Below are 57,671 nucleotides of genomic sequence, written 5' to 3' on the forward strand. Positions count from 1 at the left end.
TCTTCTCGTGCAACTGGAACAGATACAGATGCTTTCGCATATAGTAATGGTGGAGTTCCTTCTGCATTAATATCTTTAGCATTAAGATATATGCATACAACTGTAGAAATGGTTCATAAAGATGATGTAGAAAATGTGATTCGTTTAATTTATGAAACACTTTTAAAAATTGAAGAAGGTGAATCGTTTAGTTATTTTAAATAAATGAATTTATTAAGATATGTACTAGCAATTACGAGGCTCGTTATATTTGTGCTAGTTACATCTACTATTTTTGTTTTTTTATTAATTACAAATATTTTTTATAAGAAAAAGGAAAAGAAAATTCAACGGGGTATTATTTACAGGCGAGAAATTATTAGAATATTACATAAAATTTTAGGTTCAAGAATCACGGTATATGGTAATGAGCCAAAAATATCTGGATTAATTATATCAAATCATAGAACCTATTTTGATGGTATTGTTATTTTAAAAAATATTTTGGCATATCCCGTTGCAAAAAAAGAAGTTGAATCATGGCCTTTGGTTGGAATGGTAGCTAAATCAACAGGAGCAATATTTGTAAAGAGAGAATGTAAAGATAGCAGAGCTTTTACTAAAAATAAAGTTCGTGAAATTTTAGAGAAAGGATTCTCAATATTAAATACGCCAGAGGGAACAACACATATCGAACCTAAAACTATCGCATTTAAACCAGGAGCATTTGTTTTGGCTGCAGAGTTGGGTGTACCAGTTATCCCTATTGCAATTGATTACAAAAATTTAAATGATGCTTGGGTAGGTGACGATACCTTTGTTCCACATTTTTTAAGATGTTTTGGAAAATGGAAAACTGAAATTAAAGTCAGTTATCTTCAGCCAGTTACATCTAATAATGTAGATAAGTTAATTTCAACTTCAAAAACTAGCATTGATAATGAACTTATTCGCTTTAGAAATGAATGGAATACAAATAATAATTAAAATTTGTAAAAAGTAAAGAACACATATTCGATTTTTAAAAAAACATGGACGAATATATTGACATACTAAATGCGGATGGCAAAAAGACAGGGGAAACTTGTTTGAAATCTGAAGCACATAAAAAAGGGTTATTTCATGCAAGTGCTCATATTTGGATATTTAATTCAGCTAAAGAAGTTATAATTCAAAGAAGAGCTGCTAAAAAAGATACCTTCCCAAACCTTTGGGACGTTTCTGTTGCCGGACATATTTCCGCAGATGAGCAACCAATTGTTTCTGCATTAAGGGAAGTTGAAGAAGAAATTGGTTTGCAATTATCTGAAAATGATTTACATTTTATAGGGACTTCCAAAAAGAAAATCAAACATCATAAGAATCTAATTGATTACGAATTACACCATATATATATATGTGAAAATAATTTTGATCTAAATTCTTTAAAAATTCAATTAGAAGAAGTTTCTGAAATAAAAAAAATCAGCCTTAAAAAGCTAATTAATTCAATTAATAATCCATTAAATAATTTTGTTCCACACGGAAACGATTATTATACCTTTGTATTTAATGAAATAAAAAAATACAACTGCATTTAAAATAATACAATGAAGAATACCATCGCAGAAAGAATTCTTGATTTTTTAAAAGATTATCCGCCATTTAATCTTTTACCCAAATCAACTTTATTGGAAATAGCTAAAAATGTTGAGATTCATTATTTTGAAAAAGATCAAATAATATTTAGCCAAAATGACAATCCTCATAAACATTTCTATATTGTTTATGAAGGCGCAATTAGATTATATAGGTTTGGAGCAGATAAAAAACATGTGATAGATATTTGTGACGAAGGTGATTTGTTTGGTTTACGTCCATTAATTATGAAAGAGAATTATTTAATGGGTGCCGCTGCTAATGAAGAATCTATATTATATGGTATACCTATTGACCTTTTTAATGATATCATTTTAAATTACCCAAAAGTAAGTCAATTCTTAATTGCAAGTTTTGCAACAAATACAAGAGATCCTTTTTCGGATAAACATAAAGGGAAATTATTTGCAAATATTAAAGCAATAAAAAAGCCTGAGACCAATTTTATTGAAGCACAGAGTGCAAAATACACCCGAAATCCAATAACTTGTTCTTCAGATATAACTGTGCAAGAAGCTGCTTTAACAATGACAAAAAACATTATAAACTCAATTGTTGTTACTGATAATAAAATTCCAATAGGAATTATAACTGATAAAGATATGAGGACTAAAATAGGAACTGGTCTTTATAAAATTACAGATACTGCAGGTGATATAATGACAAAGCCGGTAATTACTTTTCCCGAAAATATAACCGTTGCTGAAGCTCAAATTGCTAGATTAAAACATAAAGTTTCTCATTTATGTATTACAAAAGACGGTACAAATACATCTGAACTTGTTGGAATTTTATCTGAACATGATTTAAATTTAATTCAAGGAAACAATCCTTTATTGCTAATAAAAGAAATTAAAAATGCTAAAGACGCCGAGACATTAAAGTTTATCAGATCCAAAGCAGCTGACCTTACAAAAGGATACATTGAACAAGAGATACCTATTTATTTTGTGACAAAGGTAATTTCAGAAATAAATACAGCAATTACAAAACGAGCAATAGAACTTTCAATTAATGAAATTGGTAGTAAACCACCTGTAAATTATTCTTGGTTTGCAGTTGGAAGTCAAGGAAGACAAGAGCAATTATTAATGACGGATCAAGATAATGCATTGGTTTTTGAAAATGTTAAAGAGGAACAATATGATAGTGTAAAAGCTTATTTTTTAAAACTAGCAACCAAAGTAACTGAAAAATTAAATATTGTTGGTTTTGATTATTGCCCGGCAAATATAATGGCTAGTAATCCAAAATGGTGTTTATCAATTGATCAGTGGAAACAACAATTTAAAGAATGGATTAAGGACCCAATTCCTGAAAAAATATTATTAAGTATCATATTTTTTGATTTTGAATTAATTCATGGAAATCAAAAATTATACGATGAAATGGCTAGAAGTGTACTGAAATTTATTAAAAAAAATCAGATAATCTTAAGTTTTCTAGGTAAAGCAACATTAGACAACCCTCCGCCACTTGGCTTTTTTAAACAATTTTTAGTTGAACAAGATGGAGAAAATAAAGATAATTTTGATATAAAATCCAGAGCAATTAGACCATTGGTTGATGCTGCCAGAATATTCTCACTATATCATGGTCTTCAAATTAATAACACTATTGCTAGATTTGAAAAATTAATGGAAGTTGAACCACAGAACAAAGATTTGTTTGAATCATGCTCTAATGCTTTTAAAATATTATTAACCTTTAGAACTTCTCAAGGTTTAGCAAATAATGACACAGGAAGGTATGTTGATATAAATAGTCTAAGTAAAGCTGATAGATTAAAACTAAAAAGCTGTTTTAACCCTATTAAAAATGTTCAAGAAGCAATAAAACTTCGATTTAAAACAACTCAAATTGGATAATTATGCTTGGTTTCTTTAAGAAAAAAAAATACCCTCAATTTTGGAAAAATCATATTAAAAAAGTTTCAGAAAGTATAAAATATTCAAATTTTGAAAACATACGATTTGTTGCTCTAGATACCGAAACAACGGGTTTTGATTACGATAATGATCGAATATTATGTATTGGAGCTGTGGCTATTAAAAATAATAAAATACTCGTTTCAGATTCTTTCGAGGTTTATATAAAACAAGATGTTTTTAATAAAGAAACCGTGAAAATACATGGAATTAGAAAAAATGGTAACGAAATTAAAGTAAGTGAAGAGGAAGGACTTATCAAATTTCTTGAATATTTAGATGACGCCATAATTGTTGCGCATCATACAAAATTTGATATTTCAATGATTAATGAAGGATTAAAAAGATTAAATGTTGGACCATTAAAATCTAAACAACTTGACACTAATTATATTCATAAAAAAATTGCATCTGAACATCGGTTTAAAAAATTATTTTCATTAGATGAACTTTGTACAATTTATAATATAAAAATGCACGATAGGCATACTGCTTCTGGTGATGCACTTTTAACAGCCTATTTGTTTTTAAAATTGACAAATAAATTCAAAAAAAATAACGCTCTTAATTTAAATGATTTAATAAAAACCAACTATTATTTAAATAAATAACCTTCTTTTTTAAAACTTAAAATTTTGTAACTTTAGTGTTTATCATCATTCCAAAAACATGAAAAACACCATTGCCGAACGCATTTTTGATTTTTTAAAAAACTTCCCTCCTTTTGACATATTAAATAAGGAACAATTATTAAAAATCTCAACAAATGTAAAAGTAATATATGTTGAAAATAATACGTTTGTTTTTAAGCAAGAAGAAAACCCTCATCAAAATTTTTACGTTGTTAAAGATGGAGCCATTGGTTTATATAGAGCAATAGAAAACGACCAAATATTAGTTGATATATGTGATGAAGGTGATATTTTTGGGCTTCGCCCCTTAGTTCAAAATGATCATTATTTAATGAGTGCCAAAGCAAATGAAGAATCTATTTTATATGCTATTTCGGTAGATATCTTAAAAGAGATTATCGCAAGCAATGACAAGGTAAATAAATTTTTAATTGCTAGTTTTTCATCAAATATTAAAACTCCATATGCCCAAAATAGTACTAGGCATTTATTTGCAAATGTTGAGACACTAGAAAGCAACAATTCAAATTTAACAGATTTTCGTACAGCTGAATACAGTAAAAACCCTGTAACTTGTTCAAAATCCACAACAATTAAGGAAGCTGCTCTTATTATGAGTTCTAAAAGGGTTGGCTCAATTTTAATTATTGAAAGCAAGAATCCAATTGGAATAATTACAGATAAAGATTTGCGATTAAAAATTGCTACTGGATTGATTTCCATAGATGAAAAAGTATCTGAAATAATGTCTTCTCCTGTAATAACAGTTTCTGAAAAAATTACAACAGCTGAGGCTCAAATAGCAATGTTAAAACATAAAATTACACATTTATGTATTACAAAAGACGGCACACCAAATACTGAACTGATTGGAATTATGTCCGAACATGATATTGTGGTTTTACAAGGAAACAATCCTTCGGTTTTAATGAAAGAAATAAAACGTGCAAAGGATGTAAATACCTTAAAATATATAAGAGAAAAAGCTTCAACCTTATTAAAAAGTTATATTGAGCAAAGAATCCCTATCACTTTCATTTCAAATATTATTTCAGAAATTACTAATGCAATTACCGTCAAGGCAATTGAACTTTCATTAAATGAAATGGATACAAAACCACCCGTAAAATTTGGATGGCTAGCATTAGGAAGTCAAGGTAGAAAAGAACAATTACTTATTACTGATCAAGATAATGCTTTGGTGTTTAATGATGTAAAAGAGGAAGATTATAGTAAAACAAAATCCTACTTTTTACTGCTGTCAAAAAAAATTACAGAAAAATTAAACATTGTTGGTTTTGAATATTGCCCTGCAGAAATGATGGCAAGTAATCCAAATTGGTGTTTGTCACTTTGTGAATGGAACGCTCAATTTAATACTTGGATTACAAAACCAACCGAAAAAGCGATTATGATGTGTACTATCTTTTTTGATTATAATTTAATTTATGGTGACAAAGAATTAGTTACCAAAATGTCTGAATTTATTTTTAAAACAATAAACTCATTTGAAATATTTTTAAACTTTTTAGGCAAAAATGCTTTAATAAACCCTGCTCCTCTTGGTTTTTTTAGACAATTTTTGGTTGAAAACGATGGTAAACATAAAGATCAGTTTGATATTAAAAGTAGAGCTTTAATGCCATTAATTGATGCTGCTAGATTGATTTCACTTTCACACAATTTTAAAGATGAAAACAATACTATTGCAAGATTTAAAAAAATTGCTGAACTGGAACCTCAAAATAAAGATTTATATCTTTCTTGTTTAGACGCTTTTAAAATATTATTGAGATTCAGAACAGAACAAGGAATAAAACACAACGATTCTGGTAGATATATTGCTTTAGACAATTTAAGTAAATCAGAAAAATTAAAACTTAAAAGTTGTTTTAAACCTATAAAAGACATTCAAGATTTACTAAATATAAGATATAACTTAGCTCAAATGATGTAATGTTTAAATTGGCAGTCAAAAAAAGAGCTGCTTTACGCAACTCTCTTTAAATAGAAAATAAATCCACCCCAAAGATTAATTTTCTCAACTTCTCTTTTTCAAATATGTTTTTAACTATTTTTATTTATTTTCACCTCCTAAATTTTAGCTGCTTTTTATTTTTTTGTAACCTGTAATGTTAACTCGAGCAACCTTATTTTTTAAAGATAAATAATGACTTAATGGTTTTAAACCAAAAATTATAACGAAAATAGATAGACCAGACCTATAACCAGGAGAGATTAGAAAAATGGATAATATTAGAACAAATAAATAGTAATTAAATTTATAAATATAATCCCCAAACTCCTTCTTATTAGATTTAAAAGTATTTTTAATATGATCGTCTTCTTCTGTAACAAAAAGATTAAATTCTTTCCCTAGTAAAAATTTTTTTACAGCAGTAGACATTTCTAATTTATTTTTTCTTAAATAAGTTTCTATTTTCATAATTATTTATTCATTTTTTAGAATTCAATATTTTCTCCATTGAAAAAATCACTAATTTCAATGTCAATATTTTTTTTGTTTTTTTGTTTATTATTTACGCTTATAATAGAAGCAACTTCTTCAAGAGAATTTAAACCATTCGATAGCATCTTTTCAACCTCATTGAAATCAGATTTATTTTTAATAATTTGAAGTTTTAGATTTTCTATTTTTTTTGAAAAATTATTGAAAAATTTTTCCTTAATTATTAAATTTGAGATTCTCAATATATCCTTTTCTTTGTTTAAAACAAGAATATCAATTTCATTTTGAACAACTTCAATTCCTAAATTTATCAAGGTGTACTTTTGATTATCCGACAAAAAAGACATATATTCATTACGATCAATCTTGATTTTAAGTCCGTTTATTATTTTTGTTTTATTTTCTTCTTTAAAAAGAATCTCACATGAAACACGCTTTATATTCTCAAAGAGAATTAATTGGCTTTGATGCCTTTCTAAATAATCATAATTGTTATCTGCTAAGTTTATTTTATCCATATTTTAATTAAAAGATAATGAAACTTCTTTTTTCTTTAGTTCTGCGGATAATACTGTTTTTGAAGCATCTGAAATTATTTTGACACTCTTCATTAATGCTTCTAATTTATCTTTCGAGTAATTACTCTCACTAAATTGATTAAAAATCTTAAATGAATTTTCTTTTAACAAACCTTCTAATTTCAACTTTCTTTCTTCTAAAAGAGTAATGTCATTTTCTGCGATTTTCTTTAAAACATCTTCATCTTTTAATGCAACTTCCCACGATTTATAAAGCTCTACAAAAGGCTCACAATTTTCTTTCCATTCCTTTTCTACTTCATTATATAGTTTATTTCCATTACCTAATGAAATTATAGAATATAAGGTTGACGGCTTTTTTGGTCTTATGGTGAAAATATAATTATATTCAAAGTTACTATTGCTTAACAATTTAACATACTTTTCTTTTTCTTCATCTATAAAACGAAAGTTCCATTTTATATCCACTAATTCTCTTTCTATATCCCGTTTTTCTTTCAGTAACTTTGAATTTTTATCTCTAAGCTCATTTACATTCCCTATTGTAAGAATTTCAGTATATAAAGGCTTAATATCTGTAATTACAATTTGAGAAATACTATCAATAAATAATTTAAAACTTGGTATTAATTTATCCTTCAATTTTGAATAAAGCCCTCCCAATCGTAATATGTCAGATATAATTTTTTCACTATCATTATGCATCTGTTCCTTTATTAATTCAATATCTCTATATATTTTAGCTACAGTTTTTTTAGATTCACTTCTTGATTTCAACACACTAAAAGTCGCATCAATTGCAAGGCCAACAATGGCTCCTGAAACTTTCCCTTTAATATCTTTTTTTGAAATTGCACCGCTCTTTTCAAATGTATTTAATGTATTATCAAAAATCTTTTTTCCACTACTTAACCCAGTGTTAAGCAATGTTTTCATTTGAGCATTAAAAGCCTCATCAAAAATTTCCAAATCTTTATTTAAGCTCAAAAAATAGAGGTCAATTTTCTCCCAAGCATCTTCAAAATCTAACCATTCCACACTATTAAAATCAAATAAATCTGGATTCGTTTGTTTTATTCTATCCCCAAATAAATCAATTAAAAGTTGAATTAAATCTTCTCTTAATAGTTTTAATTCATTTCGCAAAAATTCAAAATCACTAATTACATTTAAATTAAGATCCTTTATATGTTCATATTCCTCAATAAGTTTTTTATAACCTGAAACTATTTCTCTTCCATATTTATAGGCGGCATCAACCTTACTACTTCCTGTAATTGAAAAAACTTCGTCTTCTCTAATTTCTTCATTACTTTTTAACAGATTATTAATTACACCAACTGAATTATTGTCTTTAATTAAATGAATGCTCTTTTCAATTAAATTAACATTATTGCTAAATGACATTTGATACTCATCTGTAAAACTTAAAGAAGAACAATTTATAAATATTCTGTCTGGATTATAAATCCTATCATTTCCTATATTTTCCTTGAAATTATAAATAATAGCATCACTAATTGTTTTGGAATGTAGAGAATTTGTATAAGCATCTTTTAATAGATTTTTTATAAAAAGACCTTCCTTCAGATCAAGGTCATCATATTTCAAATTAAGATATGACACAAGTCCCCTTCTGTTTAATATTTCTCCACTCTTTGATAATTGAATTGCTAACTCTTGAATTGTTTTTACCAATCCAGGATAATGAATTCTCAAATTACCCATTAAAATTTTTTCATAACTCATTTTATATTGTTTTATAATCTTTTAAAAAAAGCACTAACATTTCATTCAAATTAAATTGATTTCTATAAATCAATTATTTTCGTTCGATATTTTAACCCAAGAATGACTTGAAAGAGTAGCGCTAGAATTAGGTTGTTTACATTTTGTAGTAGTCCCCATTTTTGAAAGAAGAGTGTCATTTTTTGTAATTCCACAAACTCTACATTTATACGTTGCCATATTTACTATTTTAATGTTAGCTTACTCTAAGTTTTCAGCAACCCTTTTTTATAATTTCAATTTCAAAACCAGCCATCAAACCCTCTCAAACTCAAAATACCCAGAATTCAAATACCCTTCCTTTTTAAAATCAATACCGTGTACTCTTGTAAAGGCTTTGTGTATTTTTTCAACTTCATCAAAAGGGTTTGAATACATGGAACTAATTTGTACAGACAATCCTTCATTTATATATTCTCCATTAACATTAATGGTTTGCTTGGTTTTAATTTCAAATGTTGCCATAATTCCTTTTTAGGATTAAGACAAACATACCTTGCTCAAACGGACAAACAAAGTCCGTTTAAGTAAAAAGAATTATTATATATAAATATTATTTGTAGTATTCGGCAATTAAATCCAAATGTTCTTTGAAGTAATCTACAACAGGTTTTGGAGAAATAATTTTAACCCATTGGTTGTATTTAAGCATTTCCATAACAAACTCATAATTAGCTTTTAAAGTAACCTCAACTTCGCCCCACATATCAGGATTTGAATAATTATGTTCATTTGAGTCCATTTCCTTGGCAAAAGAAATTAATTTTTGACTTTTATGAATAGGGCTGGCTAATAAGTACTTTAAATGATGATTGGCTACTTTAATTCTAATTTTTTCAACTTTTAAACCTTCACTTAAAATTCCAATTGAATATCTAAAATACTCATCTTCATTAAATTCAATTGAATCTTCAACTATCTTATTAAAAATTTGAATTTTATCTAAACGTTCATCTAAGTAAAAAGTCTTTATTTTTTTATTATTAATATCATAGGCAATTAAGTGCCAAGATTTGTGCTTTTCTTTAATATGCAATGGTTGAAATTGTGTTTTTTCAACACTTTCAAACTTATTATCATCATACCAACCATTGTAAGATATATGAACTAAAAATTTATGTTCAATAGCATTTATCAAGCTCAATAAATCTATGTTAGTATTTAAAGTTGCCTTATCTAACGTTATAAAAGAACTGCTTTCTGCCGCTTTCTTACTAATTAATAAGTGTTCTACCCTATAAAACACATTTTCCATTTCTAACGAAAGCTTACCTCCTTTTATATAATAACCAAAATTCCTTTTAAGTTTAATTTCAACTCCAAAAAATTCTTTAATATAAACTAAATCTCTGCGTAACGTTTTTTCACTGTTAAATTTTAGTTTATCTAAAAAAGTATTTCCTTTAAACTCTTCAAACTTTTTAATAAGTACTTTTTGAAGTTCGTGGCGCAACACAAATTCATCATTATAAATACCAAAATATTTTGGATTTGAAACAATTTTAAGAATATAATACCTTCTAAAGAATTCAGCGGTCACTTAGATAATTTTGTAACAAAGATTAAGAAAAAACTTTAATAGTTCTATATTTGAGACAAAAAATATGCCGCAACTTTTTAGCAAACAAGATTTTTTAAATACTAAATGGTTTATTGCTGAAAAATTGACTAGTTTATTAGTTGCAATAATTATTATTCCTAAAATTTTTAACTCACTTGGGGTACTCAATATTGGCAAACTAAAATTTGCGGAAACATTTGTTAACTTTTTCACTCCAATTATATTCTTAGGACTTTCTGCAATATGCATTCGTGAACTTATTTTTTACCCTAAACGCACAAAATTTATACTTGCAACAGCATTGTATTTAAGAACTGCTAGTTGGCTCCTAAGCTTAATTGTTATATTTACTTATACTTATTTTTTTATAGATAATAATTTATTAATACTATACCTTTTAATTTGTTTTAGTTATTTAGTAAGAGTGTTTGATGTTTTTGAATATTATTTTCACGCTATAAAACAAACTAAATATGTATTTATAAGTAAATCTATCAGTTTATTAATTGTTGTACTACTTCAATATTACGGAGTTAAGAATCAAATTGGAATTGAATATTTTGCTTCACTTATTATTTTAGACTTTTTAATCCAAAGCATTATATATTATAGCATTATAAAAACTAAAAACATTTTTAGCTTTAAAGATCTTGTATTTTCTAAAGTATTGGCTAAATATCTTTTGAAAAATTCTTTTCCGTTAATATTGTCTAACTTTTTAATTTTAATTTATATTGTAACAGACGATTTTATTTTAAAATATTATCATGGCGATGAATCCTATGGATTGTATTCAACCATTTACTATTTAATAATAACTTTAACTTGGAGTATAGGTTTTTCTATTATAAACGCATTGTTTCCTTCTTTAGCAGAATCTTACACAACAAATCTTCGAGTATATTATCAAAAAATAAGTTCAATAATTATTTATATGCTAGCATTAGGAGTTTTAATTATTATTTGTTACAACTTATTTAGCTATCACATTTTAAATAATTTTTTTGATAAAAGTTTTCTTAAAATTAATAACATGCTAAAACTATTTAGTTGGGCACCTCTATTTATTTTTATAGGTATGATTTTTGAAAAACACCTAATTATTACAAATCATATTGAAAAAAACGTATATCGGTTTATTCTAGGCTGCATTTCAAATTTAATTCTTTCAATGATATTAATTCCAAAATACGAAATTACTGGTGCAATTATAGCTGTATTATTTAGCCATTTTATAACAAATATTGGTTTCCTCTTTTTAGACACTAAAAGCAGAAAACAATTAAATTTTTTGTTTTTGAAATAACTTTTTAAATATTGTATATCTTTATTAAGAAATAAAAAACTAATTGATGTTCTCTTTTTTTAAACAAAAAACATATCCTGAATTCTATAAAAACTACCTTAAAAGTTTCAAGCAAAAACCTTCAAAAAAAATAGAAGATACACGTTTTGTTATTTTTGATACAGAAACTACAGGTTTAGATCTTGAAAAAGACAGAATTCTATCTATTGGAGCAATTGGCGTTTTTAATAATACTATTGATGTTGCTGACAATTTTGAAGTTTACATAACCCAAAACGAATTTAATACCGAAACTGTTGAAATACACGGATTATTAAAAGAAGGAAAACTAATAAAAAGCAATGAAAATGAAGCAATTCAACAATTTATTTCCTTTTTAGGAAACGCTGTTTTAGTTGCGCACCACGCTGCTTTTGATATTGAAATGATAAATGCTTCATTAAAAAGAATAAATCTCCCAAAACTTAAAAATAAAAGTATTGATACAGGTATTTTATACAAAAAATTAGAAGGTAAAAAAGAAAACCATTTTAATTTAGACGTTTTGTGCGATGAATTTAATATTCCAAAACATGACAGGCATACCGCTTCTGGAGATGCTTTTATTACAGCACTTTTATTCTTAAAAATATTATCAAAATTAAAAAAGGAAAGAACGGTTCATTATTCCGATTTATTTAGAACTTCAAATAAAGAAGGTTTAATTTAAAAACGCCCTCAAAAATTTGAAGGCGTTTTTAGCTAAAGAATCTAGCATTTTATTTAACCAATGATCCATCCATTATAGCCGCAACTACATCTGGATTTAATAAAGTTGAAATATCACCTAAATTAGAGGTTTCATTCTCTGCAATTTTTCTTAAAATTCTACGCATAATTTTACCTGAACGTGTTTTAGGCAATCCTGGAACAAATTGAATTTTATCTAGTTTTGCTATCGGTCCAATAGTTCGAGCAATTAAATCGTTAATTTCTTTTCTTAAGAAATCATCATTTTCAGGAGTTTCATATACAATAACATACGCATATAAAGCATTCCCTTTTATATCGTGCGGATATCCTACTATTGCAGATTCAACCACATTATTGTGCTCATTTATTATATTTTCAATTGGTGCTGTTCCTAAATTATGTCCGGAAACAATAACAACATCATCTACTCTACCTGTAATTCTATAATTTCCTTCTAAATCTCTAAAGGAACCGTCTCCTGTAAAGTATTTCCCTGGAAAAGCCGAGAAATAGGTTTCTTTATAACGCTTATGATCGCCATAAATAGTTCGTGCCATTGATGGCCAAGGATATTTAATACATAATTTACCTTCCGAAGGATTTGACATTAATTCCTCCCCATTTTCATCAACCAAACAAGGTTGAATTCCTGGTAATGGGCGCGTTGCAAAAGTTGGTTTTGTTGGAGTTACTCCACCTAAAGGAGATATCATTATTCCTCCAGTTTCTGTTTGCCACCAAGTATCTACAATTGGAGATTTTTGTTGACCAATTTTCTCATTATACCAGTGCCAAGCTTCCTCATTAATTGGCTCTCCCACCGTACCTAAAACTTTAATAGAACTTAAATCGTGTTTTTCAATTAGCTCATTAGGTTGTGCAGCTAATGCTCTAATCGCAGTTGGTGCAGTGTAAAATTGATTTACCTGATGTTTTTCAACAATTTCCCAAAATCGCCCATAATCTGGATACGAAGGAATTCCTTCAAACATTAAAGTAGTTGCTCCTGCCGCTAATGGTCCATAAACAATATAAGAATGACCAGTAATCCAACCAATGTCAGCGGTACAAAAATAAACATCACCATGTTGATATTGAAACACATTTTTAAAACTGTATGCTGTATGAATCATATAACCTGCGCAGGTATGTACCATTCCTTTTGGTTTTCCAGTTGAACCAGAAGTGTATAATATGAATAACATATCTTCTGCATCCATTTCTTCAGCTGGACAAATATCATTTACTTTCTCCAATTCATCATGCCACCAAACATCCCGACCTGCTTTCATTGTTACTTCAGAATTGATTCTATTAAGAACAATTGAAGTTTCAATTGTTGGTGTAGATTCTAATGCTTCGTCAACAATTCCTTTTAAATCCACAGCTTTTTTACCTCTAAAAACTCCATCTGTGGTTAATAAAACTTTACATTCTGCATCATTAATTCTTGTTGATAATGCTACTGATGAAAATCCTGCGAAAACCACTGAATGCACTGCTCCAATTCTTGCACAAGCCAAAACTGCAATTGCCAATTCCGGAACCATAGGCATATAAACACACACTCTATCTCCTTTACCTACATTATTATTTTTTAACACATTAGCAAACCTACTTACTTCGGAATGCAACTCTTTATATGTGAAATTTCTATTTGCCTCATTTGGATCATTTGGCTCCCAAATAATAGCTAAATCATCTCCTCTTTTATCTAAATGACGATCCAAACAATTTTCAGTAATATTTAATTTGGCTCCCTTAAACCATTCGAATTTTGGGGTTTCCCAATCATATTCAACTACTTTATCCCACTTTTTACGCCAAGTAAAAGTATCCGCAATTTGAGACCAGAATCCCTCGGGATCATTTACACTATGTTGATAAGACTTATAATATTTTATAAATGAATTCACTTGTAAATCATCAAGTGTTTCCTTTTCTTCAATTGTAGCGTGCTCAAAAATTCCAATTTTATGTAACTTGAATTCGTGAGTGATTTCTGAAATAATTTCAGGATCATCAATTGTTGAAGGAATTGTATATTCAACTCCATCAGCAATATTTCTCAATAATTTTCTTAGAATTTTTCCTGATCGAGTTTTAGGTAAACGCTTTACTATTAATACTTTTCTTAAAGCTGCAACTGCCCCAATTTGTTTTCTAACTGTTTGAACAATATTGTATTCTAACTCAAAACTTGATACATAATCTCCAGATTTAAGAACAACTAGAGCTAAAGGAATTTGCCCTTTTAATTGATTCTCAATTCCGAAAACTGCACATTCGGCAACGGAAGGATTCGAAGAAACAATTTCTTCCATTTCAGCAGTAGACAATCTATGACCGGCAACATTTATTACATCATCTACCCTACCTGTTATAAATACATAACCATCTTCATCTATGTAACCGCCATCACCAGAAAAATAATATCCCTCAAATTTTTTCAAATACCCCTCTACAAATCGATCTGTGTTTTCCCAAATATTTAACAAATTTCCAGGAGGAAGTGGCAATTTTACAGCTACAAACCCTTCTTCATTTGCACCAACTTTCTGTCCATCCCTATTTAATATTTGAATATCATAACCACTTACTGGTTTTGATGCAGATCCCGGTTTAACAGGTAGCGCCTCCACTCCCATCATATTTGAAGCCATTGGCCAACCAGATTCTGTTTGCCACCAATGGTCGATTACAGGAACTTGTAATTTATCTTCTAACCAATTTAATGTAGCAATATCACAACGTTCTCCGGCAAGAAACTGATATTTCAAACAACTTAAATCGTATTTTTTCATTAACTCACCATCCGGATCTTCTTTTTTGATAGCTCTTATTGCCGTTGGAGCAGTGAACATTACTTTCACATTATTCTCACTAATTATTCTCCAAAAAGTACTTGCGTCTGGAGTTTTAATTGGTTTTCCTTCATATATTATTGTAGTATTTCTGTTTAAAAGTGGTCCATAAACTATATAACTATGTCCTACAACCCAACCAACATCAGATGCAGACCAAAACACATCTCCTTCTTCTACTCCATAAACATTTTTCATTGAATATTTTAAGGCAGTAGCATAACCACCACTATCACGTAAAATACCTTTTGGTTTTCCAGTGGTCCCTGAAGTGTATAAAATATATAACGGATCTGTTGAAGAAACCTCAACACATTCTGCCGGTTTAGATTTTTCAACTAATTCTCTATACCCTACAAAACGATGTGTTTTTGTCATTAGCGCTCCCAACCTGCGTTGAAAAACAATTACTTTATCTGGTTTATGAGTTGCTTTTTCAATTGCTTCATCAACCATTGGTTTGTAAGCTATAAGTCTATCAACCTCAATTCCTGAAGTAGCAGTTATTATCACTTTTGGCTTACAATCGTCTATTCTAATTGCCAATTCATGAGGTGCAAAACCTCCAAAAACAACTGAATGTATTGCACCGATTCTAGCGCAAGCCAGCATACTGAATGCCGCATGTGGAATCATTGGCATATATATTATTACAGTATCTCCTTTTTTAACTCCTAAATCGCGAAGCCCCCCAGCTAAGCGTTCAACTTCACTTTTAACCTCATTAAAACTATATTGTAATTTTCGTTGAGTTACGGGTGAATCATAAATTATTGCAGTTTGCTCTCCATATCCATCTTCAATATGCTTATCTAATGCTAAATAACAAACATTTAATTTCCCATCAGCAAACCAACGATCAAAACCATTTTCATCTTTTGATAAAATTGATTTTGGTTGTTGATACCATTCAATATTTTTCGCTTGTTCTTCCCAAAACTGCTCAGGGTTTTCAATACTTCTATTATAATGTTTTTGATAGCTCATATTTAATATGGTTTTTGTTGTTAAATCCAAACTACATTGGATTCTAATAATTTATTTTAACAATTCTTTTACCTCTTTCATCAATTTTTTTGTAGAAAAAGGTTTAGCGATATACTTATCTGCACCCAATTGCAAACCTAATTCTATGTCGGATAATTTATTTTTTGCAGAAAGAAAAATCACTTTAATTTCATTTAAATTCTGGCTTTGTTTTAAATAGCTAAGCACCTGATAACCATCTACATTTGGCATCATAATATCCAATAATATGATATCTGGAATATTATTTTCCGCTATTTCAATAGCCTCGGCTCCATCACGTGCAATAAACACTTCAAAATTTTCCTTTTTAAAAATGTATTCTAATGACATTACAATGTTAGGTTCATCATCAACAATTAATATCTTTTTCATTTTATTCTCTTTTTATTGGTAATGTAAAAGTTAATCTTGCTCCCAGAGGTTTTATATTTTCTGCCCAAATTTTACCATTATGACTTTTAATAATTTGCTTAGTTATAGCTAAACCTAAGCCACTTCCAATTGGTTTTAAAATAGTTTGATTTTTAGCTTGATAAAACTTATTGAAAATTGATATTAAATCATCTCCTTCAATTCCTTTTCCATTGTCTTCAACCAAAACTTCAATAACATTTTTATCTATTACTGTGAAAATATAAACTTTGCCGTTTTTATTGCTGGAAAATTTTATAGCGTTAGATAATAGATTGATTATAACTTGCTGAATTCTATCATCATCATAAAATAATTTAAAATCTTGCACACCTTCATCATTAATATAAACTTGATTATTGTTTGCTAACTGCCTAACAGCATCAATTGATTTTTGAATTGTATTTTTAATTGAATTTTCAACCAATTCTAATTTTTCGTTACCGGCCGCCAGCTTTTCTAAATCTAAAATATTATTAATTAACCTACTTACTCTTTCGCTTTCGCTTAAAATACTTGATAAAAATTTCCTTTTAGTTTCATTTTCAATTTCATCGTCATCTAGCAATATTTCAGAAAGTGCTCTAATAGAAGTTATTGGCGTTTTCAACTCATGAGCAACTGTATCTAGAAAATCATCTTTTTGCTTGTCACGTTCTTGCAATTCTTTATTAGATTCTTTTGCTTTTTGAGTTTCATCTAAAATATTTAATACTTCAGGTAAACTTATTTCTTCCTCTTTAACTACTGACGAAATTAAAATTCTAGAAGAAGCACTTCCAATACTTCCAGTAAGTAGTTTTTCACTAAAATTAACCAATCTGGCATCTGCAAATAGTGTTTTTTCATTAATATCATATTTCATAAAGAATAATTTTAATGCTCTCTCTGTTCTTTTCTCACCTAAAAACCGAGTTAAAACCTTTCTAATATCCTTAACATAAGCTTCTCCTTTCCATACATAAGCATTTTCATGCAACGATGCGTATTTATTATTATCAACAAACATTTCTGCAAAATTCCGTTCTCTATAATTACCAGCGGTACCAACTGAAATAAGGGAATATACAATCACATTAAAAAACAAGCTCCAAAAAAACGAATGTGGAACAGGTTCAAAAATTTGCAATCCAAAAAGCTCATATGGTTTTAGTAAATTAATACCAAATAAACCTTCATTTATAAAGGATGTTGAATACAATTGAGAATCAATTGTAAAGGGTATAATTAAGGTATAAACTGTAATTAAAAACCCGATTATTATTCCATAAATTGCTCCTTTTGAAGAACCTCTTCTCCAAAATAAACCACCAAAAAATGAAGGTGCTAATTGCGCAATTATTACAAAAGAAATTAACCCAATAGAAACTAAAGACCTATCTAAAGTAAAACTTCTATAGAAAAAATATGCAACAATTATTAAAATAAAAATAGCTAATCTTCTAATGGTTTTAATCGATTCTGTATTTTCATCAGACTCACCTTTACTAAATTTCCCTAAAAAACCATATGGTATAATTAAATTATTACTTAACATGGTAGACAGTGCTAAAGTAGAAATCACTACCATAGAAATTGCAGCTGAAAAACCACCTAAAAAAACTAACAATGCTAAAAACTCATTGCCATTTTGCAAAGGCAACATTAATGTAAATAGATCCGCATCAACCTGTTGGTTTTGAAAAACTACATTTCCTCCCCAGGCAATAAATATTACAAAAATGTTAAATAACAATAAATACAATGGAAATAACCAAGTCACTTTTTTCAAATATTTTTCTCTTTCATTTTCAACAACAGTTACCTGGAATTGTCTTGGAAGTAACATAATAGCAATCATTGACAATAAGCTTAAAAAAAACCAATTAAACCCACCTTCTAAACCATTAATTTTTTGTTGGATTTCAAAATTTGGCAGTACTGAAGCTCTTTCATAAATATCTGAGGGTCCTTCAAATAAATAAAATGTTACATAAACTCCAATAACTAAAAAGAAAATCAATTTTATAATTGATTCTAAGGCAACTGCAGTAATAATTCCTTTATGCTTTTCAGACGCATCTGTATGTTGCGTTCCAAAAAAGGCTGCAAATATTGCCAGCAAAATTGCGATATAAAAAGTGGTATCATTAATTATAGAATTTGCAACAATATTGTGATTTGTAATTACATTAAAAGTTTCAGAAATAGCTTTAAGTTGTAATGAAATATAAGGTACAATTGCCAGCACACAAATTATGGTAACCAATGCTCCTAAAAACCGATCATTTCCATAACGCAGAGAAATAAAATCAGCCAAAGATGAAATTTTATTTCCTTTAGAAATTCTAATAATTTTTCGCATTAATATTATCCAGGTAGGAATTATAATAACTGGTCCCAAATAAATTGTTAAGAATTTTAAACCAGAAGTAGCTGCCAATCCAACACTTCCATAATACGTCCAAGCTGTGCAGTAGACTGCTAAAGATAAAGTATAAACATATGGGTTATTTACCCATTTACTTTTTGAGTTTTTTTCTGCCCAATAAGCAACATAAAAAATTACTCCTAAGTAAACTAATATTATCGATATGACTAAAAAACTACTCATAATATTTTTTTAGAACTATATATGAGATAATAATACTAGCAATCCAAACAAAAAATATGTAAAAATACATTACAGGAAAACTAAAGATAGTTTTACTACTATTAAAGAGTAATATTATTGGGATATTAAACAAACACAATAATATAACCGAAAGTACAATTAATTTTTGCTGATGTCTTTTTTTCACTGCTTATTAAATTATATCTAAATATAATAAAAACAGCACTATATTATTTATAGTGCTGTTTTGAAGATTATCTATTCTTTAATGACCACTTGCCTCTCCGGCTCCAGAAGGTATTCTAATATGTTCTACAATATCTTGAACATCTTGTGGTGGTGCTGGTGTTACTCTAGAAACTACTAATGAAACTACAAAGTTCACTACCATAGCTACTGTACCAAATCCTTCAGGTGATATTCCAAACCACCAGTTTTCAGCAGTATCCACTGCAGGGTCACCAATCCAATGTAATTTATATTTTGCCATATAAAAGAACATTAATGTAAGTCCAATTATCATTCCTGATATTGCTCCCTCTTTGTTCATTCGTTTATCAAAAATACCTAGCAAAATTGCTGGAAAAAATGATGCAGCTGCTAATCCAAAGGCTAATGCAACCACTGCGGCGACAAATCCCGGCGGGTTAATACCAAAATACCCTGCAATTAGAACGGCAACGAATGCACTTAATCGCGCAGCCATTAGTTCTCCTTTTTCAGAAATATCTGGTTTTATAATTTTCTTAAATAAATCGTGTGAAATTGATGAAGCAATAACGAGTAGCAAACCTGCTGCTGTTGATAATGCAGCAGCTAAACCACCGGCGCCAACCAAAGCAATTACCCAATTTGGTAATTGTGCAATTTCTGGATTTGCCAATACCATTATATCACGGTCAATTGTTAATTCATTAACTGATTTATCAGCAACATATTGAACAACACCATCTGCATTTTTATCATCAAACTTTAATAAACCTGTTTTTTCCCAGTTTCCAAACCATTCAGGTAATTCTGCATATTCAGCATTACTCACTGTTTCTATTAATTTAATTCTAGCAAAAACAGCTACGGCTGGCACAGTTGTGTATAAAATTGCAATAAATAATAATGCCCAACCAGCCGATACACGTGCATCTTTTACTTTTGGTACTGTAAAGAATCTAACAATTACGTGAGGCAGTCCAGCAGTCCCAACCATTAATGCGGTTGTAATAGCAAATACATCAATCATAGATTTACTTCCAGAAGTATATTCATGAAAACCAAGTTCCGTTGACAAGCCATCTAATTTATCTAGCAAATAAATACCATCTTCACCGCTTCCTCCAAATCCTAATTGTGGAATTGGATTTCCTGCCATTTGAAATGAAATAAATATTGCCGGTACCATAAATGCAAAAATCAACACACAATATTGTGCTACTTGTGTATAGGTAATTCCTTTCATTCCACCTAAAACGGCATAAAATAAAACAATTGCCATCCCAATATAAACTCCAGTATTAATATCTACTTCAAGATAACGAGAAAATACAATTCCAACACCTCTCATTTGTCCTGCAACATATGTAAATGATACAATTAAAGCTGCAATAACAGCTACAACACGAGCAGTGTTTGAATAATATCTATCACCAATAAAATCTGGCACTGTAAATTTTCCAAATTTTCTTAAATATGGCGCTAATAAAAGTGCCAACAGTACATAACCTCCAGTCCAACCCATAAGGTAAACTGAACCATCATATCCAGTAAATGAAACTATTCCGGCTAAAGAGATAAACGATGCGGCTGACATCCAATCTGCCGCTGTAGCCATACCGTTTAATATTGGAGGAACTCCTCCACCTGCTACATAAAATTCTTTTGATGATCCTGCTCTAGCCCAAATTGCAATCCCTATATATAGTGCAAATGTAATTCCAACAAGTATCCATGTCCATGTTAATATCCCCATGATTATTTTATTTTTTTAAATTAATTATTCGTCAACACCATATTTTTTATCCAATTTATTCATCAATTTTACATAGACGAATATTAAGATAACAAATACATACATTGATCCTTGTTGCGCAAACCAAAACCCGAGCTTAAATCCGCCCATCTTAATGGAGTTTAACTGATCTACTAATAAAATTCCGAACACATAGGAAACCAAAAACCATATACTTAGTAATATTGCTAAATATCCAAGGTTTTCTTTCCAATATGCTTTCATATCTTGTTTTGACATAATAGTTGTTTTTTAAATATTATAAATAAATCATTGCCTGAAGTGTAACAGTGCCAGTTGTATTCTCTCCAAATTTTTGATTCTTGTATTCTAAAGTAAATTTTGAATTGTGCCCGCTCAAAAACATGTTTGTTCCTAAACCAAATACATTTCGACTATCATCTAAAGCGTCGTAGCTATTTGATCCATAAGATAAGTAAGGCTGAAATCTCGCCTTTTTAACATCACCCGAAATCAAATACCCAACGTGTGAATAAAACATGTTTCCAGTTCCGTATGCACTATACATATAATCTTTCCCATAATCATTTGTCTGATATGTAGCATAAGCCGTAATTGCACTACCATCATCACTTAATGGAGCATCGTAAAAAGCATCAACTGCTAAAATTGAAACATTGTCTCCCTCCATACTTCCTGATGAAGTTGCCACAACAGAACCTTTAGGATGAGTAAAAAAACCTGCACCTAAATTAAATACTTTCTTTGTTCCTAAATAGGTTCCAACTTTATAAGGTAATGTATTTGATTCTTGATCTAAAAAGTTATACTCAAAATATCCTGCATAAGCAAAACCAGCATCTTTAGAACCTAAAATTCTCTTACCGCCATATACAGCAGACCCTCCGTTTTCTGGAGTACGCATATCCAAACCATTTGAAATGGCATCGTTTATGGCTAATTGATATTTAAATTTATTTAATTTCCCTTTTACAAAGAATCCCAAATGACGAGCAAACTGATCTGATAATCCAATTGTTGCCCAAGATTGACGATTATTATCTAGCGTTAATAAATTTAAGGTACTTTGGTTATTCAATCTTGAAATACCATTCCAATAATGCAATCCACCTCCAACGGTATGATTGTCGTTTAAATTCCATTGCCCCCATATTCCATGCATAAAAATTTGGTTCCCATCGCCTTTCCCAACAGGGTGTAAAGTAGCACTGTTTAATCCATTCAATCCAAAATGAGTAAGCAATAAAAATTTCTTTGATATTTGAGATAGCAATAAAACTCGAGCTCTTCTTACATTAAAACTTAAGTTACTTGCTGTTTCAGGAACATTATCATTGTATGCAGCTTGAAATTGACCCCACGAGATAACCCTTAAGTACTTACTGCCGTCATCATTAAACTTAATTTTAAAACCACCGTTATAATCTGGTGAGCCTTGCGAAAAAGAAAAATGAAAAGATAGTAGAAATACAGTGAACAATAGTATTTTGATTTTTTTCATATTGATAGTTATTTGATTAATGAAATATGCTTAAAAGCATATTTTTTTGACCAATGCAATATGACAAGAAAACAAACCTAAATGAAATTCAATATATAATTTTGCTAATTGATATAGTTATTCTTTAAAACGCTCCCAACGAATCAACATATATTTGTCACCAAGCTCAGTTACAACAACCCCAGCACCAATTAAATTTTTATTATCTGTAAAATATTTTGCCAATTCCTGAGCATTCAGAATTTTATAAGTTGAGTGGTATTCAAAACTATACGGACGTTTAATATTGTATTTTTTCACCCAATTTATAATACTAACATGCGAAACGCCTAAAATTCGTTCAATCTCCCTATAGCTTAACCCTTCCAAATATAACTGTAATGCTTTATTAACATAATAAGAGTCTATCTGCTTACCAATTTTATTTACCGTAAAATAATATCCACATTTTTTACACTTAAATCGTTGTCTTTTTTTAATAATTCCACTTTTAACATACTCAGTTGAACTACAATTAGGACAGAACTCGATATTCATATATATTAATTTTGCATAAATATATCAAATTAGCATAATAAATCAAAACAAAACATATATTCTTATAAACTAAAATCTGATTATTAAACTATTTTACATCTCAAATAGTTTCTTTTTTCTTAACTTAACATTATTAATTTGATAAAATTCAAGTGCGAATTTTAATGATTTTATTTTTTTCAACAATTTAATTATTTCATTATCATAATTACAACGTTTTCGCAATTTGGTTAATAGGTTCACCATTATTTTATCTATTTTTGTGAATATTATTTAAACTAAACACAATATGATTAAACAAGGTCTTTACCTTCCAGAATTTGAAAGAGATAATTGCGGTGCAGGGTTCATATGTAACCTTAAAGGCGAGAAATCCAATAAGATTATTCATGACGCTTTAGAAATTCTAATAAAACTAGAACATAGAGGCGCAGTAAGTTCTGATGGTAAAACTGGTGATGGTGCAGGAATTCTAATAGACATACCTCATGAGTTTTTTGTAAAAAACACATCATTCAATTTACCTGAAGCTAGAGAATATGCCGTTGGAATGACATTTTTACCTCAAAGCAGCAATCAACTTAACTACTGTAAAAATGTATTAGAGGAAGAAATTAAAAATCAAGGGTTAGCCGTTTTAGGCTGGAGAAAAGTCCCTGTAAATAAAGCACACCTAGGTTATGTGGCTTCTAAAATAGAACCAGCCATTGAGCAAGTTTTTATTGGAAAAAATGGTCAGGAATTAACCGAATACCAATTTAATGCAAAACTATTTGCAGCGCGTAAAATATCTGAGCAAATAATTGCAAAATCAAAACTATCAGATAGAGATAAATTCTATTTTCCTAGTTTTTCATCTACCACTATAATATACAAAGGTTTATTAATGCCTGAAGATATTAGAAACTATTATACAGATCTTTCAAACCCTGATGTTGTAACTCGCTTAGCATTAGTACATCAACGTTTTTCAACAAATACATTCCCATCTTGGGATTTGGCACAACCATTTAAATACATGTGTCATAATGGTGAAATAAATACATTACGCGGTAATGTCAACCGTATGAGAGCACGTGAAGAATTAATGGCTAGTGATGTTTTTGGCGATGATATTAAAAAATTATTTCCAATAATATTAGAAGGTAAATCAGATTCTGCTTCAATGGATATGGTTGTGGAGTTATTACTAATGACTGGACGTTCATTACCTGAAGTAATGATGATGATGGTTCCTGAAGCTTGGGAAAAAGACAAAACAATGAGCGATGGTAAAAAGGCCTTTTACGAATACAATGCTTGTATTATGGAGCCTTGGGATGGACCAGCATCTGTACCTTTTACAGATGGTAATGTTATTGGAGCCTTATTAGATAGAAACGGTCTTAGACCATCTAGATATACTGTTACTAAAAGTGGAAATGTTGTAATGTCTTCAGAAACTGGGGTATTAGATATTAAACCTGAAAATGTTGTAAGCCATGGTAGATTAGAACCTGGAAAAATGTTTTTGGTTGACATGAATGCCGGAAGAATTATAAATGACGAAGAAATAAAAAATGAAGTAGTTTCTAAAAGACCCTATAGAAAATGGTTAAATAAAAATTTACACGGATTAAAAGATGTTCCATATACTGGAAACATGTGTCCAATTGAAGAAACCAGCTTAATAAATAGGCAAAAAATATTTGGGTACACAACTGAAGAAATAAATAAAATTATTAGTCCAATGGCAATTTCTGGAAAAGAGGGAATTGGATCTATGGGTAATGATACTCCTTTGGCTGTTTTATCTGACCAACCACAATTATTATATAACTATTTCAAACAATTATTTGCACAAGTTACCAACCCTCCTTTAGATGGAATTAGAGAAGAAGTTGTAACCGATTTTAGTTTGCCAATTGGTGGAGATGGAAATATTTTTGAGGTTTCTGAAAAACAATGTCAGAAATTAAAAATTCAAAATCCGGTAATTTCAAATGAAGATTTAGATAAAATTAGAGAAATAAACCATCCAGATTTTGAAGCTGTATCAGTTGATGCTTTGTATGATATTACAAAAGGATTAAATGGTATTGAAGCTGCTTTAAAAAATATGGTAAAAGAAGTTTCTAAAGCTGTTACTGACGGTTGTAATATTGTTATTTTATCTGACAGACACGTTAATAAAACATATGCTCCAATACCAATGCTATTGGCTTGTTCTTATATAAATACAGAACTTAGTAAATTAAAACAACGTTCTCAATTTGGAATTGTAATTGAATCTGCCGAACCTCGTGAACCGCACCATTTTGCAACATTATTTGGTTACGGAGCAAGCGCGGTTAATCCATATATGATTAATGAAATCATTCAAAAACAGGTTAGAAAAAAAGAGATTAAAGATATTTCAGAAGAAAAAGCCATTGCAAACTTCAATAAAGCTATTGCAACTGGTGTTTTAAAAATTATGAATAAAATTGGAATCTCTACGCTACTTTCATATAGAGCTTCTCAAATTTTTGAAATTCTTGGGTTAAAAAGTGATTTCACTAATGAATATTTCCCAAATACGCCTTCTAGAGTTGAAGGTATTGGATTATACGAAATCGAAAAAGAAATATACTTACGTCATAGAACTGCATTTCCTAAATCAAAAATTGCCGCTAGTGAAAGTTTAAATATTGGTGGAGATTATAGATGGAGACGTAATGCAGAAAGACATATGTTTAATCCAACAACTGTTTCTAAATTACAACAAGCAGTTAGAACAAATAGCTATGAAACTTATGGTGTTTATGCTAAAGCTATAAATGAGCAAAGTAAAAGTTTAATGACACTTCGTGGAATGTTAGAATTTAATAATTTTGACCCAATTCCAATTGAAGAAGTAGAACCTTGGACAGAAATTGTAAAACGCTTTAAAACGGGTGCAATGTCTTATGGTTCAATTAGTGCAGAAGCTCATGAGAACTTAGCCATTGCGATGAACAGAATTGGTGGAAAAAGTAATTCTGGTGAAGGTGGTGAAGATAAAAGAAGATTTAGAAAAGATTTAAACGGAGATAGCCGAAATAGTGCTATTAAACAAGTAGCATCAGGTAGATTTGGAGTTTCAACAAACTACTTAACAAATGCTCAGGAAATTCAAATAAAAATGGCTCAAGGAGCCAAACCTGGTGAAGGTGGTCAATTGCCTGGCGAAAAAGTATTGCCTTGGATTGCCGAAACCAGAAATTCTACACCTTACGTAGGTTTAATTTCTCCTCCTCCACATCACGATATTTATTCAATTGAGGATTTAGCTCAATTAATATATGATTTGAAAAACGCGAACAGAGAAGCTAGAATTAATGTAAAATTAGTTTCAAAAGTAGGTGTTGGTACTATTGCCGCTGGGGTTGCAAAAGCAAAAGCTGATGTGATTTTAGTTTCAGGATATGATGGTGGTACCGGAGCATCTCCTCTAACTTCATTAAAACATTGCGGTTTACCTTGGGAACTTGGTATTGCAGAAGCTCAACAAACATTAGTATTAAACGGACTTAGAAACCGAGTTGTATTAGAGTGTGATGGGCAATTAAAAACGGGACGTGATGTTGCAATTGCCTGTTTATTAGGTGCTGAAGAATTTGGTTTTGCCACTGCTCCATTAGTAGCCTCTGGATGTGTTATGATGCGTGCATGTCACTTAAATACGTGCCCGGTAGGTATCGCTACTCAAGATCCTGAATTGCGTAAAAACTTTAAAGGAACTCCAGAACACGTTATTAACTTTATGTATTTTATTGCAAAAGAATTACGTGAAATAATGGCTGAATTAGGATTTAGAACAATTAATGAAATGATTGGTCAATCTCAAAAATTAAATACAAATGAAGCAGTTGATCATTATAAAGCTAAAGGATTAGATTTATCTTCAATCTTACATAAACCAGAAACTCAAAAACCTTTATATAATACAGAAAAACAAGATCACGGTTTAGATGAAGTATTAGACTTTGAAATTATCCGTTGGGCACACCCGGCTATTTATAGAAAGGAAAAAATGGAATATGAATTTCCAATTAAAAATACAGATAGAAGTGTTGGTGCTATTTTAAGTAATGAATTATCTAAAATTTATGGAGATATTGGATTGCCAGAAGATACATTAAAACTGAAGTTTAAAGGTTCTGCCGGACAAAGTTTTGGTGCATTTGCAACCAAAGGTTTAACAATGCAAGTAGATGGAAATACCAACGATTATTTAGGTAAAGGTTTATCTGGAGCCAAATTAATTATTAAAACTCCGGAAGAAGCAACATTTGCATCAGAAGATAATATTATAGTTGGTAACGTTTCTCTTTATGGTGCAATTAACGGTGAAGCTTATATTAATGGAATTGCTGGTGAACGTTTTTGTGTAAGAAATTCTGGAGCAACTGCTGTAGTTGAAGGTGTAGGAGATCACGGTTGTGAATATATGACTGGTGGAAAAGTTGTTATTTTAGGTAAAACTGGAAGAAATTTTGCTGCAGGTATGAGTGGAGGTATTGCCTATGTTTTGGATGAAAGTAAAAAATTCCAAAATGGTTTATGCAATATGGAAATGATTGAATTTGAACCTATTTCTTCTGATGATGAACAAGAATTAAAACAATTGATTAGAAATCACTTTAAATATACCAATAGTGAATTGGCGTTTAGAATTTTAGACAATTGGGAAAAATATCTTAAAAACTTTGTTAAAGTAATGCCTACAGATTATAAAAAAGCACTGATTAGGTTGGAAAATGAAAAATTAATTAACCAAAAAACTACTGCTTAATTATGGGGAAAGTTACTGGATTTAAAGAGTTTGAAAGACAAGACGAGGCAAACCTTGATGTTAAAAAAAGAATACAAGATTATAAAGAATTTACAATTCCATTAAAAACTGAAGAAATTGAGAAACAAGGTTCTCGATGTATGGATTGTGGAATTCCTTTTTGCCATAGTGGTTGTCCATTAGGAAATTTAATTCCTGATTTTAATGACATGGTTCATAAAGGAGAATGGAAAAAAGCATTAGAAATATTACATTCCACAAATAATTTTCCTGAATTCACTGGAAGACTATGCCCTGCTCCTTGCGAGCAATCATGTGTATTGGGCATTATAGATCCCCCAATTAGTATAGAACAATTGGAAAAAGTAATTATTGAAAAAGGTTTTTCTGAAGGTTGGATAACTGCTGAACCACCAACAAACAGAACTGGTAAAAAAGTTGCTGTTATAGGATCTGGTCCTGCAGGATTAGCAACAGCACAACAATTAAACAGAGCTGGACATTCAGTAACTGTTTTTGAAAGAGATGATGCTATCGGAGGTTTATTGCGTTATGGAATACCTAATTTTAAATTGGAAAAAGAAATTATTGACAGAAGAATTTCAATATTAGAAGAGGAAGGAATTAAATTTGTAATAAATACAAATGTTGGTGTTAATTTTCCAGTTGAAGAATTAGACGACTTTGATTCTGTAGTATTATGTGGAGGGGCTACACAACGTAGAACATTACCTGTAAAAGGAGCTGACAGCAAAGGTGTTGTGCAAGCTATGGACTTTTTAACACAACAAACAAAGGTTGTTTTTGGACAAGAAGTTAAAGATCAGGTTTTAGCTACAGATAAAAATGTTATTGTAATTGGTGGTGGAGATACTGGTTCCGATTGTATTGGAACTTCCAATCGTCATGGAGCAAAATCTGTTACTAATTTTGAAATTATGCCAAAACCTCCAACTGATAGAAGTGACTCAACTCCTTGGCCATTTTGGCCTTTAAAGTTGAAAACTTCCTCTTCTCATGAAGAAGGTTGCGATAGAAACTGGTTAATTTCAACAAAAGAATTTGTTACCGATAAAGATGGAAATTTAACAGCTTTAAAAACTGTAGAAATTGAATGGGTTTATAAAGAAGGAGAAAGACCAACATTAAAAGAAGTACCTGGAACAGAAAAAACCTGGCCTTGTGATTTGGTATTACTTGCCTTAGGATTTACAGGTCCAGAATCTACCTTAAGCGAAAAATTAGGTATTGAAACAGATTTTAGAAGCAATTACAAGGCTTCTACTGAAGAATATCAAACAAATGTTCCACACATATTTACAGCTGGAGATATGCGTAGAGGACAATCTTTAATCGTATGGGCTATTTCTGAAGGTAGAGAAGCTGCAAGAAAAGTAGATGAATATTTAATGGGTTATAGTAATTTACCAACTAAAGGAGAAGGTGATTTACCTCCAATGTAATATATTAGTATCATAAATTTTTCTCATATAATGAGAAATTATAAAAACCATCTTTAATTTTTTAAAGGTGGTTTTTCTTTTTGTAAATTTAATGCCTCAAATTAGAAACCCTTTTTATGAAAAGCAGAAAATTATTAATGATCCCAGGCCCTATTGAATTTGAACCTGAAGTACTTCAAGCAATCGGTGCACCAACTACAAGTCATGTGGCCACAAATTTTATCAATTCCTTTGGAAACTGTTTAGAAATGATGAGAGAAGTTTGGCAAAGCCCAACCGGTCAACCTTTTATAATTGCTGGATCAGGAACATTAGCAATGGATATGGCTGCTGTTAATTTAATTGAACCTAATGATAACGTATTAGTGCTTTCAACCGGATATTTTGGTGAACGCTATGCTGAAATTGTAAAACGATATGGGGCAAATGTGACAATTTTAACTACTGAGCCTGGAAATACAATTGCTTTAGAAAAAATAGAAAATGAACTATCAACAAAGGACTATAAATTACTAACAATAACCCACGTAGATACTTCCACTGGTGTTTTAGTTAATCCTGAACCAATTACTAAACTTGCTCAAAAATATAACACATTGTCAATTTTAGATGGTGTTTGTTCCGTTGCTGGTGAAGAAATAAAACAAGATGAATGGGGAATTGATGTAGTGCTCACAGCATCACAAAAAGCTATTGGTGTTCCTCCTGGATTAGCATTATTGATGGCTTCTAAAAAAGCAATGGCTGTTTTTAAAAATAGAAAAGCTCCAGTACAAAATTACTATGCAGACTTTACAAACTGGCTTCCAATTATGCAAGCCTATGAAAATAGAAACCCATCCTATTTTGGAACACCTCCAGTAAATTTAATTGCCGGTTTAGAAATTAGTTTAAAGCAAATTGTTGATGAAGGAATTAATAATAGATTTGCTCGACACAAAAAAATAGGAACTGCTTTTCGTCAAGCAATGTTAGCAATAGGAATGAAATTGTTACCAAACCATAAAAATAACTCAGCAAATACACTTACTGCTACATATTACCCCAATAATATTAACGGAGCAGACTTCCTTAAACAAATAGGAAATAACAATGTAATTATAGCTGGTGGCTTATTACCATCCCACAAAACTCAATACTTTAGAGTTGGGCATATGGGAAGTGTTAATAGCAATGATATTTTGGCAACTATTGGAGCAATTGAAAGCAGTTTAATTGCTTGTAAATTTCAATACGAACAAGGTATTGGAATTAAAACTGCTTTAAATATTATAAATACTTAACTAACTGGATTTTACACGACTAATGAAACTTAAGTAACACAAAACTAAGTGATTACCTGATTTTTATCATCGTTTTTAAGTAGAAACACTCTTAAATTAGTAGTGCGATTTATTATCGTATTTTATTAATTTAAATAACTATTATGATGAGAATAATTTTATTAATTATAGCTGCTAGCTTCACTCTATTTTCCTGTAAAACAGAAACAAAAAAGGTTGAAGAAAATTTACAAACTACAGAAGCTGAAGCTGCTGAAATTCCACTTTTAGCCCTTGGTGAATTTGATGCAAAAGCAGGTGCCTTTGTAAATAAAGAAGTTCAAATACAAGGAATTGTAGACCACGTTTGTAAACATAGTGGAAAAAAATTATTAGTGGTTACAGATGATGGTGATGTTCACATTACTTCAGATGTAAGATTTGAAGATTCGTTAAAAGGAAGTGAAATACTTTTAACTGGTGTAGTGGTTGAAGAAAGAATTGACGAATCCTATTGTTTAAAAATGGAAGAAGACAATATTAAAAGTCATTCTGAAGGAGCCTCTAACCAAGAACAATTTAATAATAAAAAGAAACATATTCAGCAATTAAGAGATCAAATGAAAGCTGAGAATGTTGATCATATTTCAAATTATTCTTTAAAATATGTTTCACATAATGATGTTGATTTAGAATAACTTTATTTATGAAACAATTGAGAAAATGGAGCAGAATCCTTCATAGAGATATTGGCTATTTTTTTATTGGAACAACTTTAATTTACGGCTTATCAGGTATCGCTTTAAATCACATGAGTGATTGGAATCCTAATTATTCTGTTCAAATAAACAACTTTACAACAGCTTTAGATTTAAGTAAAACTCCAATAGTTAAAGACAATATTTTAAAACTTTTAGATGAAGTAGATGATTCTAAAAATTATAAAAAACATTACTATCCAAGTTCTAATCAGCTTAAAATATTTTTAAAAGGTGGTTCATCCATAATGGTAAATATTAGAAATGGAAAAGGTAGAGCAGAATATTTAAAAAGAAGACCCGTTTTTTATGAAGTAAACTATTTACATTACAATCCCAATAGAATTTGGACTTGGTTTTCTGATGCATTTTCAGCATCATTAATACTTTTTGCAATTACATCTTTTTTTATGGTGAAAGGGAAAAAAGGAATGATTGGCCGCGGTGGAATTTACACTGCACTTGGAATTTTAATCCCACTATTGTTCTTAATATTTTATATGTAAACAAAACAAAAAGGCTGAAATTAAAATTTCGGCCTTTTTGTTTATTTATTTAATATCATAAAATCGGTTAATACCATTGCAGCTAATGCCTCAACAATTGGCACTGCTCTTGGGACTACACAAGGATCGTGACGTCCTTTACCGTGCATTTCAACAACATTTCCATCTTTATCAATTGTTTGTTGGGCCTGCATAATGGTTGCTACAGGTTTAAAAGCTACACGAAAATAAATATCCATTCCGTTGCTTATACCTCCTTGAATACCTCCTGAAAGATTTGTTTTAGTACTTCCATCCCCATTAAAAATATCGTTATGCTCGCTTCCTTTCATTTTAGCACCACAAAACCCACTTCCGTATTCAAAACCTTTTACTGCATTTATTGAAAGCATTGCTTTTCCTAATTGCGCGTGTAACTTATCAAAAATTGGTTCTCCTAATCCAACTGGAACATTTTGAATAACACAAGTAACAGTTCCACCAATAGTATCTCCTTGTTTTTTAATTTCATTAATTCGTTGAATCATTTTTTCAGCAGAAGCTTCATCTGGACAACGAACTATATTACTTTCAATTTTATCAAAATCTATATCCTGATATGGTTTTTCCATAAAAATATCACCAACTGAAGAAGTAAACGCATTTATTTTTATTGAAGGTATTGCCTGTTTAGCAATTGCACCTCCAACAACCCAATTCGCAGTTTCTCTTGCCGAAGTTCTTCCACCTCCTCTATAATCTCTATTCCCATATTTTTTATCATAAGTATAATCTGCATGAGAAGGGCGATACGAATCTTTTATATGCGAATAATCATTGGAACGTTGATGCACATTTTCAATAATAAACCCAATTGAAGCACCAGTTGTTTTTCCTTCAAAAATTCCTGAAAGAAACTTTACTTCATCTGGTTCTTTTCGTTGAGTTACAATTTTAGATTGGCCAGGTTTTCTTCTATCCATATCTTTTTGAATAGCATCAAAATCAAGCTCAATTCCTGAAGGACAACCATCAATTACACCACCAATCGCCGGACCGTGAGATTCTCCAAAAGTTGTTATTGTAAATATTTTTCCGAATGAATTAGACATATCAATAAATTAAGCCACAAATGTAAAAAAAAGAATCCTATTGAAGGTTGATTTGTTCTTTGAAATAAATTTAAAAAAACCATAGTTTTATTGCCATAATTACAATCATAACAATTAAAAACTTGCGAATTAATCTATCTCCTTTTTTTACGGACCATCTACTTGCTAACCAACCTCCAAGAGCGTTTCCAATAGCCAACGTTAAACCAATTCTCCAATTTATTTTATCATTATATGCAAATACCATTACAGCTGAAACAGTGTAAATTAAAACAACAGTTACTTTAATTGCGTTACTTTTAACTAATGACAGATTATTTACTGAAGACAATATTAACAACATAATAAAACCAACACCAGCTTGTATAAACCCACCATAAATACCAACAAAAAAGAAGAGTACAACGCTCAACCACAAATGCTTACCAACAATTTTTTCAATAGTATTTTCTTGTTTTCGTTTTGATTGTAAAACCATATAGACAACAATTATTACCATAATAATCGCCAAAATTTTATTAAAGGTTTCACCTTTAATATCAACAGCAATTTGAGCTCCAATTAAAGAACCTACAAGTGCAGAAACTCCTAAATAAATACTAAATGGAAATGTAATAATTCCTTTACTTTTAAATCCGGCAGTGGTAAATATATTTTGAAATAGAATAGCTATTCTATTTGTTCCATTCGCAATATTTGGTGGCAAACCTAAAAATATAAGTATAGGAAGTGTTAAAAGTGAGCCACCTCCTGCTAGTGCATTTATAGACCCTGCTATAAAACCGACACAAATTAAAACAATAATTTCTACTATGGGATTCATTATTTTTTTTGAATTACAAAAGTACTTTAAAAATTAGTAAAAAAAAGTTGAAAAAAGTTTGAGCATAACAAAAAAGGGTTTTATATTTGCCCTCGCTAAAGGAGAAATGGCAGAGTGGTCGAATGCGGCAGTCTTGAAAACTGTTGAGGGTCACACCTCCGGGGGTTCGAATCCCTCTTTCTCCGCTGATGAAGTTGTCAAATGACACTTTAAACATCAAAACCCTTTAAACATTACGTTTAGAGGGTTTTTTGTTTTTTGGTATATACTCAAAATACACTATATATATCAAAGTTCAGTTACCTTATAGGTTACCCTAGAATTTAGTCTAAATTAGGGTAACTAACTTTCTAAGGGAATGCTAGGGAATCCCTAGCCAACCTCCTGTTTTACTGCTAATTTTACAAAATAATTTAAAACGTAAAACTATGATTAAAACATTTTTCTATCTGAAAACAGACAAGCAAAACAATGAAGGAGAATCTCCTATTTATGCCAAAATTTCACTACAAGGCAAAACAACAACTTTAAGTACTCGTAAATTTATTAGTAAAGAAAGGTGGATGTCCACTAATAAATTAAGAAATACGCTTCGGATAATCACTGAAAAGAACAGTAAAACAGCATTAGATTTAATTGAAACCAAAATTGAATCTATATATTATGAACTATCTAAAAACAATCTAGGTACTACTTTACTAGATGTTAAACACAAATTAAACAATAAAGACTCTCAAACTGAAGAAAATGATATTCTAAATATATTCCAAAAACACAATAAGGATTTTGAGAAAAAAGTTAAAGTTGGTGAAAAAAGTAAAGCGTCTTTACAAAAATACAATAGGGCTAAAGATTTATTATCTAAATACATTAAATCCAAATACCGCAAAAATTCATTTAGCGTTAAAGATATAGATAATCAATTTGTTTTAAATCTGGAAAATTACCTTAAATACGAGTCTACTTATAAGAATAAAGTAGGTATAAGTCATAATTCTGTAGTAAAATACTTTCAGTGTTTTAAAACTGCAAGTATCTATGGCATTAAATATAATTTGTGTACGACTAACCCTTTTTTACTATATGATAAAAAACTAAAAATAGAAAGAGCTACTTTTTTAACAAAAGATGAACTTGAAAGAATTGAAGCTAAAGTATTTACAACTGAAAGACTAGAAAAAGTAAAAGATATCTTTTTATTCTCATGTTATACTGGTTACGCTCCTGTAGATGTGGAAAAATTGACTAAAAAAAATCTCATAAAAGATAATGATGGCTCTGATTGGATTAATACAAATCGAGCAAAAACTAATATAGAATCTGATGTTCCTTTAATACCTCCAGCAAAAGGTATTATAGACAAGTATTCCAATATAGAAGGGGATAAATTACTACCTATAATCAGTAACCAAAAAATAAATGAATATCTTAAAGAGATTGCTGACTTATGTAGAATAGATAAAAATCTAACCCATTATGTTGCCAGACATACATTTGCAACAACGATAGCACTTGGTAATGGAGTAGCAATAGAAAATGTTTCTTCAATGATGGGACACACCAATATTAAAATGACACAGCATTACGCTAAAGTTCTCGATAAAAATGTAAAAAAAGACATGGAGAAAGTAAGTGAAAAATACAGCTAATCATAATAAAATTTCTAAATTAGAAGCCCTCAACAATGAGGGCTTTTTTTAATAATTATTAATATGAAAGATATAGTAAAGCTTAACGAAGCAATTAATAAATTATTTACCCCCCATATTGTATTATATAATGATATTCATAATATTACTATTAATGGATTTTGGGCAAGTGAAATTGATTATGATTTTCATACTAAGCTAGTAAGAGAAATTGAAAAAAGAATTATACGAATAGCTGATTTAGGTAATAATAAAAAGTTACTTTATTTTAAAACTTTTCATCAAGACCTACTTGAAAAGTATAACGATTTTTTACAAAACGATTACGAAGATATAGAAGTTTTAAAGCAGAGCATTACAAGAACTGTATTTAGCTCAGAGTCTCTTAAACAGCCTAAATGGACAAGCAGAGACGGTTATCTCGTTGATGAAAACACCACAGATAAGTTGGAGTTTATTATGGATAAATTGGCTACGATGTTTCATATTGAAGGTTGGGACTCGCTGGATGTTCTTCAAGATTTAGATTGTGATATTCATGCTACTCTAGAAGAACACATCATTGAAAAGATAGAAGAGTCAGGTGACAAGAAAGACGATTACATACAAACTTATGGAAAAGAAAAGGAAATTAATTTTGAAAAACACTATGCTTTTGCCCACTTATCTTATTGTTTCGACATTCATAAAAAAACTTTAAAACACGTTGTAGAATACATTGATAATACCTATCAATTTATAAAAAAAATAGAAAATTTTGAAGAAGATAAACTAACACTAGAAGAGGTTTTTGAAGGAGACCCTAACAATATAAAATTTGAATTCAAAATAAGTAAGAAAGAAATTGCCATATTGTTCAAAAACTTAAACGATTTTGGAATTTTTCATATTGATAACAAAGGATTTAAGCACAAACATACTCAACTTAAAAAATATATTGATAATGCTAACATGTATTTTCCTCACAACGGTGAAATAAAACCAGTTAAAGGTATAACCAAGGAATTTGCCAAAGTTTATGGTGAGGAAGAAAGAGTAATGCATCAAGATATTGAAAAAGAATTCCTAAAACGATTATTAGATAATTTAACAGAAAGAATAAAAGAAATAGATTCCGAAGATTATTAATGTCATAGGGAATCGCTGGGAATCCCTAGCCGTTCCTGACAAAAACTCCGAAATTTGCTGTATAGTAATTTAAAATACAGCATATTATGGAAAACAAAAATTCGCAATTAGTTCTATTATCAACCGACAAACTTGAAAGTCTATTATATCCAGTTTTAAACAGGCTGGACGATATTGACAAAAAACTCAATAAAAAAACTTCTACGCATAATATAGCGTACTACAGAAATAAAGACCTTAAAGAAAATTTTGGTCTATCTCCTAATACCATCATAAAATATCGAGATTTGGGTATAATACCATTCACCATAATTGGTGACGTATACCTCTACCCTATTAAACAGTTGAATGACGTACTTGAAAAGAACTCTAACTGGGGTTTATTCCAAAATAAAGCTAGTTAGAGTATGCAATTTATGAGTTTAAAAAAGAAATGGAACACATATCACACCTACAAGGTCATGAAGCCTCAAAGAAGTTAATAAATAATATACTAAAACCAATCGAATATGAAAATAACTATAAACAATAAACAAATTGCTGTATGGCTTCCAAACGAATTATTCAACAACTTAAGGGAACAGTTGAACCAATACAATGAATTGGGCAATAAGCCTAAATTGAATCTAGCAATTGCTAGTTATATATTAAATCTAATGTATTATATCCCTTTGAAATCGGATGATAAATATAATGATGATTGGATACCAATCTGTAGTGATTCTTTTAAGAACTTAAAATATTTCACAACTTATATAAATTTCCTAGTTGAAAATGAATTTATTATCAAACATGACAAGGATTACAGTACATCTTCCAAGAAATGTAGACGATATAAGTTAGGTAGTTGTTATATAGATTTAACGCTTACGCATCATACCCTAGAGGATAATGCTTATTACATTAAAAAAATCAATTTATTTAAGATTGATAGGATGAAAATTGCTGATGCTAAATGCATTCATCTAACAAAATGGTTAAACCCTGAATTGTTATCGATTGATTATAATAATGCTATTAAGCATACCAATTTAAACTACTCTGGAAAGAGAAATACTAAAAAAAGGAATAAACGGGTTTTTAGTATTGAATCAATTCATAACAAGAGTTGGTCATATAGCAGAGAGGGAAAAGATGATAGGTTACATTCAATATTAACTTCTTTACCAAAAGATTTAAGATGTTATATTAAATATAACAATGAATCACTTATTGCTTATGATATTAAGAATAGTCAACCTTTTATTTATACTACAATTCTTAATCAACTAATCAATCCTAATGTTAATCTTATTAATTGTTATTTAAATAATTCTAATCATATGTTATATACCTCTATTATGTCCGACCTTTTTAGAGGCACTTTAAATAATGAAGAAATACAATCATTCATAACTCAAGTGTTAGATGGTACTTTTTACGAAGAGTATGGAAAGTTACTTTATCTTGAAGGTCTTTTATCAAAAGATGTTTGTAATAATTATTATCTAACTACCCCAACAAAATATTCAAATTCTTGGAGAATTGAATTAAAAAAGTTTGAAGGTCTTAGGAAAGCAAGTAAGTATGTAGTTTTACAAACATTATACTCTTCAGACAAATGTCATTCAAAAGAAATAAAAGTATTTAAGAAGTATTTCCCTGAAATATTTATGATAACTCAGTTTATCAAAAAGGGTAGAGAGAAGAACTTTTTCCCAATTCTAATGCAGAATATTGAAGCTAATTGCTTATTGGATTATTGTACAGCGAAGATTGCTAAAAAACATCCTAACATGCCATTATTTACTATTCATGATTCAATTATAACAACCAGCGATTACCAATCTATTCTTGAAGAGGAATTTGAAAAATATTTGAAGTTATACTTTGGATTAACCCCAAAGCTCGAAGCAGAATCTTGGAATATTAAAGTGCCTATTGCAAGCTAACCGAAAAACACAAGAACTATTTAAGAATCTTAGCAACTTTAAATATTAACATAAGGTTTGATTATTAACAGAATCAAAATGACTTCAAATAATCTTAAGATTTAATGAATATAATTCTTTAGTTAGATATTTATTATAAAACCACCATGCGCAGTTATATATTGCTATAAGTGGCCAAAACAATATAAATTATGAAAACAAAAAAAGTAACAACTTACGAAATATACAAGAGCTATATTCCTAAATTAGAACACAAAACTTTTATAATATTAAAGCATCATGGAATGCTGGGAAAACTGTTTAGGGGTGAAGAAATTGAATTAACTAGTGAAGGTATTCATATAAAAGCGTGTTGGTGGAGAGAAGAAACTTTTAACCAATCAAAACAATATGTTCCATGCGTACTAAAGGATGAAAATCCATATTGGAACTAATTAATCTAAGACCTTTTAAAAGTGCTTTTTAATAATCTAACGGAATAACATTCTGAAAGCTTTTAAGTGTTGTCATGAAGGTCCTGGGGAGTGGTATCCACCCTCTAAGATTAGCTATTGCCGTAAACCGCCTTACAAATCCAAATTTTACAACTTCATTAGAAGCCAGTCGAAAGTGCTCATGAAATTTTTAAAAAAATTTTGATACTTTTTTTAGGAGTAACGACACCTCAACGCTATAACGATATAAATTAAAAATTGAGGTTTACTAGCTGAAAAAGTAGAAGGAGTAAAAAGCAAACGGACACATAAAAAAAATTTACAAAAAATTATGGAAGAAAATAAAATAGATATTATTAACTCTAAAATCGCTACCAAGCAACTAGAGCTTAATGACGAGCAAGAGCAAGACAAAAAAAATAAAATTTTGCACCAGATAAAAATTCTAAATGTTAGGAAAGAAATGGAAGAAGCCAGAGAAAAACTAACAGAAAGAAATCACTCGTTAACGAACCTAAAAAAATACACTGGAGCTATACGCTTAAAATCTGGAGGACAACCAGTAAAAGTGTATTGTGACGCAACCTCAGCATCACAAGCTCGTAAAATTATTCAAGCTCAGTTTGATGTTAAAAGTTGGTTTAAGCAGATGACCCCAAATTTTAATATTTAAAATGAGTTTGTTTCTTGAAAATGATAAAAATCATAATTGTTTTTTTATTTTATAGGTACATTAGTAAAATAAAAATTGCTAAATAAAACCACAACATAAATAACTCTGTAATGACAATTAAAGAATTAGGTGAGAAGTTAAACTCAATGTATACTAATGCGCCAAAAGGTGATGCAGTTGCGATGATACATTTGTTTGGAATAAAATATTCAAGAGAAATTCAACGAAGTGATTTTTCTAATAAAGAAATTGCAAAAGCTGCTAGGATACCTGAATCATACGGTACAGAGATTAGTAAGGGAGTTAAGCTCTTCAAGTATGTTGAGGTAAAGGAATAAATTATTATTTAATAAAGGAGAAAATACAACCGAATTATATTATTTTTGGCTGAGAGAAAAGCTAAAACTAATTTCACTTACTTAATGAAAAAACTAAATTTTATCGATTTGTTTTCTGGAGCTGGCGGATTGTCGGAAGGATTCATTCAATCTGGATTTAATCCAATAGCGCATGTCGAAATGAACAAAGATGCGTGTGATACAATAAAAACGAGAACTGCTTATCATTATTTAAAGGATAATAATAAGGTCGAGTTATATTATGATTATTTGCATAAAAGAATTGATAGACAAGAACTATGGGACTCTATCCCATTAAATCTTATAAATTCAGTTATTAATAAGGAGATTTCCAAGAATACCTTAAATGGTATTTTTGAACAAGTTGATTCACAATTAAATGGAGACCAAGTTGATTTGATTGTTGGAGGGCCGCCATGTCAAGCGTATTCAGTTGCGGGAAGAGCTAGAGACCCAAAGGGAATGATTGGAGACCCAAGAAATCACTTGTACAAATATTATGTGGAATTTTTGAAAAAATATAAACCAAAGATGTTTGTATTTGAAAATGTTCCAGGAATTTTATCTGCCAACAATGGAGATTTTTTAAAAGAAATTTTCAAAGCTGTTAATAAAGCGGGATATAAGCTTGAAATCCCAAAGAAAAAGCATTTAAATTCCAAACATTTTAATGTCCTACAAGATAGGAAGAGAGTCATCATAATCGGATGGAAAAAGGAGTTGGATATAGAGTATCCTGATTTCAAAGAAGTAGAACCAATTTATAAAATAAAAGAAAGTATATTTTCAGATTTACCAAAGCTTAAAAATGGAGAAGGAAGTCTAGGTGTAACTAATTATTCAAAGCCAATAACACAATATCTCGAAAAAACTAATATCCGAAATGGAGTTGAGTTTACAACTCAACATATTGCTAGACCGCATAATGAAAATGATTTAGAGATTTATCGTATTGCTGTCAATTTATTGAACAAAGAAGGTAAGAGATTAAATTATGCAGATTTACCTAAAAGACTTATTAGACATAAAAATTTAAACTCATTTACAAATAGATTTCAAGTTGTTAATCCAGAGGGGGTGTCTCACACAGTTGTTGCGCATATAGCAATGGATGGACATTATTATATTCATCCTGATTTGAAACAAAATAGGTCAATTTCATTAAGAGAGGCAGCTCGAATTCAATCATTTCCTGATGATTTTTTCTTTGAGGGAAGTAGAACTGCGGCTTTTAAACAAATTGGAAATGCTGTACCTCCATTAATGGCTAAAGGTATTGCAGAAAAAATAATAGAGTATCTATGATATAAAAGAATGCTATGAAAAAATATAAAGCTGAAAACGCTAAACCCAATCCCAAATCAACAATAAATTCATATAGGAGTTTTGGATATAATTTATCCACTGCTATTGCCGATATAATTGATAATAGTATTTCAGCAGCTGCGACAAAAATCGAGGTGAACTATTTTTGGAATGGAGAAAATTCTAATATCTATTTCTTAGATAATGGTCTTGGTATGAATCTGGAAGAATTAATTCTGGCCATGACGCCAGGGAGTAAAGACCCAGATGAGGAACGAGATTTAAATGATTTAGGACGGTTCGGGATGGGGTTGAAAACAGCTTCTTTTTCTCAATGTAAAAGACTAACTGTAATAACCAAAAAGAAAGGTTATGCTACTATAAAAAGATGTTGGGACATTGATTTTATCAATAGTGAGCAAGAATGGACATTACTAGATTTTGTTTCTGATGAGGTTTTTGTTGAAAAGCTGGATGATTTCGAGAGTGGTACCTTGGTTTTATGGGAGAATTTAGATAGAATTGTTGGAAATGCTCAAAAAGATAATGAAAGTGTAAAAAATGCTTTTTACGAAGAAATGTCAAATGTTAAGATTCATTTGGGTTTGGTATTTCATAAGTTTATTGAAAATAATAAAATTGAATTAAATTCTAATACCTATAAGATTGAGGCTTGGAATCCTTTTTTGTATAACTTAAGCACAAAGCCAGAAATGGGATTACCTGAAAAATTAAATGGTAATGTTGAAGTGACATATTACATTCTCCCTCATATGTCAAGAATATCAAATGAAGAATATGATAAATCTGGAGGTCCGCTAGGTTGGTTTAATCAGCAAGGTTTTTACATATATAGAGGTGATAGACTTATTGTTTCAGGTGATTGGTTAGGGTTAGAAAAGAAAAGAGATTATTCAAAACTTGCTAGGATTTCGGTTAATTTCCCAAACGTTAATGATTTTGATTGGAATTTGGATATTAAAAAATCTACTGCTACACCTCCAATTGCTATTCGAAGAGAGCTTTCAAGAATAGCTAAAATTGCCATTAAAAAATCAGCGAAAATATATAACTGGAGAGGACAAAAATCAATTTCAGATGAAAAAAGTCAAATAGGATTAACATCTCTATGGAAAGATGAAACTAACAGAGAAGGAGTAAAGAAGTATAAAATTAATAGAAAGCACCCAATAATAAAACAGGCTTTAGATACCCCAAGTTCAAAAAAAATATTTCGTAAAACAATAAAATTAATTGAAGAAAATATTCCCGTAGAATTAATTTTATATAACCAGAATGAGAATCCTTCATTTCATGAGCTTGAGAAAATAAATGAAACTCCAAGTGATGATTTAATTGATTTAGCAGTTGATTTATATAAGATAAATGTTTCAAATGGGATTCCAGAATCTCTGGCTAGACAGCAGATTATGAATTCGACACCTTTTAACCTTTTTCCATTAATAAATGATTATTTAAAATGAGCAAAATAAATGAAACAGCAAGACTTTTCGCACATACTTTAATAGAGCACGAAAAAAAGAAGGGCGAAATAACTGAAGAAGTTATTGAAGAGGTTGTGAGTAGATTAAGTGCAATGAATATTGTGCCAGGAGAATCAATTGACGAAAATGAATTATTTGACATTTTAATTTCAGATTTAAGTATTGGAGCGGGTTCAATTACTCTTCTTTCAGAGGATATTGACCCATGGCTAAATGATGAAAAGACCAATATTGAATTTGATTTATGGAAAAGATATAAAATGCTTTTACAGAAAAGAGACCCTTCCTTTCCAGTAAATGAATTAGATGATTTTACAGATAAAATATTAGATAAATGCGTGAATCCAAAACAACTAGGTTCTTGGGATAGAAGGGGAATGGTAGTTGGTCATGTACAATCTGGGAAAACTTCAAATTACGTTGGACTTATAAATAAGGCAACGGATGCGGGATACAAGGTAATAATTGTGATAGCTGGAACAATTAGTTCTTTAAGGAGGCAAACTCAAGAAAGGATTGATGATGGATATATAGGGAGGAATAGCTCTGCTTATTTGAGGAATAAAGGTGAAAATAGAATTAAAGGGGTTGGTGAGTATAAGGTAGATACAGATATTTATCCGCTGACTTCATCATATTATAAAAAAGGAGATGAAGGTGATTTTAATACTAAAGTTGCCAATAGTTCAAATATTCCAATTGGAAAAAATCCAGTAGTATTTGTAATAAAAAAGAATAAAACAATATTAGAAAATTTAATTGATTGGTTTTCAATAAACGAAGAAATTAAATTAATCGATGGGAAGTTGAAATTAATGAATGTCCCAGCTCTTATTATTGATGATGAATCTGATTATGCTTCAGTCAATGCTACAAAAGATATTAATGAGGTAAAAACAATTAATAGGTTAATAAGGGTTTTATTAAATCTATTTGACCAAAACACTTTTATAGGTTATACTGCCACACCTTATGCGAATTTGTTTATTTCCCAAGAGTATAATGAAGAGCTAACTACCTATGTAAAAGGAAAGGAATATTTTGTAGGAAACGATTTATTTCCTAAAGATTTTATAATAAATATAAAAGCTGCCAAAAATTATATTGGTGCAGCAAAAATGTTTGGATTAGAGGACCCAATAACTGGAGAAAGTAATGAGCCTCTTCCAGTTTTTAGACCCATTTATAGTGATGAATATAATCCTCCCTTATTTGAGAAGATAAATAAAAAGAATAAAGATAACTTACCTGAATATATTCCTGAAAGCCTTGAAAAGGCTATTATGTCATTTGTTTTGACTTGTGCAGTTAGAAGAGTAAGAGGGCATAAAAAAAAGCATAATTCCATGTTGATTCATGTTGCTCTATATGTAATTTGGATAGATAGGATTTCCTTGCTAGTAAATGAAAAAATAAAGGAGTTTAAAAATAAAATTGAGGCAAATGATATTCAATTTATTGAGAAACTAAAAAGGTTGTATTTGGATGACTTTGTCCCAACCACAAGAATAGTTAGTGAAAACTTAGACTATATAGACAAAAGAATTAAAGTTGATGGTTGGGAAGATGTTAAATCTGAATTGAGAAATTCTATTTTAAAAATAGATGTTAGAGCTGTACATGGTACTACCTCAACTTCTAAATTAGATTATCATAATATTTCGAATATTGACTATGAAAGGCATGAAAATGGTCTTAATGTTATAGCAGTAGGTGGTGGTAAATTATCAAGAGGGATTACATTGGAAGGCCTATCAACAAGTTATTATTTGAGAACCACGAAAATGTATGATTCCCTAATGCAGATGGGTAGATGGTTTGGTTATAGACCTGGATATGTTGATTTATGTAGATTATTTACGAATAATAGAATTTTTGATTGGTTCAATCATATTACAATGGCTACTGAGGAAATGAGAAATGATTTTGATATTATGACATCTCAAAATTTAAAACCAAAAGATTTCAGGTTAAAAGTTCGAAATCATCATGGTTTATTAGCTGTAACTAGTGTGTCTAAATTGTATTGGTCAAAGGATATAAAAATTTCATTTTCTGGGACAAATCTTCAAACATATTTGATTAATAAAGATTTAGTCTCAATTAAGAATAATCAAAAAATACTTGCTGATTTATCAAAAAAATTAAGTAATCCAATAGTTTCAAGGATAAGAGATAGAGTTAAATATTTGATGTTTAATAATGTCAATGAAGAGCATTTAACAAGCTTTATTTATAATTACAAAATAAATATTCCAGCAATAAATAATTCGGTGATTGCTGATTACATAACTAGTCAAAAATCAATAAGTTCAATAAAGGAATGGACCATTGTAATAGTTTCAAATACAGATAAAAATGTAAAAGTATTTAAAAATGGGGATGGGAAAGGAGATAAAATGAATGTTGAACCTACTAGGTATAATTTAATTGTTGATGGGCACAGTATAGAAATGGTTTGCAGCGTAAGAAACCAAACTGAGCCAAATGAAAAGTATAAAATAACAAAAAATCAAATAGACGATATTAAGGATAGGCAAGTAGATTTAAAAGTAAAAGGGTTTACTTCAAATAAATTAATTAAGGAACAAAGAGCAAAAGAGAAAAAAGGTTTATTGCTTATTTATGCATTGGATGAAAGAGGGACAAGTAATTTAGAGAATAATATTCCTATAGTTGGATATAGTATACATTTTCCAGAAATTGAAAATGAGCAAAAAACATCATATACAGCTACAATATTTGATGATTTTGATGAAGATTTGATGGGTGAGGAAGATAATAATATAAAAAATTAGTTATGGTAGATTTGAAATCGATTTGGGAGCTACATAAACCTTCACAAGAACATATTGTTATTAAGACTAAAATTGATGATGTACCACAGTTTAAGTGCTATGCTGCAACTAATCATCTTGTAGGGAATCACTTATATCTTATGGAACTAGCTAGGCATACTGTGATTCCAGAATTTAAAAATTCTTCATTTAAAGGAGTCCGAATTGAAGTTTTTCAATACGAAGATAGCCAGGAATTAAATATTTACTTAATTGATTCAGAGTTGAAGGATATTTTCAGTTTATTCATTGAGAATATAATTGAAGATATAAAGGATTGTTCAACAGAGAATGAAGCTGTATTGATTACTTCAAACATTATTCAGAAATGGAAGCGGCTTTTTGATAAAATAAATTTTAATGGTCTTTCATTGGAACAGCAAAAGGGATTGTTAGGAGAATTATTATTTTTTGATGAATTATTGAATAATAATTTAGAATTGGAATATGTATTGAGTTGTTGGACAGGGCCAGATTTTGAAGATAAAGATTTTAATTTGAATGATTTAGGTGTTGAGGTTAAATTTTCAACTGCTAAAACATCTAAAATAAAAATAACAAGTGAAAGGCAACTTGATGTTACAAATTTTAACAATCTTTATTTAAGTGTGTACCAAGCTGAAGTTGTTAAGGAGAATGGTGTTTCGCTTAATTCTATAATTGAAAATTTACGGAAAAAAATAAGTGTAAATTCATCAGCATTGAAATTTTTTAATGAGAGATTAATGCTGGTTGGTTATTTTGAGGAAGATATTGAGTTTTATAATACTAGATATGGATTAAGAACTTGGTTCAATTATGAAGTTACTCCAGACTTCCCAAAGTTAACAATTGATAATCTTCCAAAAGGGTTATATAATGCATCATATTATATAGAGCAATCTGCTATTGAGAATTTTGTTTTGTCATTTGATGCAATCATTAATAACTTAAAATTATGAATAGAGCATATAGAAACTATGTAGATGAGGTTAAATCGGAAGTTGCTGCGTTGGTATACTCAGAAGGTGATGGTGCTAGTTTTGAGGATAAGTATACTGAGTATGGAATTGAGATACTAGACTCAATAGGGAAAACTGATGGAGCTAGAGTGTTGTCTTTTGTACATCCAAATTCAAGAGGTGGTATTGATTGGAAAATTAATGGTTATTGTTTACGGGACTCTTTTAAAGATGATAATAGTAAAAGTTATTTTGAGACTTTAGATATGTTTATTACTTATTATGATTCTAATTCTTACGACTATAATATTACAAGTGCCGATTTTACAAAAACTTTAAATCAATTGAAGAGGTTTCTAAATGGTGCTTTTAAAAGACATATAGATTATATCGATAAATCCAATAGTGAATTAAATGAATTACTAAAAATTATTGGAGGACAAAGTAAACTTTTTGATAGAGTTAATGTACATTTCTTGTTGAATGGGAGTTATAATCAAAAAAATGAAAAATTTAATCTTAAAGGATTAGAAGATTTAAATGTTACAGTCCAAATATGGGATATTCCAAGGTTTTTTAAAATAAATGAGTCAAATAGCACAAGAGAGCCTATTGAAATTGAGTTTAGTGAGTTTTTAGATAATAATGAAAAAGGTATTCAATGTTTAAAAGTTCCAAGTATAGATGATTTATATGAGTGTTATTTGTCAATAATTCCAGGTGAAGTTTTGGCTAGTTTATATAAGGAATATTCAAACGAGTTGTTAGAAAGTAATGTTCGAGCATTTTTAGGCCAAGCTGGGAAATTCAATAAAGGTATAAGAGATACAATTAGAGAAAAACCACAGATGTTTTTGCCTTATAATAATGGAATTACTGCAACGGCAAATCATGTTGAAACTGAAATTATAAACAAGGAGCTTATTATAACTAAATTGAATGATTTTCAAATTGTTAATGGAGGTCAAACTACTGCCTCTTTATACCATACTCAAAAAAAATATAAGGATGCAGATTTGAGCAATATATCAGTTCAGATGAAACTCACAGTTATCAAAGATATTGATAAAAAGAATGAAGAAGTTCCAAATATCGCAAGATATGCCAATAGTCAAAACAAGGTAACAGAGCTTGATTTGTCATCTAATAATCCATATTTTGTTCAAGTAGAGAGCTTATCTAGGAAAAAATATGTGATTAATCCTGAAAATAGAAATCAGTCTTTATTGTGGTATTTTGAAAGAGTGAAAGGGCAATATAGGGAGTCGATTAATAAACTAACTCCGAGTATGCAAAAGAAGTTCAAAGAACAAAACCCAACAAAGACAAAGTTTGTTAAATCAGATATAGCTAAGTATATAAATTTATGGGAGCAAAAACCTTTTATGGTTGCTAGAGGTGCTCAAAAGAACTTTATAGATTATACAAAAGGTATTAATGAATTGGTCAAAAAGAATAAGCTTCCAGGTGAAAACTTTTACAAGAAACTAATTTCAAATGCAATCATATTTAAGACAATTGATAAGTTGTTTGGTAGAAAGAATGTAAATGCTATTGGTGATACTAATTTAAAATCATACACGGTTGCATATACAATGTCATATTTTCATTTTCTTACAGAGAATAGATTTGATTTATGGAAATTATATGATGAGCAAATTTTAAATGATAAGTTAATAAATTGTTTTAAAAATTTATTGGTTTTTGTGTATACTCATTTGACACAAAATGCTGTTAACACATTAATTTCAGAATATGCAAAAAGAGAAACCTCTTGGAAAAAGCTTAAAGAAGAAAAATATGATTTAAATTTTGATATTCTTAAGGAATATTTAATTTCAAGTGAGGAGGCCTTAGCCCGAAAAAAACAAAAAGAAGTAAATGTCGATGATAAAATAGAGAGCAATCTTTATGTTATTAGTGAAATTAAAAAGCTTGGTTTAAAGTTTTGGGATGGCTTAAAAGTCTACATAAAAGAAAACCCATCAAAGGATATTGATTATTTTAGATTGTTGGAGTTAATTAAAAAGGTAAAAGAAAATAGAAATTTAGCAGATAGAGATATTTCTTTTGGAAAAAAAGTTTTAAAGTTCATTTCCAATAATGAACAGTTTGTAACTGAGATTAAAAATATGTCTGATTTGAAGGAAAAAGAATTTGTAGATATTAAAGCTATTTATGATAGATTTAAAATGGCAGATTCTGAAACTTGGAAAAAAGCATTAGCAATTGGTGAACAGACCAAAATTTTCAGTTATCAAGAATTATCCAATATAAAGTACGTACAAAAATGTATTATGAATAATAAACAAGTGAGAGAGGGCTCATTGCTAAAATGTTTTGAATCTTTTAAAAAAGTTAAAAAATTTGGAATAAAGGTTTAGTATAATATAAAATAGTAAGTTGGCAAGTAATCAATCATATTTAATAACTGTTAAGAACAATATAACAGAGAAGGAAGGGATAAATTTATTATTAAATTCAAAAGATAATTTTATTTTACCCGATAGTAAAAGCAAAAAATCAATTTTAACTTTTTTAGGTGTAAGTATAAAGTATATTAGAGCATTTGATTTAATTCTATTACCTAATTACCTGACACCACAAGAGGAAATTACTATTGAGAATGTTGATGATATAACTTTGGTTGAATTAAAAACTACTAAAAAGAAACTAACGAACATTCCCCGAGGGTTTTTCTTTGGGGCAACGGAAAATGAATTTAATCTTGCTCGAAAAATCAAAGAGAAATATAAATTTTGTTTTGTTTCTCTTCATAAAGATTCTTTAGGTTATGAGTTATTGTCATTATCAGAATTAGAAAAAATAATTAAAAACAAACGGATTCAATATCAAATAAATTTATAAGATTTTTACACTAATGCACTAGGAAAACAATCTATATTCTTTTTGTTTTATGATAAAATGTATATTTATTATCAATCGACTCAAATTAAGAAAAATTACAAATTACACATATCAAAGACTTAATGGGTGAATTTAAAAAACTTTATAAAAGCATTAATGCCTATTTGGACACAGAAAATGCAGTTCAAACAGCTAAACGTATTCTTATTTTCGAAATAGTTACTATAACTATATTTGGTATAATCCACAATAAAACTAATTATAATGAATTTGATGCTCCACCTATTTTAAGTCTTTTAGTTTCTGTCATTTCCATAATCATTGCTATAATTATCACTTATTTGTTTTCAAAACTTTTCGCAGAAAAATCAGAAAGAATCCAGAGAAAATATACTATTGATGAATTGTCTCATAAAGTAACCTTATTTAGAAAAATTGCATTTCATATTAAAGGTATGAGAGAGTTTTGGAGTCAAAGCAAAAAAAATGCTAAACAAAAACTAGACAATAAATATAAACGATTAACTTATCATCAATATAGGAATTTAGGTTATGACAGACTTCATTTATTCGCAGAGGAGGTGGGTGATATAGTTCCACAAGCATATTTAGCTTTGCGAGGGCTAGAGAATAATGAGAACACTTATGCTTTTTTCGCTCCTTTTAGACCAACAAATTATACTTTAGAAGAAATATCTGATTTTCATGAATATACAGGGTCTTTTTGGTCTATGCTTGATAAAGGGTTTAAACTTGATATGGTAACCAATTATGACAAAACACAGATAAAAGATTACTATAAAGGGGTTACAGGAAAAGAACTCGATAATATAGATATTACTAAAGACATCAAAACAATGTTCAATGATGTTCAATCTGAAATATTTGAAAAACTTTATTATTTAACTAAACTTAATGAAACAAGGTTTTCTAAGTTATTCTTATCTGGACTCACAAACCTTTTAATATTTTTAATAATCTTAATTGTTAGTTTGATTATCTATGTTGTAAACCCAGAACCCGTGATTAGTTATTATACAACTATAGCTCTAGTTTCATTTTTTATAGCTAATACAGTAGATTTAGTTGTGATAATATGGTTAGCTTTCAAAACTGAACTGAATATAAAAGATTTTTATAAAGTTTGATTTTTCAAGCTCATATTAAGTAACCAAAAATTTCATCAAGCTTTTATAACAAATTGCAAACATTAGTTTGCAATTAAGTCCATATTATAAAAAGTTTCACTATTCTTAGAAGTGAAACTTTTTTATTTAGTTAATATATTGTATATCAATGATTTAACTTAATTTAGCAATTAAACAATATAGGACAGTTTCACTTTTAATTATTTAATGTTGCAAGTGAAACTATTTTATCTTATATTTGTGTATCAAATTAAACGATATGAGTATTAAGGGTTCTGTAACAACAAGTGATTATTTAAATTTCGATTCAACTTTAAACAAAGCAGTAAAATTAATTAAAACTGACAAAAACTATAAATTAGGTTTTTTAGTTGTTTTCGGTATTAATTCAGGTTTAAGAATTTCTGATATACTTTCTATAAAATTTGAAGATTTAGAAAATGATTCAATTTCTTTGGTTGAAAAGAAAACTAACAAGAAAAGAACCATAAGACTAAATGATAATATTAAAAATGCTTTTGAATTATTAAAAGGTAGAGTTGAAAAGCAAGAAGGTTATATTTTTACTTCAAATCAAAATACAGTTTATAGTAGACAATATGTAAATCGTAAAATCAAAGAGCTTTTTGGAACTAAAAAACTTTCAGTTTCAACGCATTCACTTCGAAAAACTTTTGGACGGAAGGTGTTTTTAAACAACAATGAATCAGATAAAGCATTAATTTATTTGTCTGATTTATTTAACCATTCTTCACCAGCAGTTACAAAACGTTACTTAGGTATTAGACAGGAAGAACTTGATGATATTTATATGAGTTTATAATATCAAGAACTCTTAAAGGATGTCCCAATAAACTATATTTCTTAACTATTATAAAGCCTTTTTAATTTCAGCTATTAAGAACTCTAAAACATTACTCCTTAGCTTCTTGGCTTTTTTAATGTCAATATTATAATGTTCAGAATTCGTAAGACCCCTTCCGTTAGACTTGCGTTCAAGCCACTCAACTAGTGGGTATTTACTCTTCGATTTATTAATATCTCTCATTGTAAAACCTATATTTTTACGATGATTCAATATTCTAGATTGAGTCTCAAAATCCAACTTTTTAACTTCAGGAATAGAAGAAAACTCTTTAGCTGAAATTATATGCTCAAAATCCCAAGGTTCTCCTGGGTTTAATGGTTTACCTGTATAAGAATCTATATGATAATTATTGGTCTCTATATAAAGTTCTTTTTTTACTTTTGAAAAACCCTTTTCAAAAACATCTCTCCTATATGACATATTAAATCAAACTTACTAAATTATATATTTTACATGTTTTCATTTCAACATAAATTAATTTAAGTAAATTTTTAATTACTTTCAAAACTGACTTCTAACGTCATAAAAATCTGTTCTTTTTGTTTTAATGATGACTTATATCCAGCTTTAACGTACCCAACAGGAAAACTTACCTTACCAACAATATCTAGAGTGTCCTTCATTGAATGACTTAACAACACACTCTTAGTTAATACTCCTATTCTATTTTCTTCTCCTTCATAATCTTTCACCATATTAAACAAGTTTTTAAAAAACGAGTCTGTTTCCAATCTATTCTCTTTTAGTAATCTTTCAGCTTTTTCAAATTTTGGTTTTCCACCTCTAGCTGTGGCTACAACTTCAATTTGATTTTTAATTTTTTCTATTTTTGCTATTTCCGCTTTAACTTCTGGGCTGACACCTTTAGCACTACCTTCCAACGAAATCTCGGTTTGTTTATCTAAATCGGTTTGTTTAACATCAATTACTTTAATGGAGGTAGCACCAAGCAATGAACAGAACCTCACAGTCAACAGCCCTTTTTCAACAGCTAATTGAGCTCTAGCCTCATCGATTTTTACATATGTTTTGTCATTATATGGAGATAATACTAACATCATATTCGGGGCTATTCGGTCACCTCCTAAAATTGTAAATTCATCATCAAATTTTGCCACATCATCCATTGATAAAATTTTGATTTCACTATTTCTCAATAATTCTTTTCCTTCGTTATTATGTGACAATGCATCCTTTTGATTCTCGGTTGTTGTCAATATTACTTTTCTATTCCAAGTATTTTCTTTCATATAATTTAAGTTAAAATAATTTTAGTTATTGCTATGATTACAATGATAGATACAGTAATAACTAAGATAAGTTTGTTTCTCTTTTTTTTATTGAATAATTTCAAGGAATTCTCTATTTCCTCTGGTATACTCATCCATACATTTTCATCTAAAATGATTTCTTCATATTTTAAAATGTTATTTATCTTTTTAAGACTTGTAACTAATTTATTATTACTTTCATATTTCATTAATAATAACTCCACTGGTGCGAATCGACCTTTTTCGTCTTTATTAATTGTTATTATTTTGATTAAATAATTATCTCTATATTTATTAATCTTTAACTTAGATTTCTTTTGGCTTATTACAGCGCTATTATCTGCAATTTTATTGAATTTATCAATGATTCTTCTTCTGTTTATTTCATCACCTGAATTAATAATTTCATGATTTTCCAAAATAAAACTAAAGCCAGAATTTTTAGTACCTGTCGTCAGTAGATTATAATTCATTTTTGCTTGTTGCTAAATAATTTAAAATTTCACTCATTAGAACTTTTCTTTCTTCTTTATCAAATAAATTTCCAAGAAAAAATTCACTGGCTTTTATGTCTCCATCTATTAATCCTATATCCAGTTTTTTTCGTAAATCTTTATGTAATTCCTGAATATTTGACTTATTATAATCTCCTATATTGTTTATTTTATCCATATGAGTTCCAATAAGAATTACCCTCATATCCTTTTCTGCTTCTTTCTTCCAATTACCAATGTGATAAAGGGATGAATTTATTGCTTTTATAGTATCATTATTATTCTGAGATACTTCAACAGAATTGAATAGATAAAAACATATATCACCATTCACAAAAAGTGGTTTCCATTCATATTGAAAATCTTTTTGTCCTGGAACATCTTTACCTTCAGCGATTTTGAGTTTCAGTCCTTTGAGTTTGTAAACATTTTTTTTTACATTCTCAGCTCTATTAGTTCCTATATGCTCTTTAACTAGTTCACCGTATCTTAAATACTTATGTAAAGTTGTTTTACCTACTCGTGATTCTCCCAGAATTACTATATCCTTTCCCGTAAAATATTTTTTTATTTCTTTTCTATATTGATAAACTGTAACTACGCCTCCAGCTCCCCCTACAAGGGCTGCTGCAATGTAAACAAATATTGGAATTGGCATTTAATAAAATTTAAGTTATATAAAATTGATTTATATGCAATTAATTACCATTAAGATTATTATGGGAATTAGAAAGCAATTTTTCTAATTACTAAAGTAATGATTTTCTTTAGATAAAACAGATTAAAAATGAGTATCTTAAATATAAAAAACTAATTATCCATCGTTACATAATAACTTCAACATTACTTCTGAATAAAATTAGTTAGAGAAAAAATGGTCAAAGCCCATTAGAAACTCTATAATGGGCTTTTTCCTTTAGATAATACATGTTTAGATGTTTAATTATTTAATTCAGCATACCTTTTAGTATGCTCATTAACTATATTATTATTTTCAATTACACTATAATCTATTACTCCATAAGCAGTATTGGTTTTAGCGTATACTGATACAAGAACATCTCCTGTTGAACACTTATCACGTTCTCCCTTTTTAAAGGCTACAGATAACGAGAAATTATCTTTATTAAACATTGCAAAGGCTACTGGTTCTGAACCTTTAAAAATAATACCATAATCACCGTTTTCTTCTGTTAACTTAAAATTTAATTTGTTTTCTATCATAATCTAAAAATTTAAAATGTTTATATAAAATGTTTAACTCTGGTGCAAATATTTGAGAAACCTCTAGGTATAGCGTGGGGCTCCCTTGCGTTCCCTAAAAATAATTTTTACTTGACTAAAAAATAAGACGTACATTGAAATTACACTAGTGCATTTATCAACTTCTCTCTATCTTCTTCACTTAATTCTCCGTTGAAATTCATCTCATTTATTCTTTCAATTATTTCATCTATATCTGAATTAAAGAATTTATTTTCAGAATCTTCCGAATTTTTATTAGCATAAATCCAAGTTCCACCTTTAAGTAATGAATACACACCAACACACGCTCTTTTAACTTTATCTTTAATTAAGTTTTCACCCCTAACAACATAATTATCATCATTTTCATCCCATACCAATAAGTAAGACCTTAATTCTTCAATGCTCATACTCTCATACTTTGAAAAATCAAAAGTTGTAATCATCTTAGATACTTTATCATAATATTTTAAGAAATCATTTTGATTTTCTAATTCACACTGTGCTTGAATTTCAATATCAACACCTCCACAACGCACCGACATCATTTCGTCAGCTAATATGTCCTTTTTGATGTTGAAATTAAGATTCTTCTTTACACTTAAAGGTGTTGCTTTAATTGTACCATTGGCAATATAACTTTTGATTAAAAAGTTGTTTAATGCTTTTTTCATTTCTTCCTGTGTTAATGTTTCTTTTTTTCTATTCATAATCTAAAAATTTAAAATGTTAAAATTAATTGTTTAATTCTGGTACAAAGAACTGAATAATCCCTAGGTATAGCGAGGGATTCCCTAGCATTCCCTGAAAATAATTTTTAAATGGTATTGAAAATTAAAAGAAATTGTTTCTATTATACAATTGAAATTATAAGGCTATAAAATCTTCGAAAGTTCTGTTCCTAAAAACATCGAGGGTTCTGTTCCTACTTATTCAATTAAGTATCTTGTGGTATAATTGTTAAGAATTACAGTATATTAGCATTTCAATTATACATTGAAGAAATTAGAAGTAAAACAACGAGAGTTACCCTATTGGTTACCCTAAAAAGTTAACCTCTGGGAAGTACTATAAACACTAGTGTTACAAGGTAGGTGGAAGAACCTCTTTCTCCGCAAAAAGCCTTGTAAATCTTAGATTTACAAGGCTTTATTTTTTTAGATGACATTACAGGTGACAGTACCTCAATTTTAGTAATCCTAATCTGTTAATTTCCTTATAATTAAAAACCTTTTCTTAATAAGAAGTGTAAAAAAAATCTTATTTTTGAAGGTAAAACTAGTCCTTCAAAAATATTTTTAACGAAATGAAATTCCTGAAATTTACTTTAATTACAATTCTTTTTTTTCAATCTTCTATCTCAATTAGTCAAATAAAATTACCTCAATTAATAAGTGATGGAATGGTGTTACAACGAGACCAAGAAATTAAAGTTTGGGGGTGGGCTTCTCCGGAAGAATCAATAATACTTAATTTTAAAAGTAAAAAATTTAAAACAAAAGCCTCTAAAAATGGAAATTGGTCAATTATCCTTCCTGCTCAAAAAGCGGGCGGCCCTCATAAAATGACTTTTAAAGGAAAAAATAAAATAGTAGTTAATGATGTTTTATTTGGTGATGTTTGGTTATGCTCTGGCCAATCTAACATGACGGTAAAAATGGAACGGGTTAAAGAAAAATATCCTAATGAAATTGCAAATGCTAACTATCCTAATATTCATTATTATTATGTTAGTACAATAACAAATTTAAAAACACCTCAATCAGATTTACCTGCTGGAGAATGGAAATCTGTAATACCTGAAAATATTATGGAAATTGGAGCAATTCCTTATTTTTTCGCAAAAGACATTTACAAAAAATATCATGTTCCAATTGGAATGATAAATGCAAGCGTTGGAGGTACTCCTATTGAATCCTGGATTAGCGAAAACGGATTTAAAGAATTCCCTAAGGAATTAGAAACGATTAAAAAAAATAAAGATACAGGGTATACGAAAACATTTACTACAAGACCTGTATCTAATAACAATGCTAAACCACAAGACAAAGGTTCGATAGGGCCAATAAAATGGTATGAAGAGTCTTATGTTCCTAAAGGTTGGAATAATTTTAATATTCCTGGTTATTGGGAAGATCAAGGAGTGAAAAACTTAAATGGTGTAGTTTGGTTTCGTAAAGAAATTGAGATCCCTGAATCAATGATTGGGGAGAAAGCAAAACTTTTTATGGGACGAATTGTAGATGCCGATATTGTTTATGTAAACGGAACTAAAGTTGGAAATATTACGTATCAATATCCGCCTAGAAGATATACTGTTCCGAGTGGTGTCTTGAAAAAAGGAAAAAATGTAATCACAGTTCGGGTTACCAATTACGGAGGAAAAGGTGGTTTTGTTCCGGACAAACCATATAATTTGATAGCAAATGGTGAAACTATCGATCTTGAAGGTGATTGGAAATATAAGGTTGGAGAAGTGTTTGTTCCAAATACTGGTGATGGAAATGGGTTCAATCAATTTTGGTCTCAAAATCAGCCAACATCTTTATACAATGCAATGGTTGCACCAGTTTTAAATCAAAAAATTAAAGGAATTTTATGGTATCAAGGAGAATCGAATACAGGAAATCCAAAACCATATGAAGGTTATTTAAAAGCGCTTATAAAAGATTGGAGACAACAGTTAAACCAAAGAGAATTACCATTTCTTTATGTTCAATTAGCTAATTTTCAAGATGTAGATTATTTACCAACGGAAAGTAATTGGGCAGAATTAAGAGACGCACAATTTCAAGCATTATCCATCCCAAATACAGCAATGGCAG

General features: G+C 29.4%; 50 protein-coding genes and 1 tRNA gene (2 of these 51 only partly in view). 30 read left to right on the forward strand and 21 right to left on the reverse strand.

All coding sequences use genetic code 11. The features are described from left to right. The 6 genes in view from CHB63_RS08985 to CHB63_RS09010 are tightly spaced (at most 58 nt apart) and all read left to right on the forward strand, a layout consistent with a single transcriptional unit that may run on beyond the window. Nucleotides 1-204, forward strand: partial view of a M42 family metallopeptidase gene (locus CHB63_RS08985; protein WP_449560136.1) — the end only. Its footprint begins 885 nt before the window's first position; 204 of the gene's 1,089 nt are visible here — the last part of the coding sequence; its start codon lies off the left edge, out of view; the stop codon is at nucleotides 202-204. Continuing rightward, nucleotides 205-966: a lysophospholipid acyltransferase family protein gene (locus CHB63_RS08990; RefSeq protein ID WP_089378143.1), complete on the forward strand. Its 762-nt coding sequence runs from the start codon at nucleotides 205-207 to the stop codon at nucleotides 964-966. Nucleotides 967-1,010: 44 nt separating this feature from the next. Continuing rightward, complete coding sequence (locus CHB63_RS08995; protein ID WP_089378144.1) at nucleotides 1,011-1,559, forward strand: NUDIX hydrolase; 549 nt, start codon at nucleotides 1,011-1,013, stop codon at nucleotides 1,557-1,559. A 9-nt stretch (nucleotides 1,560-1,568) separates the two neighbouring features. After that, nucleotides 1,569-3,485, forward strand: coding sequence for a DUF294 nucleotidyltransferase-like domain-containing protein (locus CHB63_RS09000; RefSeq protein ID WP_089378145.1), 1,917 nt, complete (start codon nucleotides 1,569-1,571; stop codon nucleotides 3,483-3,485). Between the two features lie 2 nt (nucleotides 3,486-3,487). Continuing rightward, on the forward strand, nucleotides 3,488-4,156 hold the full coding sequence (locus CHB63_RS09005) for a 3'-5' exonuclease (protein WP_089378146.1): 669 nt from the start codon (nucleotides 3,488-3,490) through the stop codon (nucleotides 4,154-4,156). A 58-nt stretch (nucleotides 4,157-4,214) separates the two neighbouring features. Continuing rightward, the gene (locus CHB63_RS09010) at nucleotides 4,215-6,134 is read left to right on the forward strand and encodes a DUF294 nucleotidyltransferase-like domain-containing protein (RefSeq protein WP_089378147.1); all 1,920 of its coding nucleotides are present in this window, start codon (nucleotides 4,215-4,217) and stop codon (nucleotides 6,132-6,134) included. 144 nt (nucleotides 6,135-6,278) lie between these two features. Here CHB63_RS09010 and CHB63_RS09015 read toward each other — a convergent pair whose 3' ends face one another. From CHB63_RS09015 to CHB63_RS09035, 6 genes are all read right to left on the reverse strand, one after another. Then, entirely contained in the window at nucleotides 6,279-6,623 is a 345-nt protein-coding gene (locus CHB63_RS09015) for a hypothetical protein (RefSeq protein ID WP_089378148.1), read from the reverse strand. Between the two features lie 17 nt (nucleotides 6,624-6,640). Then, a complete protein-coding gene (locus CHB63_RS09020) occupies nucleotides 6,641-7,165 on the reverse strand; it encodes a hypothetical protein (RefSeq protein ID WP_089378149.1) in 525 nt (174 codons plus the stop codon). 3 nt (nucleotides 7,166-7,168) lie between these two features. Further along, nucleotides 7,169-8,935: a hypothetical protein gene (locus CHB63_RS09025; protein ID WP_089378150.1), complete on the reverse strand. Its 1,767-nt coding sequence runs from the start codon at nucleotides 8,933-8,935 to the stop codon at nucleotides 7,169-7,171. Nucleotides 8,936-9,004: 69 nt separating this feature from the next. Then, entirely contained in the window at nucleotides 9,005-9,154 is a 150-nt protein-coding gene (locus tag CHB63_RS17155; RefSeq protein WP_176420317.1) for a hypothetical protein, read from the reverse strand. 75 nt (nucleotides 9,155-9,229) lie between these two features. Next, on the reverse strand, nucleotides 9,230-9,439 hold the full coding sequence (locus CHB63_RS09030; protein WP_089378151.1) for a DUF6140 family protein: 210 nt from the start codon (nucleotides 9,437-9,439) through the stop codon (nucleotides 9,230-9,232). An 88-nt stretch (nucleotides 9,440-9,527) separates the two neighbouring features. Further along, nucleotides 9,528-10,514, reverse strand: a complete 987-nt coding sequence (locus tag CHB63_RS09035; RefSeq protein WP_089378152.1) for a helix-turn-helix transcriptional regulator — start codon at nucleotides 10,512-10,514, stop codon at nucleotides 9,528-9,530. Between the two features lie 64 nt (nucleotides 10,515-10,578). Between CHB63_RS09035 and CHB63_RS09040 the strand changes: the two genes are divergently transcribed. Beyond that, nucleotides 10,579-11,841, forward strand: a complete 1,263-nt coding sequence (locus CHB63_RS09040) for an oligosaccharide flippase family protein (RefSeq protein WP_089378153.1) — start codon at nucleotides 10,579-10,581, stop codon at nucleotides 11,839-11,841. A gap of 46 nt (nucleotides 11,842-11,887) precedes the next feature. Continuing rightward, nucleotides 11,888-12,550: a 3'-5' exonuclease gene (locus CHB63_RS09045; protein WP_089378154.1), complete on the forward strand. Its 663-nt coding sequence runs from the start codon at nucleotides 11,888-11,890 to the stop codon at nucleotides 12,548-12,550. A gap of 49 nt (nucleotides 12,551-12,599) precedes the next feature. Here the strand turns inward: CHB63_RS09045 and acs are convergent, their stop codons facing one another. From acs to CHB63_RS09085, 7 genes are all read right to left on the reverse strand, one after another. Beyond that, on the reverse strand, nucleotides 12,600-16,424 hold the full coding sequence (gene acs, locus CHB63_RS09050) for an acetate--CoA ligase (RefSeq protein WP_089378155.1): 3,825 nt from the start codon (nucleotides 16,422-16,424) through the stop codon (nucleotides 12,600-12,602). Nucleotides 16,425-16,475: 51 nt separating this feature from the next. Beyond that, nucleotides 16,476-16,838 (reverse strand): response regulator transcription factor, encoded by a 363-nt coding sequence (locus CHB63_RS09055; RefSeq protein ID WP_089378156.1) that lies wholly within the window; start codon nucleotides 16,836-16,838, stop codon nucleotides 16,476-16,478. A gap of 1 nt (nucleotide 16,839) precedes the next feature. Then, nucleotides 16,840-19,470, reverse strand: coding sequence for a sensor histidine kinase (locus CHB63_RS09060; RefSeq protein WP_089378157.1), 2,631 nt, complete (start codon nucleotides 19,468-19,470; stop codon nucleotides 16,840-16,842). Nucleotides 19,471-19,735: 265 nt separating this feature from the next. Further along, a complete protein-coding gene (locus CHB63_RS09070; protein WP_089378159.1) occupies nucleotides 19,736-21,433 on the reverse strand; it encodes a sodium:solute symporter family protein in 1,698 nt (565 codons plus the stop codon). A 24-nt stretch (nucleotides 21,434-21,457) separates the two neighbouring features. Beyond that, a complete protein-coding gene (locus tag CHB63_RS09075; protein WP_089378160.1) occupies nucleotides 21,458-21,712 on the reverse strand; it encodes a DUF4212 domain-containing protein in 255 nt (84 codons plus the stop codon). A 19-nt stretch (nucleotides 21,713-21,731) separates the two neighbouring features. Then, the gene (locus CHB63_RS09080) at nucleotides 21,732-22,955 is read right to left on the reverse strand and encodes a hypothetical protein (protein WP_089378161.1); all 1,224 of its coding nucleotides are present in this window, start codon (nucleotides 22,953-22,955) and stop codon (nucleotides 21,732-21,734) included. 117 nt (nucleotides 22,956-23,072) lie between these two features. Continuing rightward, complete coding sequence (locus tag CHB63_RS09085; RefSeq protein ID WP_089378162.1) at nucleotides 23,073-23,492, reverse strand: IS1/IS1595 family N-terminal zinc-binding domain-containing protein; 420 nt, start codon at nucleotides 23,490-23,492, stop codon at nucleotides 23,073-23,075. A gap of 289 nt (nucleotides 23,493-23,781) precedes the next feature. On the opposite strand from CHB63_RS09085, the gene gltB reads away from it, so the two are divergent. The 5 genes from gltB (at nucleotide 23,782) to CHB63_RS09110 (ending at nucleotide 32,276) form a co-directional block, all read left to right on the forward strand. Continuing rightward, nucleotides 23,782-28,287 (forward strand): glutamate synthase large subunit, encoded by a 4,506-nt coding sequence (gene gltB / locus CHB63_RS09090; RefSeq protein WP_089378163.1) that lies wholly within the window; start codon nucleotides 23,782-23,784, stop codon nucleotides 28,285-28,287. A gap of 2 nt (nucleotides 28,288-28,289) precedes the next feature. Continuing rightward, on the forward strand, nucleotides 28,290-29,750 hold the full coding sequence (locus CHB63_RS09095) for a glutamate synthase subunit beta (RefSeq protein ID WP_089378164.1): 1,461 nt from the start codon (nucleotides 28,290-28,292) through the stop codon (nucleotides 29,748-29,750). A gap of 116 nt (nucleotides 29,751-29,866) precedes the next feature. Beyond that, the gene (locus CHB63_RS09100) at nucleotides 29,867-31,033 is read left to right on the forward strand and encodes a pyridoxal-phosphate-dependent aminotransferase family protein (RefSeq protein WP_089378165.1); all 1,167 of its coding nucleotides are present in this window, start codon (nucleotides 29,867-29,869) and stop codon (nucleotides 31,031-31,033) included. A gap of 143 nt (nucleotides 31,034-31,176) precedes the next feature. After that, the gene (locus CHB63_RS09105) at nucleotides 31,177-31,710 is read left to right on the forward strand and encodes a hypothetical protein (RefSeq protein ID WP_141107291.1); all 534 of its coding nucleotides are present in this window, start codon (nucleotides 31,177-31,179) and stop codon (nucleotides 31,708-31,710) included. A gap of 8 nt (nucleotides 31,711-31,718) precedes the next feature. Continuing rightward, nucleotides 31,719-32,276: a PepSY-associated TM helix domain-containing protein gene (locus tag CHB63_RS09110; RefSeq protein ID WP_089378167.1), complete on the forward strand. Its 558-nt coding sequence runs from the start codon at nucleotides 31,719-31,721 to the stop codon at nucleotides 32,274-32,276. 41 nt (nucleotides 32,277-32,317) lie between these two features. Here the strand turns inward: CHB63_RS09110 and aroC are convergent, their stop codons facing one another. Then, nucleotides 32,318-33,367, reverse strand: coding sequence for a chorismate synthase (gene aroC, locus CHB63_RS09115; RefSeq protein ID WP_089378168.1), 1,050 nt, complete (start codon nucleotides 33,365-33,367; stop codon nucleotides 32,318-32,320). A 70-nt stretch (nucleotides 33,368-33,437) separates the two neighbouring features. After that, a complete protein-coding gene (locus CHB63_RS09120) occupies nucleotides 33,438-34,190 on the reverse strand; it encodes a sulfite exporter TauE/SafE family protein (protein WP_089378169.1) in 753 nt (250 codons plus the stop codon). Between the two features lie 100 nt (nucleotides 34,191-34,290). Between CHB63_RS09120 and CHB63_RS09125 the strand changes: the two genes are divergently transcribed. The 16 genes from CHB63_RS09125 to CHB63_RS09200 all read left to right on the forward strand — a co-directional run bounded on the left by CHB63_RS09125 (nucleotide 34,291) and on the right by CHB63_RS09200 (nucleotide 51,791). Continuing rightward, nucleotides 34,291-34,375 (forward strand) — tRNA-Ser (locus tag CHB63_RS09125). Nucleotides 34,376-34,618: 243 nt separating this feature from the next. Next, nucleotides 34,619-35,839, forward strand: a complete 1,221-nt coding sequence (locus CHB63_RS09130; protein WP_089378170.1) for a site-specific integrase — start codon at nucleotides 34,619-34,621, stop codon at nucleotides 35,837-35,839. 63 nt (nucleotides 35,840-35,902) lie between these two features. Further along, nucleotides 35,903-36,967, forward strand: coding sequence for a hypothetical protein (locus CHB63_RS09135; RefSeq protein ID WP_089378171.1), 1,065 nt, complete (start codon nucleotides 35,903-35,905; stop codon nucleotides 36,965-36,967). An 86-nt stretch (nucleotides 36,968-37,053) separates the two neighbouring features. Continuing rightward, on the forward strand, nucleotides 37,054-37,371 hold the full coding sequence (locus CHB63_RS09140; protein ID WP_089378172.1) for a helix-turn-helix domain-containing protein: 318 nt from the start codon (nucleotides 37,054-37,056) through the stop codon (nucleotides 37,369-37,371). 252 nt (nucleotides 37,372-37,623) lie between these two features. Further along, nucleotides 37,624-38,898 carry a hypothetical protein gene (locus CHB63_RS09145; RefSeq protein WP_141107292.1) on the forward strand — a complete coding sequence of 425 codons (1,275 nt, stop codon included), beginning with the start codon at nucleotides 37,624-37,626 and terminating at the stop codon, nucleotides 38,896-38,898. Nucleotides 38,899-39,089: 191 nt separating this feature from the next. Further along, nucleotides 39,090-39,332: a hypothetical protein gene (locus CHB63_RS09150; protein WP_089378174.1), complete on the forward strand. Its 243-nt coding sequence runs from the start codon at nucleotides 39,090-39,092 to the stop codon at nucleotides 39,330-39,332. Nucleotides 39,333-39,663: 331 nt separating this feature from the next. Then, nucleotides 39,664-40,005 (forward strand): hypothetical protein, encoded by a 342-nt coding sequence (locus CHB63_RS09155; RefSeq protein WP_089378175.1) that lies wholly within the window; start codon nucleotides 39,664-39,666, stop codon nucleotides 40,003-40,005. Between the two features lie 110 nt (nucleotides 40,006-40,115). After that, nucleotides 40,116-40,343: an HTH-like domain-containing protein gene (locus tag CHB63_RS09160; protein WP_089378176.1), complete on the forward strand. Its 228-nt coding sequence runs from the start codon at nucleotides 40,116-40,118 to the stop codon at nucleotides 40,341-40,343. 84 nt (nucleotides 40,344-40,427) lie between these two features. Further along, on the forward strand, nucleotides 40,428-41,669 hold the full coding sequence (locus CHB63_RS09165; RefSeq protein ID WP_089378177.1) for a DNA cytosine methyltransferase: 1,242 nt from the start codon (nucleotides 40,428-40,430) through the stop codon (nucleotides 41,667-41,669). A 14-nt stretch (nucleotides 41,670-41,683) separates the two neighbouring features. Next, on the forward strand, nucleotides 41,684-43,153 hold the full coding sequence (locus CHB63_RS09170) for an ATP-binding protein (RefSeq protein ID WP_089378178.1): 1,470 nt from the start codon (nucleotides 41,684-41,686) through the stop codon (nucleotides 43,151-43,153). Next, the gene (locus tag CHB63_RS09175) at nucleotides 43,150-45,972 is read left to right on the forward strand and encodes a Z1 domain-containing protein (RefSeq protein WP_089378179.1); all 2,823 of its coding nucleotides are present in this window, start codon (nucleotides 43,150-43,152) and stop codon (nucleotides 45,970-45,972) included. The genes CHB63_RS09170 and CHB63_RS09175 overlap by 4 nt, the downstream gene beginning before the upstream one ends. Before the next feature lie 2 nt (nucleotides 45,973-45,974). Then, nucleotides 45,975-46,952 (forward strand): PD-(D/E)XK motif protein, encoded by a 978-nt coding sequence (locus CHB63_RS09180; protein WP_089378180.1) that lies wholly within the window; start codon nucleotides 45,975-45,977, stop codon nucleotides 46,950-46,952. Continuing rightward, nucleotides 46,949-49,336, forward strand: a complete 2,388-nt coding sequence (locus CHB63_RS09185) for an AIPR family protein (RefSeq protein WP_089378181.1) — start codon at nucleotides 46,949-46,951, stop codon at nucleotides 49,334-49,336. Before CHB63_RS09180 ends, CHB63_RS09185 begins: the two co-directional genes overlap by 4 nt. Before the next feature lie 19 nt (nucleotides 49,337-49,355). Beyond that, a complete protein-coding gene (locus CHB63_RS09190; RefSeq protein ID WP_089378182.1) occupies nucleotides 49,356-49,820 on the forward strand; it encodes a hypothetical protein in 465 nt (154 codons plus the stop codon). A 122-nt stretch (nucleotides 49,821-49,942) separates the two neighbouring features. Further along, nucleotides 49,943-50,968, forward strand: a complete 1,026-nt coding sequence (locus CHB63_RS09195) for a hypothetical protein (RefSeq protein ID WP_089378183.1) — start codon at nucleotides 49,943-49,945, stop codon at nucleotides 50,966-50,968. Between the two features lie 259 nt (nucleotides 50,969-51,227). Further along, entirely contained in the window at nucleotides 51,228-51,791 is a 564-nt protein-coding gene (locus tag CHB63_RS09200; protein ID WP_089378184.1) for a tyrosine-type recombinase/integrase, read from the forward strand. A 48-nt stretch (nucleotides 51,792-51,839) separates the two neighbouring features. On the opposite strand, the gene CHB63_RS09205 is transcribed toward CHB63_RS09200, so the two are convergent. The 6 genes from CHB63_RS09205 to CHB63_RS09230 all read right to left on the reverse strand — a co-directional run bounded on the left by CHB63_RS09205 (nucleotide 51,840) and on the right by CHB63_RS09230 (nucleotide 55,556). Continuing rightward, a complete protein-coding gene (locus tag CHB63_RS09205) occupies nucleotides 51,840-52,256 on the reverse strand; it encodes a hypothetical protein (RefSeq protein WP_089378185.1) in 417 nt (138 codons plus the stop codon). A gap of 71 nt (nucleotides 52,257-52,327) precedes the next feature. Further along, nucleotides 52,328-53,086, reverse strand: a complete 759-nt coding sequence (locus tag CHB63_RS09210; RefSeq protein ID WP_089378186.1) for a hypothetical protein — start codon at nucleotides 53,084-53,086, stop codon at nucleotides 52,328-52,330. Nucleotides 53,087-53,091: 5 nt separating this feature from the next. Continuing rightward, nucleotides 53,092-53,580, reverse strand: a complete 489-nt coding sequence (locus tag CHB63_RS09215; RefSeq protein WP_089378187.1) for a hypothetical protein — start codon at nucleotides 53,578-53,580, stop codon at nucleotides 53,092-53,094. After that, the gene (locus CHB63_RS09220) at nucleotides 53,570-54,259 is read right to left on the reverse strand and encodes a GTPase domain-containing protein (RefSeq protein ID WP_089378188.1); all 690 of its coding nucleotides are present in this window, start codon (nucleotides 54,257-54,259) and stop codon (nucleotides 53,570-53,572) included. The genes CHB63_RS09215 and CHB63_RS09220 overlap by 11 nt, the downstream gene beginning before the upstream one ends. 281 nt (nucleotides 54,260-54,540) lie before the next feature. Beyond that, nucleotides 54,541-54,825 (reverse strand): hypothetical protein, encoded by a 285-nt coding sequence (locus CHB63_RS09225; protein ID WP_089378189.1) that lies wholly within the window; start codon nucleotides 54,823-54,825, stop codon nucleotides 54,541-54,543. Nucleotides 54,826-54,965: 140 nt separating this feature from the next. Further along, complete coding sequence (locus tag CHB63_RS09230; protein ID WP_089378190.1) at nucleotides 54,966-55,556, reverse strand: hypothetical protein; 591 nt, start codon at nucleotides 55,554-55,556, stop codon at nucleotides 54,966-54,968. Between the two features lie 596 nt (nucleotides 55,557-56,152). Here CHB63_RS09230 and CHB63_RS09235 point away from each other — a divergent pair. Next, on the forward strand, nucleotides 56,153-57,671 hold the 5' portion of the coding sequence (locus CHB63_RS09235; RefSeq protein ID WP_089378191.1) for a sialate O-acetylesterase. The gene runs 1,154 nt beyond the window's last position; 1,519 of the gene's 2,673 nt are visible here — the first part of the coding sequence; the start codon lies at nucleotides 56,153-56,155; the stop codon falls past the right edge of the window.

The sequence above is a fragment of the Lutibacter flavus genome (assembly GCF_900188355.1).
Classification (GTDB): domain Bacteria; phylum Bacteroidota; class Bacteroidia; order Flavobacteriales; family Flavobacteriaceae; genus Lutibacter; species Lutibacter flavus.

Bases quoted from the DNA above. Each gene is read 5' to 3' on its own strand.
- CHB63_RS08990 (WP_089378143.1), top strand. From the start codon at position 205: ATGAATTTATTAAGATATGTACTAGCAATTACGAGGCTCGTTATATTT.
- CHB63_RS08995 (WP_089378144.1), top strand. From the start codon at position 1,011: ATGGACGAATATATTGACATACTAAATGCGGATGGCAAAAAGACAGGG.
- CHB63_RS09000 (WP_089378145.1), top strand. From the start codon at position 1,569: ATGAAGAATACCATCGCAGAAAGAATTCTTGATTTTTTAAAAGATTAT.
- CHB63_RS09005 (WP_089378146.1), top strand. From the start codon at position 3,488: ATGCTTGGTTTCTTTAAGAAAAAAAAATACCCTCAATTTTGGAAAAAT.
- CHB63_RS09010 (WP_089378147.1), top strand. From the start codon at position 4,215: ATGAAAAACACCATTGCCGAACGCATTTTTGATTTTTTAAAAAACTTC.
- CHB63_RS09015 (WP_089378148.1), bottom strand. From the start codon at position 6,623: ATGAAAATAGAAACTTATTTAAGAAAAAATAAATTAGAAATGTCTACT.
- CHB63_RS09020 (WP_089378149.1), bottom strand. From the start codon at position 7,165: ATGGATAAAATAAACTTAGCAGATAACAATTATGATTATTTAGAAAGG.
- CHB63_RS09025 (WP_089378150.1), bottom strand. From the start codon at position 8,935: ATGAGTTATGAAAAAATTTTAATGGGTAATTTGAGAATTCATTATCCT.
- CHB63_RS17155 (WP_176420317.1), bottom strand. From the start codon at position 9,154: ATGGCAACGTATAAATGTAGAGTTTGTGGAATTACAAAAAATGACACT.
- CHB63_RS09030 (WP_089378151.1), bottom strand. From the start codon at position 9,439: ATGGCAACATTTGAAATTAAAACCAAGCAAACCATTAATGTTAATGGA.
- CHB63_RS09040 (WP_089378153.1), top strand. From the start codon at position 10,579: ATGCCGCAACTTTTTAGCAAACAAGATTTTTTAAATACTAAATGGTTT.
- CHB63_RS09045 (WP_089378154.1), top strand. From the start codon at position 11,888: ATGTTCTCTTTTTTTAAACAAAAAACATATCCTGAATTCTATAAAAAC.
- acs (WP_089378155.1), bottom strand. From the start codon at position 16,424: ATGAGCTATCAAAAACATTATAATAGAAGTATTGAAAACCCTGAGCAG.
- CHB63_RS09055 (WP_089378156.1), bottom strand. From the start codon at position 16,838: ATGAAAAAGATATTAATTGTTGATGATGAACCTAACATTGTAATGTCA.
- CHB63_RS09060 (WP_089378157.1), bottom strand. From the start codon at position 19,470: ATGAGTAGTTTTTTAGTCATATCGATAATATTAGTTTACTTAGGAGTA.
- CHB63_RS09070 (WP_089378159.1), bottom strand. From the start codon at position 21,433: ATGGGGATATTAACATGGACATGGATACTTGTTGGAATTACATTTGCA.
- CHB63_RS09075 (WP_089378160.1), bottom strand. From the start codon at position 21,712: ATGTCAAAACAAGATATGAAAGCATATTGGAAAGAAAACCTTGGATAT.
- CHB63_RS09080 (WP_089378161.1), bottom strand. From the start codon at position 22,955: ATGAAAAAAATCAAAATACTATTGTTCACTGTATTTCTACTATCTTTT.
- CHB63_RS09085 (WP_089378162.1), bottom strand. From the start codon at position 23,492: ATGAATATCGAGTTCTGTCCTAATTGTAGTTCAACTGAGTATGTTAAA.
- gltB (WP_089378163.1), top strand. From the start codon at position 23,782: ATGATTAAACAAGGTCTTTACCTTCCAGAATTTGAAAGAGATAATTGC.
- CHB63_RS09095 (WP_089378164.1), top strand. From the start codon at position 28,290: ATGGGGAAAGTTACTGGATTTAAAGAGTTTGAAAGACAAGACGAGGCA.
- CHB63_RS09100 (WP_089378165.1), top strand. From the start codon at position 29,867: ATGAAAAGCAGAAAATTATTAATGATCCCAGGCCCTATTGAATTTGAA.
- CHB63_RS09105 (WP_141107291.1), top strand. From the start codon at position 31,177: ATGATGAGAATAATTTTATTAATTATAGCTGCTAGCTTCACTCTATTT.
- CHB63_RS09110 (WP_089378167.1), top strand. From the start codon at position 31,719: ATGAAACAATTGAGAAAATGGAGCAGAATCCTTCATAGAGATATTGGC.
- aroC (WP_089378168.1), bottom strand. From the start codon at position 33,367: ATGTCTAATTCATTCGGAAAAATATTTACAATAACAACTTTTGGAGAA.
- CHB63_RS09120 (WP_089378169.1), bottom strand. From the start codon at position 34,190: ATGAATCCCATAGTAGAAATTATTGTTTTAATTTGTGTCGGTTTTATA.
- CHB63_RS09130 (WP_089378170.1), top strand. From the start codon at position 34,619: ATGATTAAAACATTTTTCTATCTGAAAACAGACAAGCAAAACAATGAA.
- CHB63_RS09135 (WP_089378171.1), top strand. From the start codon at position 35,903: ATGAAAGATATAGTAAAGCTTAACGAAGCAATTAATAAATTATTTACC.
- CHB63_RS09140 (WP_089378172.1), top strand. From the start codon at position 37,054: ATGGAAAACAAAAATTCGCAATTAGTTCTATTATCAACCGACAAACTT.
- CHB63_RS09145 (WP_141107292.1), top strand. From the start codon at position 37,624: ATGTATTATATCCCTTTGAAATCGGATGATAAATATAATGATGATTGG.
- CHB63_RS09150 (WP_089378174.1), top strand. From the start codon at position 39,090: ATGAAAACAAAAAAAGTAACAACTTACGAAATATACAAGAGCTATATT.
- CHB63_RS09155 (WP_089378175.1), top strand. From the start codon at position 39,664: ATGGAAGAAAATAAAATAGATATTATTAACTCTAAAATCGCTACCAAG.
- CHB63_RS09160 (WP_089378176.1), top strand. From the start codon at position 40,116: ATGACAATTAAAGAATTAGGTGAGAAGTTAAACTCAATGTATACTAAT.
- CHB63_RS09165 (WP_089378177.1), top strand. From the start codon at position 40,428: ATGAAAAAACTAAATTTTATCGATTTGTTTTCTGGAGCTGGCGGATTG.
- CHB63_RS09170 (WP_089378178.1), top strand. From the start codon at position 41,684: ATGAAAAAATATAAAGCTGAAAACGCTAAACCCAATCCCAAATCAACA.
- CHB63_RS09175 (WP_089378179.1), top strand. From the start codon at position 43,150: ATGAGCAAAATAAATGAAACAGCAAGACTTTTCGCACATACTTTAATA.
- CHB63_RS09180 (WP_089378180.1), top strand. From the start codon at position 45,975: ATGGTAGATTTGAAATCGATTTGGGAGCTACATAAACCTTCACAAGAA.
- CHB63_RS09185 (WP_089378181.1), top strand. From the start codon at position 46,949: ATGAATAGAGCATATAGAAACTATGTAGATGAGGTTAAATCGGAAGTT.
- CHB63_RS09195 (WP_089378183.1), top strand. From the start codon at position 49,943: ATGGGTGAATTTAAAAAACTTTATAAAAGCATTAATGCCTATTTGGAC.
- CHB63_RS09200 (WP_089378184.1), top strand. From the start codon at position 51,228: ATGAGTATTAAGGGTTCTGTAACAACAAGTGATTATTTAAATTTCGAT.
- CHB63_RS09205 (WP_089378185.1), bottom strand. From the start codon at position 52,256: ATGTCATATAGGAGAGATGTTTTTGAAAAGGGTTTTTCAAAAGTAAAA.
- CHB63_RS09210 (WP_089378186.1), bottom strand. From the start codon at position 53,086: ATGAAAGAAAATACTTGGAATAGAAAAGTAATATTGACAACAACCGAG.
- CHB63_RS09215 (WP_089378187.1), bottom strand. From the start codon at position 53,580: ATGAATTATAATCTACTGACGACAGGTACTAAAAATTCTGGCTTTAGT.
- CHB63_RS09220 (WP_089378188.1), bottom strand. From the start codon at position 54,259: ATGCCAATTCCAATATTTGTTTACATTGCAGCAGCCCTTGTAGGGGGA.
- CHB63_RS09225 (WP_089378189.1), bottom strand. From the start codon at position 54,825: ATGATAGAAAACAAATTAAATTTTAAGTTAACAGAAGAAAACGGTGAT.
- CHB63_RS09230 (WP_089378190.1), bottom strand. From the start codon at position 55,556: ATGAATAGAAAAAAAGAAACATTAACACAGGAAGAAATGAAAAAAGCA.